At 65.7% G+C, this 57,127-nt stretch carries 47 protein-coding genes and 1 tRNA gene (2 of these 48 cut by a window edge); 11 read left to right on the forward strand and 37 right to left on the reverse strand.

All coding sequences use genetic code 11. The annotated features are described in order from the left end of the window. The 3 genes from C8K14_RS10755 to C8K14_RS10770 form a co-directional block, all read right to left on the reverse strand. On the reverse strand, nucleotides 1-869 hold the 5' portion of the coding sequence (locus tag C8K14_RS10755) for a LysR family transcriptional regulator (RefSeq protein WP_022677295.1). The gene continues 31 nt to the left of window position 1, outside the view; the window shows 869 of its 900 coding nt (coding positions 1-869); it begins with the start codon at nucleotides 867-869; its stop codon lies beyond the left edge, outside the window. 464 nt (nucleotides 870-1,333) lie between these two features. After that, nucleotides 1,334-2,593, reverse strand: coding sequence for a site-specific integrase (locus C8K14_RS10765; RefSeq protein WP_107716651.1), 1,260 nt, complete (start codon nucleotides 2,591-2,593; stop codon nucleotides 1,334-1,336). Between the two features lie 174 nt (nucleotides 2,594-2,767). Next, nucleotides 2,768-2,858, reverse strand: a tRNA-Ser gene (locus C8K14_RS10770). 75 nt (nucleotides 2,859-2,933) lie between these two features. Between C8K14_RS10770 and C8K14_RS10775 the strand changes: the two genes are divergently transcribed. Next, on the forward strand, nucleotides 2,934-3,875 hold the full coding sequence (locus tag C8K14_RS10775; RefSeq protein WP_107716652.1) for a peptidylprolyl isomerase: 942 nt from the start codon (nucleotides 2,934-2,936) through the stop codon (nucleotides 3,873-3,875). A 7-nt stretch (nucleotides 3,876-3,882) separates the two neighbouring features. On the opposite strand, the gene C8K14_RS10780 is transcribed toward C8K14_RS10775, so the two are convergent. The 5 genes from C8K14_RS10780 to hemF form a co-directional block, all read right to left on the reverse strand. After that, complete coding sequence (locus C8K14_RS10780; RefSeq protein ID WP_022677299.1) at nucleotides 3,883-5,973, reverse strand: bifunctional (p)ppGpp synthetase/guanosine-3',5'-bis(diphosphate) 3'-pyrophosphohydrolase; 2,091 nt, start codon at nucleotides 5,971-5,973, stop codon at nucleotides 3,883-3,885. Nucleotides 5,974-6,240: 267 nt separating this feature from the next. Next, nucleotides 6,241-7,194: an adenylate/guanylate cyclase domain-containing protein gene (locus tag C8K14_RS10785; protein WP_107716653.1), complete on the reverse strand. Its 954-nt coding sequence runs from the start codon at nucleotides 7,192-7,194 to the stop codon at nucleotides 6,241-6,243. Further along, the gene (locus C8K14_RS10790; RefSeq protein WP_107716654.1) at nucleotides 7,191-7,904 is read right to left on the reverse strand and encodes a Pycsar system effector family protein; all 714 of its coding nucleotides are present in this window, start codon (nucleotides 7,902-7,904) and stop codon (nucleotides 7,191-7,193) included. The genes C8K14_RS10785 and C8K14_RS10790 overlap by 4 nt, the downstream gene beginning before the upstream one ends. A gap of 187 nt (nucleotides 7,905-8,091) precedes the next feature. After that, nucleotides 8,092-8,721: a GNAT family N-acetyltransferase gene (locus tag C8K14_RS10795; protein ID WP_107716655.1), complete on the reverse strand. Its 630-nt coding sequence runs from the start codon at nucleotides 8,719-8,721 to the stop codon at nucleotides 8,092-8,094. Between the two features lie 4 nt (nucleotides 8,722-8,725). After that, a complete protein-coding gene (gene hemF / locus C8K14_RS10800; protein WP_107716705.1) occupies nucleotides 8,726-9,589 on the reverse strand; it encodes an oxygen-dependent coproporphyrinogen oxidase in 864 nt (287 codons plus the stop codon). Nucleotides 9,590-9,663: 74 nt separating this feature from the next. Between hemF and pdeM the strand changes: the two genes are divergently transcribed. The 3 genes from pdeM to C8K14_RS10815 all read left to right on the forward strand — a co-directional run bounded on the left by pdeM (nucleotide 9,664) and on the right by C8K14_RS10815 (nucleotide 12,971). After that, a complete protein-coding gene (gene pdeM, locus C8K14_RS10805; protein WP_107716656.1) occupies nucleotides 9,664-10,389 on the forward strand; it encodes a ligase-associated DNA damage response endonuclease PdeM in 726 nt (241 codons plus the stop codon). 143 nt (nucleotides 10,390-10,532) lie between these two features. Beyond that, complete coding sequence (infC, locus tag C8K14_RS10810; RefSeq protein WP_022677304.1) at nucleotides 10,533-11,057, forward strand: translation initiation factor IF-3; 525 nt, start codon at nucleotides 10,533-10,535, stop codon at nucleotides 11,055-11,057. Nucleotides 11,058-11,249: 192 nt separating this feature from the next. After that, the gene (locus tag C8K14_RS10815) at nucleotides 11,250-12,971 is read left to right on the forward strand and encodes a hypothetical protein (RefSeq protein ID WP_107716657.1); all 1,722 of its coding nucleotides are present in this window, start codon (nucleotides 11,250-11,252) and stop codon (nucleotides 12,969-12,971) included. Nucleotides 12,972-13,029: 58 nt separating this feature from the next. Here C8K14_RS10815 and C8K14_RS10820 read toward each other — a convergent pair whose 3' ends face one another. Both C8K14_RS10820 and C8K14_RS10825 read right to left on the reverse strand, forming a co-directional pair. Then, nucleotides 13,030-13,677 (reverse strand): YceI family protein, encoded by a 648-nt coding sequence (locus C8K14_RS10820; RefSeq protein ID WP_107716658.1) that lies wholly within the window; start codon nucleotides 13,675-13,677, stop codon nucleotides 13,030-13,032. Between the two features lie 83 nt (nucleotides 13,678-13,760). After that, nucleotides 13,761-17,195: an acyl-[ACP]--phospholipid O-acyltransferase gene (locus C8K14_RS10825; RefSeq protein WP_233251031.1), complete on the reverse strand. Its 3,435-nt coding sequence runs from the start codon at nucleotides 17,193-17,195 to the stop codon at nucleotides 13,761-13,763. Nucleotides 17,196-17,375: 180 nt separating this feature from the next. On the opposite strand from C8K14_RS10825, the gene C8K14_RS10830 reads away from it, so the two are divergent. From C8K14_RS10830 to C8K14_RS10840, 3 genes are all read left to right on the forward strand, one after another. After that, on the forward strand, nucleotides 17,376-17,963 hold the full coding sequence (locus C8K14_RS10830; RefSeq protein ID WP_107716659.1) for a TetR/AcrR family transcriptional regulator: 588 nt from the start codon (nucleotides 17,376-17,378) through the stop codon (nucleotides 17,961-17,963). A 62-nt stretch (nucleotides 17,964-18,025) separates the two neighbouring features. Continuing rightward, nucleotides 18,026-19,141, forward strand: a complete 1,116-nt coding sequence (locus tag C8K14_RS10835) for a TrkA family potassium uptake protein (protein WP_107716660.1) — start codon at nucleotides 18,026-18,028, stop codon at nucleotides 19,139-19,141. A 73-nt stretch (nucleotides 19,142-19,214) separates the two neighbouring features. After that, on the forward strand, nucleotides 19,215-21,065 hold the full coding sequence (locus C8K14_RS10840) for an FUSC family protein (RefSeq protein ID WP_199223717.1): 1,851 nt from the start codon (nucleotides 19,215-19,217) through the stop codon (nucleotides 21,063-21,065). Between the two features lie 10 nt (nucleotides 21,066-21,075). On the opposite strand, the gene C8K14_RS10845 is transcribed toward C8K14_RS10840, so the two are convergent. The 12 genes from C8K14_RS10845 to ccoN form a co-directional block, all read right to left on the reverse strand. Beyond that, nucleotides 21,076-23,862, reverse strand: a complete 2,787-nt coding sequence (locus tag C8K14_RS10845; RefSeq protein WP_107716662.1) for a phosphoenolpyruvate carboxylase — start codon at nucleotides 23,860-23,862, stop codon at nucleotides 21,076-21,078. A gap of 87 nt (nucleotides 23,863-23,949) precedes the next feature. Beyond that, the gene (eda, locus tag C8K14_RS10850; protein WP_022674609.1) at nucleotides 23,950-24,567 is read right to left on the reverse strand and encodes a bifunctional 4-hydroxy-2-oxoglutarate aldolase/2-dehydro-3-deoxy-phosphogluconate aldolase; all 618 of its coding nucleotides are present in this window, start codon (nucleotides 24,565-24,567) and stop codon (nucleotides 23,950-23,952) included. A 139-nt stretch (nucleotides 24,568-24,706) separates the two neighbouring features. Next, nucleotides 24,707-26,047: an oxygen-independent coproporphyrinogen III oxidase gene (gene hemN, locus C8K14_RS10855; protein ID WP_107716707.1), complete on the reverse strand. Its 1,341-nt coding sequence runs from the start codon at nucleotides 26,045-26,047 to the stop codon at nucleotides 24,707-24,709. 52 nt (nucleotides 26,048-26,099) lie between these two features. Beyond that, nucleotides 26,100-26,393 carry a hypothetical protein gene (locus C8K14_RS10860; protein ID WP_107716663.1) on the reverse strand — a complete coding sequence of 98 codons (294 nt, stop codon included), beginning with the start codon at nucleotides 26,391-26,393 and terminating at the stop codon, nucleotides 26,100-26,102. After that, complete coding sequence (gene ccoS / locus C8K14_RS10865; RefSeq protein ID WP_062785522.1) at nucleotides 26,390-26,551, reverse strand: cbb3-type cytochrome oxidase assembly protein CcoS; 162 nt, start codon at nucleotides 26,549-26,551, stop codon at nucleotides 26,390-26,392. The genes C8K14_RS10860 and ccoS overlap by 4 nt, the downstream gene beginning before the upstream one ends. Further along, entirely contained in the window at nucleotides 26,548-28,698 is a 2,151-nt protein-coding gene (locus C8K14_RS10870) for a heavy metal translocating P-type ATPase (RefSeq protein ID WP_107716664.1), read from the reverse strand. Before C8K14_RS10870 ends, ccoS begins: the two co-directional genes overlap by 4 nt. Beyond that, entirely contained in the window at nucleotides 28,695-29,192 is a 498-nt protein-coding gene (locus C8K14_RS10875; RefSeq protein ID WP_233251032.1) for a FixH family protein, read from the reverse strand. Before C8K14_RS10875 ends, C8K14_RS10870 begins: the two co-directional genes overlap by 4 nt. Nucleotides 29,193-29,207: 15 nt before the next feature. Then, complete coding sequence (gene ccoG, locus C8K14_RS10880) at nucleotides 29,208-30,716, reverse strand: cytochrome c oxidase accessory protein CcoG (RefSeq protein ID WP_107716665.1); 1,509 nt, start codon at nucleotides 30,714-30,716, stop codon at nucleotides 29,208-29,210. An 8-nt stretch (nucleotides 30,717-30,724) separates the two neighbouring features. Further along, nucleotides 30,725-31,660, reverse strand: coding sequence for a cytochrome-c oxidase, cbb3-type subunit III (gene ccoP / locus C8K14_RS10885; protein ID WP_022676397.1), 936 nt, complete (start codon nucleotides 31,658-31,660; stop codon nucleotides 30,725-30,727). Further along, a complete protein-coding gene (locus tag C8K14_RS10890; RefSeq protein WP_022676398.1) occupies nucleotides 31,653-31,814 on the reverse strand; it encodes a CcoQ/FixQ family Cbb3-type cytochrome c oxidase assembly chaperone in 162 nt (53 codons plus the stop codon). Before C8K14_RS10890 ends, ccoP begins: the two co-directional genes overlap by 8 nt. Next, nucleotides 31,811-32,557 (reverse strand): cytochrome-c oxidase, cbb3-type subunit II, encoded by a 747-nt coding sequence (gene ccoO / locus C8K14_RS10895; protein WP_022676399.1) that lies wholly within the window; start codon nucleotides 32,555-32,557, stop codon nucleotides 31,811-31,813. The genes C8K14_RS10890 and ccoO overlap by 4 nt, the downstream gene beginning before the upstream one ends. 28 nt (nucleotides 32,558-32,585) lie before the next feature. After that, complete coding sequence (gene ccoN, locus C8K14_RS10900; protein ID WP_107716666.1) at nucleotides 32,586-34,238, reverse strand: cytochrome-c oxidase, cbb3-type subunit I; 1,653 nt, start codon at nucleotides 34,236-34,238, stop codon at nucleotides 32,586-32,588. 259 nt (nucleotides 34,239-34,497) lie between these two features. On the opposite strand from ccoN, the gene C8K14_RS10905 reads away from it, so the two are divergent. Both C8K14_RS10905 and C8K14_RS10910 read left to right on the forward strand, forming a co-directional pair. Then, complete coding sequence (locus C8K14_RS10905; protein WP_054130475.1) at nucleotides 34,498-35,190, forward strand: OmpW family protein; 693 nt, start codon at nucleotides 34,498-34,500, stop codon at nucleotides 35,188-35,190. 267 nt (nucleotides 35,191-35,457) lie between these two features. After that, a complete protein-coding gene (locus C8K14_RS10910; RefSeq protein WP_082209120.1) occupies nucleotides 35,458-36,246 on the forward strand; it encodes a PPC domain-containing protein in 789 nt (262 codons plus the stop codon). A gap of 101 nt (nucleotides 36,247-36,347) precedes the next feature. Here C8K14_RS10910 and C8K14_RS10915 read toward each other — a convergent pair whose 3' ends face one another. The 6 genes from C8K14_RS10915 to C8K14_RS10940 all read right to left on the reverse strand — a co-directional run bounded on the left by C8K14_RS10915 (nucleotide 36,348) and on the right by C8K14_RS10940 (nucleotide 42,550). Then, entirely contained in the window at nucleotides 36,348-37,046 is a 699-nt protein-coding gene (locus tag C8K14_RS10915; RefSeq protein WP_022676403.1) for a Crp/Fnr family transcriptional regulator, read from the reverse strand. A gap of 285 nt (nucleotides 37,047-37,331) precedes the next feature. After that, nucleotides 37,332-37,823, reverse strand: a complete 492-nt coding sequence (locus C8K14_RS10920) for a flavin reductase family protein (protein ID WP_022676404.1) — start codon at nucleotides 37,821-37,823, stop codon at nucleotides 37,332-37,334. A gap of 38 nt (nucleotides 37,824-37,861) precedes the next feature. Further along, nucleotides 37,862-38,596 carry a 3'(2'),5'-bisphosphate nucleotidase CysQ gene (locus tag C8K14_RS10925; RefSeq protein ID WP_107716667.1) on the reverse strand — a complete coding sequence of 245 codons (735 nt, stop codon included), beginning with the start codon at nucleotides 38,594-38,596 and terminating at the stop codon, nucleotides 37,862-37,864. A gap of 23 nt (nucleotides 38,597-38,619) precedes the next feature. Continuing rightward, complete coding sequence (gene cysN / locus C8K14_RS10930; RefSeq protein ID WP_107716668.1) at nucleotides 38,620-40,539, reverse strand: sulfate adenylyltransferase subunit CysN; 1,920 nt, start codon at nucleotides 40,537-40,539, stop codon at nucleotides 38,620-38,622. After that, entirely contained in the window at nucleotides 40,539-41,456 is a 918-nt protein-coding gene (cysD, locus tag C8K14_RS10935) for a sulfate adenylyltransferase subunit CysD (RefSeq protein ID WP_022676407.1), read from the reverse strand. The genes cysN and cysD overlap by 1 nt, the downstream gene beginning before the upstream one ends. A gap of 167 nt (nucleotides 41,457-41,623) precedes the next feature. After that, on the reverse strand, nucleotides 41,624-42,550 hold the full coding sequence (locus tag C8K14_RS10940; protein ID WP_107716669.1) for a CmcJ/NvfI family oxidoreductase: 927 nt from the start codon (nucleotides 42,548-42,550) through the stop codon (nucleotides 41,624-41,626). 134 nt (nucleotides 42,551-42,684) lie between these two features. Here C8K14_RS10940 and C8K14_RS10945 point away from each other — a divergent pair, with 134 nt between their 5' ends. Then, nucleotides 42,685-44,202: an AarF/ABC1/UbiB kinase family protein gene (locus tag C8K14_RS10945; RefSeq protein ID WP_107716709.1), complete on the forward strand. Its 1,518-nt coding sequence runs from the start codon at nucleotides 42,685-42,687 to the stop codon at nucleotides 44,200-44,202. Here the strand turns inward: C8K14_RS10945 and C8K14_RS10950 are convergent, their stop codons facing one another. The 3 genes from C8K14_RS10950 to C8K14_RS10960 form a co-directional block, all read right to left on the reverse strand. Next, nucleotides 44,203-45,816 (reverse strand): mechanosensitive ion channel family protein, encoded by a 1,614-nt coding sequence (locus C8K14_RS10950; RefSeq protein WP_107716670.1) that lies wholly within the window; start codon nucleotides 45,814-45,816, stop codon nucleotides 44,203-44,205. 93 nt (nucleotides 45,817-45,909) lie between these two features. Then, complete coding sequence (gene lepA / locus C8K14_RS10955) at nucleotides 45,910-47,712, reverse strand: translation elongation factor 4 (RefSeq protein WP_107716671.1); 1,803 nt, start codon at nucleotides 47,710-47,712, stop codon at nucleotides 45,910-45,912. A 221-nt stretch (nucleotides 47,713-47,933) separates the two neighbouring features. Then, nucleotides 47,934-50,606: an EAL domain-containing protein gene (locus C8K14_RS10960; RefSeq protein ID WP_022676412.1), complete on the reverse strand. Its 2,673-nt coding sequence runs from the start codon at nucleotides 50,604-50,606 to the stop codon at nucleotides 47,934-47,936. A gap of 195 nt (nucleotides 50,607-50,801) precedes the next feature. Between C8K14_RS10960 and C8K14_RS10965 the strand changes: the two genes are divergently transcribed. Then, nucleotides 50,802-51,602: an alpha/beta fold hydrolase gene (locus C8K14_RS10965; protein ID WP_233251033.1), complete on the forward strand. Its 801-nt coding sequence runs from the start codon at nucleotides 50,802-50,804 to the stop codon at nucleotides 51,600-51,602. A gap of 17 nt (nucleotides 51,603-51,619) precedes the next feature. On the opposite strand, the gene C8K14_RS10970 is transcribed toward C8K14_RS10965, so the two are convergent. From C8K14_RS10970 to fabD, 6 genes are all read right to left on the reverse strand, one after another. Beyond that, a complete protein-coding gene (locus C8K14_RS10970; RefSeq protein WP_107716672.1) occupies nucleotides 51,620-53,053 on the reverse strand; it encodes a globin-coupled sensor protein in 1,434 nt (477 codons plus the stop codon). Between the two features lie 184 nt (nucleotides 53,054-53,237). Next, nucleotides 53,238-54,356: a DNA polymerase III subunit beta gene (dnaN, locus tag C8K14_RS10975; protein WP_054130484.1), complete on the reverse strand. Its 1,119-nt coding sequence runs from the start codon at nucleotides 54,354-54,356 to the stop codon at nucleotides 53,238-53,240. A gap of 241 nt (nucleotides 54,357-54,597) precedes the next feature. Further along, nucleotides 54,598-55,128: a hypothetical protein gene (locus C8K14_RS10980; protein WP_233251034.1), complete on the reverse strand. Its 531-nt coding sequence runs from the start codon at nucleotides 55,126-55,128 to the stop codon at nucleotides 54,598-54,600. Beyond that, a complete protein-coding gene (gene fabG, locus C8K14_RS10985) occupies nucleotides 55,128-55,892 on the reverse strand; it encodes a 3-oxoacyl-[acyl-carrier-protein] reductase (protein WP_107716673.1) in 765 nt (254 codons plus the stop codon). The genes C8K14_RS10980 and fabG overlap by 1 nt, the downstream gene beginning before the upstream one ends. A gap of 54 nt (nucleotides 55,893-55,946) precedes the next feature. Continuing rightward, nucleotides 55,947-56,339, reverse strand: a complete 393-nt coding sequence (locus C8K14_RS10990) for a GxxExxY protein (protein ID WP_107716674.1) — start codon at nucleotides 56,337-56,339, stop codon at nucleotides 55,947-55,949. 61 nt (nucleotides 56,340-56,400) lie between these two features. Further along, nucleotides 56,401-57,127 carry the 3' portion of an ACP S-malonyltransferase gene (gene fabD, locus C8K14_RS10995; RefSeq protein ID WP_107716675.1) on the reverse strand. The gene runs 212 nt beyond the window's last position, so the window shows 727 of its 939 coding nt (coding positions 213-939); the start codon falls outside the window, past its right edge; the stop codon is at nucleotides 56,401-56,403.

Here is a 57,127-nt window from a genome sequence, read left to right on the forward strand (position 1 = left end):
AAGCTACGGCGCAGACTGTCCCCGAACGCGCGTATCTTGCTCGCGGCACCATGATCGCGCGGATATGTCAGGAAAAGTTCCGCGCCTTCCGCAGGCCAGCCTATGTCCACTTCGATCAGGGCCCCGGTCTTGATTTCCTGGTGCAGGAAGAATGTCGGCAACATGGCAAGCCCAAGGCCGGCCAAGACGGCATCGCGCATCACGATCCCGTTGTTGACCCGCAGCGCCGCTCGCGGCCGCACGACAGTCCAGCCAGACCCCGCAGCGAAGCGCCAGTCACCTGACCTGTTGGCGTAAAGAATGGCCGTGTGACCTTCCAGCTCCGTCAGCGAAGTGGGCTTGCCATGCTCCGCAAGATAGGAAGGCGCAGCCACCAGAAGGCGTCGACTGGTCGCCAGCCGTCGCGCGATCAGGCGGCCATCGCCGATGGCGCCGTGTCGCAGGACGGCATCGAACCCGCCGGTCGCCGCATCGACAAAGCGATCGTCCAGGTCGAGAGACATCTCGATCCCCGGGTGCTCCTGCAGGAAGCGGGCAATCGCCGGCCCCAGGTGAAGAATGCCAAAGCCCACGGGCGCCGATATGCGCAGCGGCCCGGCCAGCTTGCCGCTCCTCGCGTCGATCTCTGCTGCGGCTTCCTCCATTTCGCGCAGGATGCGTTGCGCACGCGGCAAGAACGCTTCGCCCGCGCTGGTCAATGTCAGGCGCCGGGTGGAACGCTGGAGCAACGTTGCCCCCAGCGCCCTCTCCAACTCTGCCAGCCTCTCGCTGACCACCGATTTTGCCAGTCCAAGGCGTCGCGCTGCGGCACTGATCGAGGTTTGGTCAACCGTGGCGACGAAGGCTGTAATGCCGTCGAGCTTCATCATTGTTCGGATTTCCCGTCGTTCAAAACCAGAATTGGATAGCTGGTGCGAACGCTGCCCGATCGGCATCTTCCCGTCCAGACAGCGCGACGGCCTGCCTCTTCAGGGCCGGTCCCGCTGCTCCCATCCAGAGGAGACTGACATGAACGACTTTATCGGAAAGAATGTTCTCGTGCTTGGCGGCAGCCGTGGCATCGGTGCCGCCATCGTCCGCCGGTTCAGCGAGGGTGCGGCCTCAGTGGCTTTCACCTTATGCCGGATCACGCGATGCCGCCGCCAAGCTTGCCGAAGACACGGGCGCCACGGCCATCCAGGCAAACAGGGCGGACCGCCATGCCCTGGCTCCCGGGGGGCTTCAGCCCCCCAAATCCCCCTTCCCTCTCCCAGCAATTCACCACCGCAGACACGGCGCCGCCCACCAACCACCACTCTCGACCGCATCCGGCGATGGCAGATCCGACACAGCGTCAACGATAGGCATGCCGCCGCAATGGTGGGAGCGTCGCCGCATTGCGGACAGGCACGGGCGTCTGCTGGATCGTCGCGACAGGCTGCGCCGGCAGGGCCACGATACGGTCCAGCGGCAGGCAGTGGTCCGCCCAGAGTTGCATCAGCGCACGCCGCTTGCGGAAGAAGTCCGTGCGCAGGTAGGCTGCCTTGGTCTTGTTGCCGATGGAATGCGCAAGGCAAGCTTCAGCCACTTCATCGGCCGTGTCGGTTTCGTCGGCGACCCAATCGCGAAAACTCGAGCGAAAGCCATGGACCGTCACAGGCACGTCCATGCCGCGCACCAGTTCGAGCAACGCCATGTCCGTCAGAGCCCCACCCGAAATCGGGCCAGGAAAGATGTATGGATTGTCGTCGATCGACAATTGCCTGGCACGCCGCAGCACATCGGCCGCCTGGCGCGATAGCGGGACGATATGCTCGACCCCCATCTTCATGCGCTCGGCCGGTATGGTCCAGATCGTCAGGTCATCATCCACTTCCGACCACAGCGCATGCCGGACCTCGCCCGAACGGACCGCAGTGAGGATCAACAGTTCCAGTGCCAGCGTGCCGGCACTCATCGGCTTGGCGCGCAGGGTATCCAGAAAGGCCGGGACCTCGAAATGGGGGAGCGCGGCAAAATGCCCCTTGCGCTTGGGCTGGCGGGGCAAGCCGCGCGCGAGCGAGCGCATCGGCGCTTCGCTGTCGCGCAGCCCCTTGGCATAGCACCAGTCCAGCACCGCACCGATCCGCTGCCGCACGCGGCGCGCGGTTTCGGGAATATCCAGCCAGATTTCAGCCAGGACATCGCGGATCATCGGCCCATCGATCTTGTCGACCGTGCGCTTGCCCAGCTTGGGAAAGGCATAGAGTTCCAGGGCCTTGATCCACTGCTGCTGGTGCTTGCCGTTTTTCCAGCCCTTGCACATCTCGGCATGGGCCCGCCGGGCTGCCTCCTCGAACCGGGGGATCTTTTTCTTGGCCTTGCGCCGCTCCTCAGCGGGATCGCCGCCCTTTGCAACTTGTGCACGCAGAGCGGCCGCTTCGAGGCGCGCGTTCTTCAGTGAAATGTGGCGAGCGTCGCCGATAGTAATATCGTTGCGTGTGTGATGGATCTGAATCCGCAGCACCCATCTCCTGCCACCGGCCGGCGAGATGCGCAGATACAACCCTTCGCCATCAGCATAGCGACCAGGTTCGTGGAGCGCGTTGACCATGGAGTTGGTGAGCTTTCCCATGCCCGGAATCTATCACCGGAGGGCCCGGTTTCAAACCGGCCGTCCCTGCGCTAGCCCACACTTCGCGCTTCAACGGCTCGCCCAGCAAAAATAAGGACTTCAGAAAAAACGCCTATTTTTCCGTACTTTGGATCGTATTTTACGGTAGCCCAGCGTGCTGCCGGAGGGGGCATATGGCGGAGCGGGAGGGATTCGAACCCTCGATACGCTTTTGACGTATACTCACTTTCCAGGCGAGCGCCTTCGACCACTCGGCCACCGCTCCGCATGCACTGGAAGGCGCCCCCCTAGCCGCCCGTGTGGGGTTGCGCAAGGGCGGTTTGGTGATCACAACGGCAAAATGTTGATCCGCCCCGCTGCCTCGCTGATCCTGGCCATTTCGGCTGCAAGTTATGCACAGGCGCAGCCACCTGCGCCCCCGGTGCCGCCCAGCCCGACCGAGATCGTCGGCGCGGCGCCGGCGGCCGATTGGGTGGCGATCGCGCCTGCGGATCTGCTGGTGATGGACCTGGCGCCGGCGGCCGACGGCGCCGCGCGGCAGGTGGTGATCCAGTTGCTGCCCGCGCCCTGGTCGCAAGGTTGGGTGGGCAATATCCGCAAGCTCGCCACCGCGCACTGGTGGGATGGCACGGCGATCACCCGCGTGCAGGATGGCTATGTCGTGCAATGGGGCGATCCCGATGCGGAGGACAAGGCCAAGGCGCGGCCCCTGCCCCCGTCGCTGCTGAGCGTGTCGCAAGGCGCCTATACCCTTACCGCTGGCGCCGCGCCGGCGCTGGAGGGGCCGCGCATTGCCGATGGCATCTATGCCGCCCAGGCCCGGTTCTATCACGGCTGGCCGATCGCCATGGGCCAGGGTGAGGCGCCGGAGACCTGGCCGGTGCACTGCTATGGCACGGTGGGCGTGGGGCGCGACATGCCGCCCGACGCCGGCAGCGGGGCGGAGCTTTATGCCGTGATCGGCGATGCGCCGCGCCAGCTTGATCGCAACATCGCGGTGGTCGGCCGGGTGATTGCCGGGATGGAATGGCTATCCAGCCTGCCGCGCGGCAAGGGAGACATGGGGTTCTATCGCCAGGCCGCCGAGCGCACGCCGATCCAGCGCGTGCGGCTGGGTGATGCGGTGCCGGGCCTGCCGACGTGGCAGTATCTGTCCACCGCCAGCGCCAGCTTTGCCCGCTATGCCGATGCGCGCGCCAACCGGCGCGATCCGTTCTACGTGCGCCCGGCCGGCGGGGTGGACATCTGCAACGTGCCGGTGCCCATCCGCCAGAAGCCGTGACGCGCCACTAAATTCGGTCGGCCTGGGCCACCGCGTCGCTGGCGCGCAGCGCGCTGACGATGCGGGTGAGGTGCGCCAGATCGCGCACTTCCAGATCGACCAGATAGGTGTGGAACGGGTTTTCGCGCTGGGTCATTTCCAGGTTGACCACGTTGGCGTGGTTTTTGGCAAATATCCCCGCCATTTCGGCCAGTGTACCAGGGCGGTTATACAGCTCGGCGCGCAAGCGGCCTACCGCACCATCGGTGCGCTTGTCCCACGACAGGTCGATCCAGTCGGCGTCCACACCATCGGCCAGTTTCTCGCAATCGATCGCGTGCACTTCCACGCCCTTGCCCGGGCGGCGCAGGCCAACGATGCGATCGCCGGGCACCGGGTGGCAGCATTCGGCCAGCTTGAAGGCCATGCCCGGCGTCAACCCGCGCACGGCGATGGCACGCTGCTGGCGCGGCCAATCCTCTGGGTTGGGCAAGTTGGCGGTACTGCCGGGCACCAGCGCTTCCATCACCTGGCGATCGTCCAGCTTGGCCGAGCCGATCGCCACCATGAGGTCTTCCTCACTGTTGAATTTCAGGCGCTTGATCGCATCGGCCAGGGCTTTCTTGCCCACTTGGGTGGGCAGCCGTTCGGTGATTTCCTCATAGAGCTTGCGGCCGATCAGGGCCACTTCGGCGCGTTCCTTTTGCCGCACGGCGCGGCGGATGGCGGCGCGGGCCTTGCCCGTCACGGCAAAGCCCAGCCACGACAGTTGCGGCTCGGAATTGCGGCTCTTGATGATTTCCACCACGTCGCCATTGCCCAGCGGCGTGCGCAGCGGCACGTGGCGGCCGTTGATCTTGGCGCCCACCGCCTGCCCGCCCAGATTGGTGTGCACGGCAAAGGCAAAGTCGATCGGCGTGGCGCCCTTGGGCAGCTGGAACAGCGCGCCCTTGGGAGTGAAGGCAAAGATGCGATCCTGGTAGATCGCCATCTTGGTGTTTTCCAGCAGTTCGTCAGGATCGTGGCTGGCGTCAAGGATTTCGACAAGGTCGCGCAGCCAGCCGACCTGGCCATCAGGCTCCCCACCCTGCTTGTAGGCCCAGTGCGCGGCCAGGCCATATTCGTTGCGGTGGTGCATCTCGCGCGTCTTGAGCTGCACCTCCACCCGGCGCGCATTGTTGTAGATCAGCGAGGTATGCAGGCTTTTATAGCCGTTGATCTTGGGCGTGGAGATATAGTCCTTGAACCGCCCGGGGATCATTTGCCAGGTCTGGTGCAGCACGCCGAGCGCCTTGTAGCAATCGCCCACGTCGTCAACCAGCACGCGAAATGCCATGATGTCGGAAATCTGTTCGAACGACACGTGCCGCTCGGCCATCTTCTTCCAGATCGAATAGGGATGCTTTTCGCGGCCGGCCACTTCCACGCGCAGGCCTGCCTCGGCCAGGGCCTGCTTGATCGACAGGGCAATGTCCCCCACCTCGCCCCCACCCTCGCTGCGGATGGCAGCCAGGCGGCCGGTGATCGTGGCATAGGCCTCGGGCTCCAGCTGCTCGAACGCCAGCAGCTGCATTTCCCGCATATATTCATACATGCCCACGCGCTGGGCAAGCGGGGCATAGATTTCCATCGTCTCGCGCGCGATGCGGCGGCGCTTGTCCTCGCTCTTGATGAAATGCAAGGTGCGCATATTGTGCAGCCGGTCGGCCAGCTTGACCAGCAGCACGCGCAGATCCTCGCTCATGGCGAGGAGGAACTTGCGCAGGTTTTCGGCCGCGCGCTCGCTTTCCGTCATCGTCTCGATCTTGGAAAGCTTGGTCACCCCATCGACCAGCCGCGCCACATCGGGCCCGAACAGGCGCTCGATCTCGTCCACCGTGGCCAGCGTATCCTCCACCGTATCGTGGAGCAGCGCGGTAACGATGGTTTCCTGATCGAGCTTGAGCTCGGTCATCAGGCCCGCCACCTCCACCGGGTGGGAGAAATAGGGATCCCCGCTGGCACGCTTCTGCGTCCCGTGCTTCTGCACGGTATAGACATAGGCACGGTTGAGCATGGCCTCGTCCGCCTGGGGAGCATAGGCCAGCACACGTTCGACAAGTTCATATTGGCGGAGCATTACCCGCCCTAAATGGGGGAAAAATGCGGCCTAGGGCAAGGGGAAAGGCTGGGGAATTTTGGGGGTGGGTGTGATCGGGGGTGGGCCAGGACAGCCGGGCATTGCTCAATGGGGTCGTATATGTATCGCGTCGCGATCGTGGTCTTGGACTGACTTCGACTGGGACGAAGCCGTCGGTTCGGCTGGATGGAGCGAACGTCGGCAATTGCCGTGAGCCGACGCTCGGTCGCCGTGACCGTTTGATGATGACGGAAGATAGGGCCGCCATCACTCGTTGAACGCGGTGAAATGCACGTCGCCGCCGTAAACATCGCCAGTATAGCCCGGCACTTCGACGGCCACTTTCTTGAACCATCCGTTCTTGACCGAATTGTCATTGGGTCGCTCGGCCTTGAAGCCGTTGTAAACTGGCGCAGTCATTAAAATCGGCTTCGTAGCTTCGCGAGTCGTCAGATATTCAGACGTATGAATATGGCTAAGATAGTTCGGGTTCTTGTGCGTGATCGTACCGCCACTAACCTCCAAGTTCTTCACGAAGTTTGCGGGATACTCTTTGATCCACTGCCATTCGTCAAAAATGGTTCGTCCGTAGGCGACTTTCATCGTATCTATCGACAAACCCTCGCTGCCCTTGTTCGCAATGTCGGTCAATTTCGACGCAACGTTGGCCGGACGACCAAGCCATACAAGGTTCTTGTAGTTATGCTGTTCGACGCCGCGTCTCCGAAAGCCTGTCTTCGTCACGAGCATCTTGCCCGTGTCGATGCCAATGCCGCATTGAACTTCGTTGCGCGTAAAGTGCTTGTTGATGACATATTTCGCAGCGGAGTTCATAAGAATGGCGCAGTTCACCGCGTTAGCGAAGCAATCGTCGCAATCGAAGATGACCATAACGCGGTCGCCGATAATGCCACGTACATGCCCACCGTAGTGACGGGCGCACTTCGTCATCGCGCGGACAAAGGCCGAATATAGCTTCGCAACCGTTTGCGGCTTGTGCGTGATGCTAAGTTCGGTTGAACGTCGAATGTCGATGTAGAGAACGCACGTATCAATCAGCTTACAGGCTTGCGTTTTTGCGTCCAAGTTCGGGAAGGTGATAGCGCCGTCGCTGGAATGCGGCACGGTCTTCGTTGTCGTCGCGGTGACGGTAAAGTCTTTCGCTAGGATCGTGCCCACTTCATCGGACAGTTCGTCGCGGAGGTCGGACATTTTCGTCATCGGCTGATCCAGCACCCTATAGCATTCAGCACGGCCCCCACTGTGGGCACGGAAAATAGCGCAATCGCGATCAACGCCGCCACGGCCCCGACGTTGAACATGCGATGCTTCCGCTTCGTGACTTTGCTGTTGATGGCAATTTGCGCTTCAAGGTCGCTCAAATAGGCTTCGGTCGGCGCGTCGCCCGTTTGGCGATAGGCCGCACGAATATCGTTCTTGAACCCGTCAACGGTTATGTCGGCTATGTCGCCGAAGAACAGCAGGTTTTGAAAGTGGCCCTTCGGGTCGCCGGTGAACGTCGAAGTCTGAAGCTTAGGCAATAGCGACGTTATCGCCACGGTTGCCGCGATGATGAACAAAGGCAGCGCTGCAAGGGCGACGTAATGGTAGCCCGGCGGGGTCGGCTTGCCCGATGAAAGAAGGTTCACGATGCCGACGATCCATGCGGAGGCGAACGCCAACAGCGCGGCGCTCTTCGCTTCGGCGAAACGCAGCATGTCCAGCACTCGACCCAACAGCGCAGTCAGCAGTTTGTCGTAAGCTTCGTCGTGATTCGTCGTCCCCATAATGTTCGAAGCGTAAGCAATGAACGTCGCCGAAACAATGATTGGACGAACAGCGCGCTTCAGCCCAAGCGGCTTGCCCACAGGGGCGTCGCTATGATGGCCGATATGTTGGCCAGATGCCAACATGTCGGCAATGATCGTCATGTTTCTGCGATTTCATAGCAGATTCCCGCTCCGACAATCCGCGCGGAATATAGACGATTCTTACATGTTCGTAGCAGGTAGGTCATGGCGGTAGATTGGAATGACCGGTTCAGTCGGGAGGCGACGTTCACGCTCCCGAATGGAACGACTTGATTTGGTCGAAACATGCCGCACCCTCGCTCCCCCCTCATCCCAAAACTGGCACCTGCGCTGCCTCATCCCCCAACAACCCCACCCCGCGCGGGTCCGGAAACACTTCCACGAAGCGCGCATAAGGCACAAAGCCCTGCCCCATGTAGAACGGCAGCGCCTGGTGGCCGTCCAGCGTGCAGGTGTGCACCCACACGCGCGCCACGCCGTCGTGGCTCCAGGTCTTTTGCAGGGCGCGGCGCATCAGCCATTTGCCGAAGCCTTTGCCGGTGGCGCCGGGGATCAGGCCGAAGAAGGCGATTTCCGCTTCGCCGGCCTGGCGGAAATCCAGTTCCAGCATGCCCACTTCCACGCCGGCGCGGTCGGCCACGGCATAGACTTCTACCTGGGGATCGTGGACGATCGCGGTGAGCGCCGCGTCGTCCAGCGCCAGGCGCGACCACCACAGCCATTTGGCGCCGACGCGGCGATAGAGCAGGCGGTACTTGGCGGGGTCTGGCGCTTTCCAGCGCACCAGTTGCAGCGGCACGTCGGCCTCGGGCACCAGGCGTTTGAGGCTGGGCGGCGGGCTGCGCATTTCGAGCGCGGTGACCACCGCCGCCAGGTCGCCCGGCGCCAGGGCGTGAAACCCGCTGCTGAGCGGGGCGCCTGTCTCGGCAATAGCCATGGTGTCAGCTCCACACCGCGCGGGGCGGCAGGCTCATCAGGATGGCATCGATATTGCCGCCGGTCTTGAGGCCGAACAGCGTGCCGCGATCGTGCACCAGGTTGAATTCGGCATAGCGACCACGCCATTCCAGCATCTGCAGTTCGTCTGCCGCGGTGAAATCCTGGTTCATCCGCCGCCGCACCAGGCGCGGATAGACGTCGAGGAATGCTTCGCCCACCGCCTGGGTAAAGGCCAGGTTGGCGTCGAACCCAGCGTCGTCGGCGCATTCGAGGTGATCGTAGAAGATGCCGCCCACGCCGCGATGCACCTTGCGGTGGGGGATATAGAAATAGTCATCGGCCCAGGCCTTGAAGCGCGGGTAATAGGCCGGATCGTGCGCGTCGCAGGCCGCCTGGAAGCGGGCGTGGAAATCGGCGGTATCCTGTTCATAGGGCAGCGGCGGATTGAGATCGCCGCCACCGCCGAACCAGGCCTTGCGCGTGGTGAGGAAGCGAGTGTTCATGTGCACGGCGGGCACATGCGGATTGGCCATGTGCGCCACCAGGCTGATGCCGGTGGCGGTAAAGCCGGGATTATCGGGATCGGCGCCGTTGATGGTGCGGGCAAATTCCGGGCTGAACGCGCCCTGCACGGTGGAGACGTTGACGCCGACCTTTTCGAACACCTTGCCTTTCATCAGGCCCTGCACGCCGCCGCCGCCGTTTTCCACCGGCTCGCCCTCGTGCTCGCGGTTCCACGGGGTATAGGTAAAGCGGGCGTCGCTGCCGGCCTCGCGCTCGATGCTTTCGAATGCGGCACAGATCTGGTCGCGCAGGGTTTCGAACCAGGCGCGGGCGCGTGCGGTGTGGGGTGTCCAGTCGGTCATGCCATCTCCCATGGGCCAGCCAGCGCCCAAGCCAACCGCTTGCCAAATCGGCGGGGCTGCGGCAAGGGGAAGGCATGGTTCCCCTTTCGTTCGCCCCCTTCCAGTTTGCCGGCCAGGAATGGCTGCTCGGCCCGGCGCGGGCGCTGGCCTGGCCCGAGGAGCAGGCCCTGCTGGTGGCCGATCTTCACCTGGAAAAGGCCAGCTGGTTTGCCCGCACCGGGCAGATGCTGCCCCCTTATGACAGCCGCGAGACGCTCGATCGGCTGGCCACGCTGGTGCGGCATACCGGGGCGCGGCGGGTGTTCTGCCTGGGCGACAATTTCCACGATGCCCATGGGCCGGCGCGGCTGGACCCTGGCGCGGCAGAGCGGCTGGCGGCGCTGGTGCGCGCGGTGGACTGGGTGTGGATCACCGGCAACCATGATGAGAAAGACGGTCATGTTGGAAAAGATGGGGCCCCGGCCGATGACCTGATCGGCGGCACGATGCTGCGCGAGGTGATGGTGCGCGGCGTAATGCTGCGGCACGAGGCGCAAGGGCAGGAAGCCGGGCCAGAGCTTTCCGGTCACTTTCACCCGCGCCTGCGCGTGGCGGCGCGTGGCCGCACGGTCAGCCGGCCCTGCGCGGTGATGAGCGAGCGCAAGCTGATCCTGCCCGCGTTCGGCGCGTTGACCGGGGGCCTTGATGCCGCGCATCCCGCGCTGCTCAAGGCGATGCAACCGGCACGCAGCATTACCGCGCTGGTGCCCACGGCGGCGCGTGTGGCCCATTTCCCACTATGGCAGGCCGCTGCGGCTTGAAAGCAGGCGCCCGGCCGCCCAGATATGCCCGAAGGCTCTTTATCTGCGGCGCTGTTGTGATATGAGCGCGCCTTGAGTCCTTTCCATGACTCGCACCCGGATCCACATCAGGAGATAGCACTATAGCTCCCCCACCCCGGCGCATGTTGGCGCCCCCCGTCAAGAGCGGCCCTCGCTTCAACCAGATGATCAACGTGCCCAAGGTGCGCGTGATCGATGAAAACGGCGAGAATCTTGGCGTGATGTACACGCGTGAAGCGATCGACCAGGCAGCCGAAGTCGGCTTGGACCTGGTTGAAGTCTCGCCCAACGCCGATCCGCCGGTGTGCAAGTTCCTCGACGTGGGCAAGTTCCGCTACGAGGCGCAGAAAAAGGCCAACCTTGCCCGCAAGAGCCAGAAGACGCAGGAGATCAAGGAGATCAAGATGCGTCCGAATATCGATGATCACGACTATGACGTGAAGATGCGCAACGTGCATCGCTTCATCGAGGATGGCGACAAGGTGAAGGTGACGCTGCGTTTCCGTGGCCGCGAGCTTTCGCACCAGCAGCTGGGCATGAACCTGCTCAAGCGCGTGCAGGAAGATGTGGCCGAAATCGCCAAGATCGAAGCCTTCCCCCGCATGGAAGGCCGCCAGATGCTGATGGTGCTCGCCCCCAAGGGCTGAACCGTTCCAGCTTTGGCTTGATGAAAAAGGGCGCGCCCGCCGGGTGCGCCCTTTTTCGTGGGCGCAATACGGGTTTTGTTGCGGATCATGACAGGCAGGCGTGCGTTAGGCGGCGATGAACGGGGCCGCCACCGCCGGTTCAGGCAGCGCCGCCCATGGTCATGCCGGGACGCGCAACGAAAGTGACACGCCATGCTGACATTTCGCAAGACGATAAGCATCGCCGCAGCCAGCGCGTTGGCCCTGGGCGTTGCTGCCTGCAACCATTCCTCCTCCACGCCCGACGCTGATCCGTCGGCCCAGGCGAGCAATGGCCTGCCCGCCCTGCCCGCGGCAGTACCGCTGCAGGCCGGCGCGGCCACGGCCATGGCTCCGGCCCCGGCGGCACAGGCCCTGCCGATCCAGAATCGGGTGCGCGTGGCACGCGTTGCCAACCAGCGCGATGCCTATGCCTATCTCGATCGGGCCGAAGGGGTGACCCGCGCGATCGGCGATGCCCCGCCCGATTATTCCTATGACGATGGCGGGGTGAATCCCTGGGTGTGGCAAACCAGCCTGGGCGATCGCCGCTATGCCGAGCCGGTCGATGGCGGCTACCGCTATTATTACTATCAGGCGGATTCCGACACGCCCTATCTCGTGCGCGATCCGCAATACAGCTATGCCTATTCGGGGCCGCAGCTGGTTGCCGTCTATGACGATCGTGGCGATCTGCTGCCGCCAGACGACTATGAAACCCGCGTCGATTATGCCTCGCGCTATTATGATCGCGCTGCCTATCTGGCGCAGCTGTCGCAAGAGCGCGAGCATCGCGGCGTGATTGCCGCCAACTGGGCCGCGCGCCGCGCCGAAATCGCCGCGCAGCAGGCGCAGTGGTCGCAAGACATGGCGCAGCAGGCCGAATGGCAGGCCTATCACCAGGAACACGAGGCGCAGGAGCGCGCGCAGTGGCAAGAGGAAGCGCAGCGCCGCGCGATGGAAGCACAGCAGTTTGCCGCGTGGCAGCAGGTGGGCTTCATGTCTCCCCCGCCGCGCCCGGTGGTCTATAGTCCGCCCCCACCTCCTCCGCAGCAGCGCCCGTCTGGCTGGTTCTCCAACTGGTTCGGCAACGATCGCCAGCGGCAAGAGCAGCAGCGCCAGCAGGCGGCTTTTGCCCAGCAGCAACAGGCCATGGCCCAGCAGGCCGCGTTCCAGCGCGCACGCCAGCAGGCAACGATGCAGCAACAGCAGCAGCAGCAGTTCATGCAGCAGCGCCAGCAGCAGCAGTTCTTTGCACAGCAACGTGCGCAACAGCAGTCGCAGCAGGCCGCGATGCAGCGCGCCCAGATGCAGATGGCGCAACAGCGCGCGCAGCAAGCGGCCATGCAACATGCCTCGATGCAGCAGGCTGCGATGCAACATGCCCAGATGCAGCGCATGGCAATGCAGCAGGCCCAGCAACAGGCCCAAGCCCGCGCGGCCAACCAGCGCGCGCAGATGATGCAACAGCAGCAGGCCCGCCGCGCGCAGGAACAGCAGATGGCCGCGCAGCATCAGGCCGCGGCGCAGGCCCAGCGTGCCCAAGCCCAGGCGCAACGGGCGCAAGAGCAAGCCCAGCGCGCGCAGGCCATGCAGGCCGAACGCGCCCAGGCGCAGCAACGCGCCATGCAGCAGCAGGCACAGCAGCGCCAGATGCAGCAGCAGCGCGCGCAGGAAATGGCCCAGCAACGCCAGGCCCAAGCCCAGGCGCGCGAACGGGCGCAGGCCCAAGCGGCGCAGCATCGCGAGGAAGCCATGGCCCGGGCCCAGCAGATGCAGGCACAGCGTGCCCAGGCACAGGCCCAGCACCAGGCGCAAATGGCCGCGCAGCATCAGGCCGAACAGGAACGCGCCATGGCCGCGCACGCCCACCACGAGGGCGGCCACCCGGGTTGACCGCCTTGCTTGCCCTGCCGCAGCCGCCCACCGGCGCTGCGCGCAGGGCTAGCAGGGTCTAGCCGGCGCGGTTGAGCACGGCGGTGATCGTGATGCGCACGTCGTCACTCACGAACGGGGCAAATTTGGTCATCCCGAATTCGGAGCGGTGCACCACGCCCGAAGCATTGACCGCGAGGCCCGCACCGGGCGCGGCACCTGCCGGATCGGCAAAGGTCGCATCGAGCAGCAAGGGGCGGGTGACGCCGTGCATCGTCACTTCCCCCTCGATCCGCGCGGCGTTCGGGCCGGTCGGCACCAGCCTGCGGCCCAGAAAGCGGATCGTGGGATAGTGCGCCACGTCGAACAGGCCGGGACCCTTGAGCTCATCGTCAAACGTGCCGTCTTGCGTGGCGATGGCCGTGGCCGGCATCACCACGTCCAGCGCCATGGTCGCGAGATTGGCCGGGTCGAGCATGATCGTGCCACTGGCGCCGGGCACGGTGCCCTCCACGTGGTTGACGCCGAGATAGCGCACTTTGAACCGCGCCACCGTCTGCGCCGGGTCGACGACATAGCGCCCGGCTGGCAGGCTTTGCAGCATGGCCGGCAAGGCCGGGGCAGCCACGGCGGCGGCAGGTGCTTGGGCCAGTGCCAGGCTGCCGGGCAACACTGCGGCGGAACTGGCAAGGGCCAGGACAAGGGCAATGCGATTGCGGCACGTCATGGCACATGCTTCTCCCAGCGGGGGTGGATGGCCCGTGGCTGTGCCAAAGCCATCCTTACTGCCTGATGTATGCCCGCTGCAGCTCAGGCGCTCTCCTCTTCATCTGCCATCACGGTGGCGGGCGCCTGCGCCGCCCAGTCGCCCAGCGTTACGTAATCCACCTTGCCCGTTCCCAGCACCGGCAAAGCCTCCAGCACGCGGATTTCGCGCGGAATGGCCAGCTCTGCCGCGCCTTGTTGCCGCCCCCACTGCTGCAAGGCGCGCAAGGTGGCATCGGCCTGGGTGGTGAACAGCACCAGTTGCTCTCCCTTGCGGGCATCGGGGCGAGTGACCACGGCATGGGCGCCCTGCGGCCACAGCCCGCCCGCCAGCGCCTCTACCGCCGGCAAGGACACCATCTCGCCGCCGATCTTGGCAAACCGCTTGGCCCGGCCGCGAATGGTGACGAATCCTTCGGCATCGATAGTGACGATATCGCCGGTATCGTGCCAACCATCCGCCGGCGGTTGCAACGCGGCAGGCTGCGCGGGCAGGAAATAGCCAGCCATGACATTGGGCCCGCGCACATAGAGGCGCGCGCCCTCGGCAATGCCGGGCACCGGCTCCAGTCGCGTCTCGATCCCGGGCAGCAGGCGGCCGACGGTGCCGGCGCGGAAGTGCATCGGCGTGTTGACCGCGATCACCGGCGCACACTCGGTGGCGCCATAGCCTTCCAGGATGCGCAGGCCGAACTTGTCAGCCCAAGTGCGGCGGGTTTCGTCCTTCACCTTTTCCGCCCCGGCAAAGACATAGCGCAGCGCATAGAAATCATAGGTATGGGCCATGCGGGCATAGCCGGCCAGGAACGTATCGGTGCCGAACATGATCGTGGCATTGGCGTCATAGGCGAGCGCCGGCACGATGCGATAGTGCAGCGGGCTGGGATACATCACCACGCGAATGCCGTTAAGCAGCGGCAGCAGCGTGCCGCCGGTCAGCCCGAACGAGTGGAACACCGGCAGCGCGTTGAGCACCACATCGGCACTGTTGAAATCGATCCGCGCCGAAAGCTGGGCACAGTTGGCCAGCAGGTTGCGGTGCGACAGCACGACGCCCTTGGGCAGCCCTTCCGACCCGCTGGTGAACAGAATCACCGCCGCCGCGTCCGCATCGATCCGCCGCCGCGCATGGGCGCGGGCCAGCCGGCCAACCCGCAACAGCGCCCAGAGCTTTTCGCCCGCGCCGATGGTGGCCCCGATATCCTCGAGATAGCGCACGGTGATGCCATCGCTTTCCAGCGCGGCAATCACCTCTTCCAGCTTGGCCTGGGCCACGAACGCGCGCGCTGTCACCACCGTGCGCACCGCCGCCGTGGCACAGGCCGAGCGCATGGCCGCCGCGCCCACGGTGAAATTGAGCATTGCCGGCACGCGGCCGATCGCCTGCAGGGCAAAGAACGCCGCCATCGCGCCGTTGACGTTGGGCATCAGAAGGCCCACCGCCTCGCCCACGGCCGTGCCCTGGTCCAACCGCTTGCCGAGGAGGCCAGCGCCCACCAGCAGCTTGTCATAGCTGAGCGCCACGCGCTTGATGTCTTCGAGCACGCGGGTCTTGCCGCCATGCAGGCGGCGCGCCTCGGCCAGGGCGGCAAACAGCGTGGTCTGCGTGTCTGACGTGGCAAAGATCATGCCGCTCATCTCGTCGTAGAGGCGGCGGCCTGCCTCGGCCCGGCGGGCGCGCGCCGTCATCTCACCGTCGATGGCAAAGCGGCGCGGCGGCAGCACGGTGAGCGAAACCTTGGGGAACCAGCGCAGCTTTACTTTGCCCTTGAGATAGGAAAACGGCGAGAACTGCGGGCCATCTAGGCGCACCGGGATGATCGGCGCATTGGCCTTGTCGGCCACCATCCCCGGCCCGTCGAACACTTTCATCAAGGCGCCGGTCACCGTGATGCGGCCTTCGGGAAAGATCACCAGGCACGCGCCATCGCGCACCGTGCGCACCATCGCCTTGGCCGCCATGGGATTGGTGGGATCGACCGGAAAGGCCTTGAACAGCTTGAGGAACGGCTGGATCCACCAAGACTTGGCGATCGCGGTGTGGACGGCAAAGGTTGGCTTGCCCGGCAGGAACGCGCCGAGCAGCACGCCATCCAGGAACGACAGGTGGTTGACCACCACCACCGCCCCCTCGCCCGCGCGCGGCATGTGTTCAAGGCCCTGCACCTCTACGCGATAGAGCACCTTGAGCGTCAGGCGGATCACGTCCTTGAACAGCGTTTCGGGCAGCAGCCACACGCTGGCCAGCGCCACGGCGAGCGTGGCAAAGCCCAGCACGCCGATCAGATCGGGCACGTCCACGCCCAGCGCCAGCAGGCCAGCCACGACCAGCACCACCGCCACGGTGAGCGCGGCATTGACCACGTTGTTGGCCGCGATCAGGCGCGAGCACTGCTCCACCGGGCTTTTCACCTGGATGATGGCGTACAGCGGCACGATGAACATGCCGCCGGAAAAGGCGATCACGCCCAGGTCAATCAGAATGTGCCAGGCCCCGTCGGTCGCCAGGAACTGCCCGATCGAGGCACCGGCCACTTCCACCGAAAAGCCGCTGGCGGCAATCCACAGGTCGATCAGTCCGGCCGCCAGGCCCAGCGCGGAAAGCGGCACCCACCGCGCCGATACTTCGCCCTTGAGCAGCAGGTTGACGCAGACCGAACCGGCCGCGATCGCCAGCGAGAACACAATCAGGAACAGCGTGGCAACGTCTTGCCGCGCCGCCAGCGTGCCGCTGACCAGCGGGGCAAATTCCGAAACCAGCACGGCGCCGGCGGCAAAGAACCAGCTGGTGCCCAGGATCGCGCCCCACACCGGGCGAATGGCGCGGGCATCGTCCAGAATGGCCATGGTGCCGCGCCACAGGTTCCAGTCCAGCCGCTCGACCGAGCGGCCTGCGGGCGCCGCCGGCACGGCCAGGCTCGCCAGGAAGCCCACCAGCGCCAGCCCCGTCAACGCCAGCCCGGCAAGGTGCGAAGGCATCACCCCAGCCAGCAACTGCCCGCCGAGAATGGCCAGGAACGTGCCGCCCTCGATCAGGCCGGTGCCGCCCATGATCTCGTCCCCGCGCAAATGCTGGGGCAGGATCGAATACTTGACCGGGCCAAACAGCGTGGAATGCAGCCCCATCAGGAACAGCGCGGCCAGCAGCAGCGGCACCGAGAGCAGCCAGAAACCGGCCATGGCCACCGCCATGATCGCCAGTTCGGCCCCCTTTATCAAGCGCACCAGGCGCGCCTTGTCCATGCCATCGGCCAGTTGCCCGGCCAGCGCGGAAAACAGAAAATAGGGCAGGATGAACAGGCCGGTGGCCACTGCCGCCAGCATCTTGGCCTTGTCGGGCGCGGCGGCGTAGAGGCCGAAGTTGGCCAGGAACAGCAGCGCGAATTTCAACAGGTTGTCGTTGAACGCGCCCAGGAACTGCACCACGAAAATCGGCCCGAACCGGCGTGTGCCCAACAGGCCGATATCAGATTTCGCCATGCGCCTTTACCCCGTCTGCGCTGCCCCGGCCCGTGCTTGGCCGGCAACAGCTTAAGGATTGCCGAATGTTACCCGTTCACGCCGCGACTCACCGGCGGTGGCCCAGTACCTCCCACAGAATTATACATCGTTCAATTAAATAATTAGACGGTGTTCATTTTCTCGGTTAAAGCAGTCGGCATGGGCCGCCGATCAGATCATACCCGCGAAGAGCTGCACGCCATGATCGTGCGCGAGGGACATCGCCAGCTTTCCGAAGTGGGCTTTGCCCGCTTTTCCGCGCGCGAGGTGGCCAAGCGCATCGGCTATTCGATCGGTACGATCTACAACGTCATGGGCAGCCTGGATGCGTTGATGCTGGCCATCAATGGCCACACGCTCGATCTGTGGCGCGCCGCGCTGGAAGATCGGCTGGCGGGGCAAAGCGAAAACCGCCTGGCCCAGGCGATTGCCGCCTATTTCGATTTTGCCAGCCACCATCGCCACGCCTGGACCGCACTCTACGATTTCCGCCTGCCGGAAAACGAAGTGCCACCGCCCGATTACACCGCCCGCGTCACCGCCATCACCGATGTCGTGGTGCGTGAGGTGGCCGCCGCCCTACCCCCCGCCCGGCGGGCAGCGGCGCAGCCCTTGGCGCGCTCGCTCTTGGCAACGGTGCACGGTCACTGCTTCTTCGCGCTCAACGGCACGTTCCGCCTGCTGGGTGAAACCGATCCCCTGGCTGCCGCCCTCGCCCGCGTGGAAGACGCCATCAGCGCGCACTGAGTGGCGCCCGCGCGCTGGACAGCGCCATGATCGCCCGCCACACTCCCGGCCGGACGGGGGCAATGGCAGACATCAGGCAGGGCAGCGAATCGGCATTCTCACATGGCGCCAACAGCGTGCTGGGTTCACCTTTGCGGCTGCTGGCGGGCACGCTGCTTTATGTCGTGGCGCTGTTTGCGGTGTCGACGATGGGCTATGTCCGCGCTGGCTGGCCGCTGGGCGATGCGGCCTACATGGTGCTGCTGACGATCTTTTCGGTCGGCTATGGCGAAGTGCGGCCGATCGATGGCACGTTCCTGCGGCTGTGGACGACGATGACGATCGTGCTGGGCTGCACCGGGATGATCGTGCTGACCGGCGCGCTCGTCCAGGTCTTCACCCTGTTCCAGTTCCGCCGCCTTCTGGGGCTTGATCGCATGCACACCGAAATCGAACGTCTGAGCGGGCACACCATCATCTGCGGCTATGGCCGCATCGGCGTGCAACTGGCCAAGGCCCTGGCCGAAGCAGGCCACCCGTTCCTGGTGCTGGAACGCTCGCCTGCCAAGGCCGAAGAAGCGCGCAGCCATGGCTTCCTGACCCTGGTGGGAGAGGCGACGCTGGAAGAAACGCTCAAGGAGGCCGGCATCACCCGCGCCAAGGTCCTGGCCACGGTTCTGCCTGATGACGCCGCCAACGTGTTCATCACGCTCTCGGCCCGCAATCTAAACCCCGCCGTGCAGATCATCGCCCGGGGCGAGGCGCCGTCCACCGAAAGCAAGCTGTTCCACGCCGGCGCAGACAAGGTCGTGCTGCCCACCCACATCGGGGCCGAGCGCATCACCGAGTTGATCCTCTACCCCGCCACCGGCGCGGCGATGGGGGAAAACAGCCCGATGAGCGATGTAAAGCGCAAGCTGCACGATTTCGGGCTGGACCTGGAAGTGGTGACCTGCCCGGCCAAGGGCGCGCTGACCGGCGCCAGCGTGGGCGAAGCCGAGCGGCGCGGCAACGGCGCCTATTTCATCGTCCAGATCGATCGCGCCGGTGGCCAGCAGATCCAGCACCCCGGCGAAGACGTGCGGATCGAGGCCGGCGACCGCATCCTGCTGGTCGTGCGCGGCAGCCGCCTTTCGGCCGGCGCGGTATTCCACGCTCCGGCCCGGCCGGTGAAGCACGGCCGCGCCCTGGTGCGATGAACGCGGCGCAACTGCGAATGCAAGAATGGCAATTGCTGCGCTCCCTGACGCTGGGCAGGAGCGCGGCTCTGCCATGCCCGATCCCGCCCTCGCCCCTCTTCCCACGCTGCCCGTCATGAGGCGCCACCCCGACAGCATGCTGCGCTGGGCGGCGCGGCGGCTCGAACTGCGCTCGTTCGGGCTTGTCCCCGAGCATTTCGACCTGGCCGAGGGGCTGCGCGCCGCGCTGGCGGTAGGCGCGCCGCTGACGCTGGCCCTGGCCAGCGGGCTGGCCGTGCTGGGCTGGTCGGTCTTCGCGGCATTCTGGACCTGCTTGTGCGATGCCCCCGCACCCGATGCGGTGCGGCGACGCATGCTGGGCACGTTCCTGGGCGCGGGCACGGCCATGGCCTTTGCCGGCAGTGCGCTCGCCGCGCTCTGGCCCATGGCGGGGCTGCTATTGGGGCCGATCCTGGTGTTTGCCGTGCTGCTGGCCTGCGGGCGCATTGCCTATGGCGGGTTGCTCGGCACGCTGCTCGGCGTGGTGGCAGTGGTCGCCGTGGGCTTTCCGCAGGGGCTGCACCTCGCCGGCGCGCAGGCCTTGGCCTTTCTCGCCGGGGCGACATGGGCCTATCTGCTGATCACGCTGCTCTGGCCGATCGATGCGCTGCGCCCGCTGGTGCGCGCCAGTGATGCCGTGATCGTGCGCCTGCTCGACATGGCCGAAAGCCTCGTCAGCCTGGGTGAAGGCCCGCACCGCGATGGCGCCTGGCACAGCGAACATGCCGAGCATCGCCGCACCGTGCGCCTGGCGGTAGAGCGGCTGCGCAGCCTGCTCGATCGCTATGCCGTACAGACTACCGGCCTTACCCCGCATCACCAGGCGCTGGCCACTGCCGAAACCCTGTTTGGCGCGCTGATCGCACTGGACCAGGGCTTTATCGAGCAGGTCGGCTCCGCGCGCGAGCGGCTGGCCGTCGCGCGGGCCTGCCGCACCGCGCTGCTCGCCTGGATGCACGATCGCGCCATGCCGCCTGGCATCGCCGAACCTGCCGCCCTGCCCTGGGCACTGCGCCGCATGCACGCCTTGGCCGGCGGGCTGCGCGATGACCTGTGCGCTGGCTGTACCCTGGCCATGGCCCAGGCCTTTGCCACCCCCGTCCCACCCGCCGCACCGCTGCCGGCAGCGGGCGGTGTGCTGCGCGCCCGCCCCCTGTCGCGCGCGGCGGTGCAACAGGCCCTGCGGCAGACCGCCGGGCTGGTGGCGGTCTATGCCGCCGCGCTCACCTTTGGGCTGGGCTATCCCTATTGGGCGGCGATGGCAGTCGTCGTCGTCCTGCAAGGCGGGGTGCGCGTCACCTGGGCGCGCTGTCTCGAACGCATTTTGGGCAGCGTGCTGGGCGGGCTCTTCGCTTCGGCCCTGCTGCTGCTCGGCGGGGCGGAAACCGTGCCACTGGCCTGCCTCGCCACGCTGCTGGCCGGCGTGGCGATTGCCCTGCGCGCGGTGAATTATACCGTGTTCGTCGTGTTCCTGACGATGCTGTTCGTGATCGTCACGGCCATGCTCCATCCCGGCGAAGGCATTGCCGCAGCCCGGATGATCGACAATGTCATCGGCAGCCTGGCGGCCCTGCTCGCGGTCTTCCTGCTGTGGCCCGATTTCGGCGCGTCCTTGCCCGGGCGCATCGCCGAAGGCATTGCCGCCAACCGCGCCTATTTCGACGCGGTCAGCGCCGCCCGCCCCTTTGCCGAGATCGAAACGGTGCGTCGCGCCGCTGGCCTCGCCAGCATCGAGGCGGAAACCGCGCTGCACGATCTAGGTGGCCTGATCAACCGCACCCGCGGCGCGATGGCCCATGCCCAGGGGCTGGGCACCTTGCGCATGCTGGCAGGCGCGGCGGCGATGGCCTGGCACCGCCGCCTAGGCGAAAACCGCGGCATTTGAGCCGGGCGGCTTAGCCGTGGGCGCCGAAGTAGTTGGCCACGGCCACGGCCACGCGCAGGTTGAGCGCGTGCGCCCGCTCGATCGGGTCTATGAAGCGGGCACGGATCGCGCCATAATCTTCGCCCTCGTGATCGGGAAAGTCGCTCGGCTCGTCCACGCTGAAATCGGCCACGTGCGGCATCGCCACCGGATAGGCCCGGCGCAGCTGCGCCAGCGCATCGTCCACGCGCAGCGACAGCACCATTTCCAGCACGTCGTCGCGGCTCACGTCGTTGGAACGGGAGAACGGCGGCACCTGCACCGCGCGCAGGAACATGTGCATCAGCAGCGACAGGCGCACGGCCTGCAGCAGGCCGATATTGCGCCGTTCGGCATCGACCACCGGATCGCGCCCCGACGGCATGCCCGGCACCAACGCGAGCAGGCGGTGCAGATTCATCCAGTCCACCCGCAGGCGCGAGGTCAGGCGGCGGAACACGCCCGAACGATCGTCCTTGGTCAGGTATTCGGCCAGGGCCATGCACGCTGCTTCCAGCGCGGTTTCAGTGCCGCGATAGGGCCGGCTGGCCCAATAGGCGGAATTGAACAGCTCGCCATAGGCGGCGACCGTCTTGATCGAGGCCAGGCCATTGGCCGCGCGCAGCAGGCGCACCAGCTGGTTGCCCCGGTCAGACTGGCCCAGGAGTTCGGCAATCGCCTCCATCTCGTCACCAGCCGCCGTGCCCGCGCCGGCGATCACGTTCACCGGATAGCCGATCTGCTGCAGGATGGCGTTGTGCGGGATCGCGCGGATCTGGCGCAGGCTCATCGAGCGGTCAGCCGAAATGTCGGACTGGCGGCGCGAGACGCGGCTGCCCGTGGGCGTCAGCATGCCCAGGCCGAACGCGGTCACCGCGCGGGCATAAGTCGCGCTTTTCAGGTGATCGCGCTGCACGCGGCGGATCGCGCGATAGAAATCGAGGCTGAGATCGGTGCGATCATAGAACGGATCGCGCGATGCCGGCGCCGTGAACGCCACTTCGGCTTCGGCGATGCGGGCCAGCGTGGCCAGCGCCAGTTCGTCGTTGCGGAAGAACAGATAGCCATCGCCGCCTTGGAAACTGGCTTCGGCTTCCAGCGCGATGCCCGCCTTGGCAAAGCGGCGGCGCGCCCAGCGGCTGAGCGGCCAGGTCAGGCGATCGGCAAAGCCGGCGGGATGCGCGCCGCGCCCCATGGATTCGCCGTGGGTGTCAAACACCAGGGCGGCCACATCGGCCAGCCCGTTGTTGGTCATCGCTTCAGCCAGGCGGCCTTGCAGGCGCTCGATCGCAAGCGCGGCCGGCAGCTGGCCGATAAAGCGCCCAGCGTCGGAAAAGCCGGTCTGGATCGACACGCGGCCGCGGCGGCGCACGTAATCGCGATAGGCTTCTTCGGCCAGCAGCGCTTCGAGGAAGCGGCCGCCATGTTCCAGCGCGGTTTCGGTTTCGAACAAGGGCGAAACGTCGACCTTGTCATCGATGCCGAACAGCTTGGCGAAATAGAGCGCAGCCAGCACGGTCTGCGGCTGTTCGCATTCGGCGATCAGCATGCGGATCGGCGCATCGGCATCGATATGATGCAGGATCTGCGCCATCGCCAGGAACTGGCGGATCGCGGTGCTGGTCTCGATCGCCAGCGCGGCAAAGTTGACGCGCAGCGGCTTGACCTCGGCCAGCAGCTCGCGCAGCCGCGAGATCGCGCTCTTGCTGGCGATGTCGAGCGTGCCTTCCGGGTCGATCCGGCGGCGCAAGGCGTTGTGAAGCTGCGAGGAATTGACGCGGAAGTGGATCCACCCCATGCCCAGGCCATCGGCGCGCATGGCGCCGGCCAGGGTGGCCAGGCCCACCGCCAGATCGCCATCTTCGGCCCCGGCCGCATCGGCTTCGAGCGTCTCGATCAGCGGCGTCAGGCTCAGCAGCTTGGCCGGATCGTCGGCCGTCATGCGGTTGGCGGCAGCGGCCAGCGCTTCGGGCGTATCGAGCGGGCGGGAAAACAGCTCCGCCATGTCAGAGGCATGGATCTGCGCCGCATCAAGCGTGGCGATCAGCGCATGATCGGGCGCCAGGCCAGCCAGGCTGGCACGATAGGTGCCCAGGCGCCGCGCCTTTTCGCGCAGGCGGAACGCGATCGAGGTGTGCCAGCCGATGTCGGTGCGGCCATCCATGTCATAGCCGACCCAGGTGGCAAAGCGGAACGGCAGCGGGCGGAAATCGAGCCAGCGGCCCGGCCAGCGCTGGCGGGCGTGCGAGAGCAGCGTGGCGTTGATGCGGTCGCGCGCGCGGCCGGCCCGCTCGATCGCGTTGCACACCTCAAGGTGTTCGAATTCCAGCGTGATCTTGGGGCCGTGGGCCGGCAGCGCGCAGACCGTGGAGGCCAGCGGATCGTCGGCCAGCGCGGCGGTGGCCACGGCATCGGCCTGCGCCGGGTTGAGCAGGAACGTGGGATGGGCGGTGAACACGCCGTGCAGCAGCGGCTTTTCCCAGCGCGCGCGGAACTGGCTGAAGCCATCTTCCTCGTCCAGAAGGGCCGCGATGCGTGACAGGTTTTCCTGCGGATCGGTCGGCGCGACCAGACGGCGCAGCCGGCCGGCGCGGCTTTGCAGGGCCTCGCATTCCAGCTCGGCCACCAGGCCTTCCATGTCGTCGAGCGACAGGGCGCCGGTTTCCAGATCGCGCGACAGATCGTGGCTCAGCTGGAAAACCGGATTGAACAGCGGCGTTTCAGACGTCCGTTCATGCAGCTTGCGCAAACGGTCCCTAAGCTTTGCGACGGTCTTCATCTGCCGTTTCCCCCCTGCTGGCCTTGCTGCGCCATCCGGCTTTCCTGTCGAGCGAACTTTCCTGCCCGCCACCCGCGCCTGGGCCCCTCAGCCCTTCGCGAGGGCCGAGGCCTCGTGCGCCAGGCGCTCGATCTCGGCCTCGTCCGGCGCGCCCTTGGGCACGACCCAGCTGCCACCCACGCACAGCACGCGATCAAACGCCAGCCATTCGGGGGCAGTTGCCGCGCTGATCCCGCCGGTGGGGCAGAAGCGCGCCTGATAGAACGGTGCGGCCAGCGCCTTGAGCGCAGGCAACCCGCCCGAGGTGGACGCCGGGAAGAACTTGAAATGCGTCAGCCCCAGGTCAAGGCCACGCATGATATCGGCGGCGCAGGCCGTGCCGGGCAGGAACGGAATACCCGCATCCACCGCCGCCTGGCCCAAGCGATCGGTGAGGCCGGGCGACACGATAAACTCGGCGCCGGCGTCGATCGCGGCCTTGAGTTCATCGGGATTGGTCACCGTGCCGGCGCCGACGATGGCGCCTTCAACGCTTTTCATCGCCGTAATCGCCTCGAGCGCGGCAGGCGTGCGCAGCGTGACTTCAAGAACGCGCAAGCCGCCGGCGACCAGGGCGCGGGCGACCGGCAGGGCATGGGCCACATCATCGATCACCAGCACCGGAATGACAGGCGCCGTGCGCATGATGGCTTCGATCGGCTTCATGAACTCTCCCCGCATTTGGCAGGAGAAAAGCCTAGCCCCTCAACGCGCAGTTGTGCACCCGCTAACAGACCGGGCGCATAGCTATTTCCTCAAAGTGTGGCAAAAACCGCGCCAGCGGCTTGGCTGCCCCGTGTTTCAGTCACACCGCAGAACTGAACTGGTGCCCGCCGCCGCGATAGGCATCGAACAGCACGGCGATGGAGCGGTGATAGGGCGCGCTGTGTGGTGCCAGGACCAGGCGCTGCCCCTCGATACGTGCCAGGCCGCGGGCCGCGAACGGCGCCAGGCCGTCGCGCGCTTCGTCCAGCAGGTCGGCCGGCAGGTCTACCGCCTCTTGGCACAGCAGCGTCTCGATCACCGCCGCGCGGCGCTGGTCCTGCACCGTCTGGACCACGCCGCGCGTGCCAGCAAGGCGCCCGCTTTCCAGTTGCTGGCGATAGCGCCCGGCATTCTTTTCGTTTTGCACCAGCAGGCCGGGAAAGACCCCGACCGACGAGGCGCCAAGGCCGATCAGCGCGCCGGCGCTATCGTCGGTAAAGCCCTGGAAGTTGCGGCGCAGCGTGCCATTGCGGCGTGCCTTGGCCAGGTCATCATCCGGCAGGGCAAAGTGATCGAACCCGATCGCGTCATAGCCCGCCGCGCGCAGCCGCGCCGATCCTTGCGCGGCCATGGCAAAGCGGGTGCGCTGGCCCGGCAGCGCGGCCACGTCGATCCGCCGCTGGCGCGGCACCACGTGCGGCACATGGGCATAGCCGAACAGCGCAACGCGATCGGGCGCCATGGCAATGGCGGTGTCGAGCGTCTGGTCGAGCACGGCCTCGTCCTGATGGGGCAGACCATACATCAGGTCGAAATTGATCGAATCCACCCCGGCCCCGCGCAGGCCATCCATCGCGCGGGCAATGTCGTCCTGCGGCTGCACGCGGCCGATCGCCGCCTGCACGCGCGGATCGAAAGTCTGCACGCCCAGGCTCGCTTTGATCACGCCGATCCCGGCGATCGCGGTGAACCACTGCGGCATGAGGCTGCGCGGATCGAGTTCAAGCGAGATGACCGGGCGCGCCAGGCGGAAATTGAGCGTGAGCGTATCGATCAGCCGCACGAAATCGGTGGGTGAAATCGCGTTGGGGCTGCCCCCGCCAAAGGCGATCCGCGTGATCCGCGCCTGCGGCCCGATCAGCTGGGCCACCATCTCGATCTCGCGGTGAAGCGCGCCGAGATAGGCGGCAAGGCGCTGGCTGCGGTTGGCAGCACCGGTGTTGCAGCCGCAATACCAGCAGATTTCCTGGCAATAGGGGATATGCAGATAGAGCGAGACCGGCCCACGCAGCAGGCCCAGCGCCCGCGCTTGCGCATCGGCCAGATCGGCGTCGGCAAATTCGGCCGCCGTGGGATAGCTGGTGTAGCGCGGCACCGGCCGCGCCAAGAGTTCGGGATACCAGGTCCAATCATCGAATCGCTCACCCGATTGCGGCGGCATCGCCCCGGCAATCGCGGCAACGGCGGTGTTCATCTGGGCAGCTGGGCCTGCTTCAAGCGACATCGTCATCGTCCTCCTCGCCACAGCAGCTATCGCCCGTGGCGCGCTTGCGCATTGCGCTATGGCAAATCGCGCAACACGGCGCGGTGCCATCGCCCTGCGGCTTGCGCTGCTGGCCCTGGCCGGGAATGCGGATCACCAGGACATGGCCCGCCTCGCCGCAGATCGGCACGGCAAAGGCACTGCCACCGCCCACCTGCGCCAGCGCGGGCGCCGGCAGCACCAGCCGCAGCACCGCCAGCGCGCAGGCCGGCGTGACCAGCCACAGGCGGCCGCGCCGGGTCATGGCTGCCGGTCCGCTTCATCGGCCTCGTCGATCAGGATGCGCGCCGCCGCGCCATCCAGATCGACGAACTGCCCACGCCGCAGGGCCCAGAAAAACGCGCAAAGTCCGATCAGGCCCATGCCCAGCGCGATCGGAATGAGAACCGCGATAGAGGTCATGCCACGTCTCCCCCCACCCAAGACAACCGCAGGGAATTGGCCACGACGATCAGCGAAGAGGTGGACATCGCCACCGCCGCGATCAGTGGCGTAACCAGCCCCGCCATGGCCAGCGGCACGGCAAGGAGGTTGTAGGCAATCGCCAGGGCAAAGTTCTGGCGCACCACCCGCATCGTGGCGCGGGCCATGGCAACGCAGCGCGGCAGTGCCATGAGCGAGGTGCCGGTAAAGACCACGTCTGCGGCCTGGCGCCCCACGTCGCTGGCCGTGCCCGGCGCGATCGAGGCATGGGCCGCCGCCAGCGCCGGGCCATCGTTGAGCCCATCGCCCACCATCAGCACCCGGCGCCCGCCAGCCGTCAGCCGCGCGATCGCGTCATGCTTGTCTTGCGGAGAGGCACTGGCCTGCGCGGTCAATCCGGTTTCCCGCGCCACCTGCGCCACCGCCTGGGCATTGTCGCCCGACAGGATCGAGGCTTCCAGCCCCTGACGCCGCAGGGCCGCCAGCGCGGTAAGGGCATCGGGCCGCAGGCTGTCGGCAAAGCCGATCAGGCGCACGGGATCAGCCCCCAGGGCCAGCGCCGCCGCCATGCCGCCGGCGGGCGAGGATGGCCGGCCCAGCGACACGGCAATGCCCCGCCACAGTGCGGTCACCCCGCGTCCGGGCACTTCCTCCACCTCGCTGAGGGGCGCCGCCTTTACCCCGCGCGCGGCCAAAGCCTCAGCCAGGCCCAGCGACAGCGGATGGCGGCTGTGGCTGGCCAGCGCCAGCGCGACGCCGGCTTCCTGTGGCGTCAGTGCATCGAGTGCGCTGGCGTCGGGCACCGGGCGCCCCAGGGTGAGCGTGCCGGTCTTGTCGATCAGCATGCGATCCACTTCGGCCAGCCGCTCCAGCGCAGAGCCGTCCTTGATCAGCACGCCCCGCTTCATCAGCGCGCCCGCGGCGACCACCTGCGCCACCGGCACCGCCAGCCCCAGCGCGCAGGGGCAGGTGATGATCAGCACGGCAATGGCAATCACCAGCGCCTTGTACAGCCCGGCCCCGGCCAGCATCCAGCCGACAAAGGTCAGCGCCGCAAGGCTGTGCACCGCCGGGGCATAGAGGCGCGAAGCCCGATCGGCGATCCGCACATAGCGCGAGCGTGATTGACCGGCCGTCTCCATCAGGCGGGCGATCTCGGCCAGGGCGGTATCCTCGCCGATCGCGCGCACTTCCACGTCGAGCGGCGCCTCTTCATTCAGCGTGCCGGCCAGCACCAGATCACCCACCTTGGCGGCAACGGCAGCGCTTTCGCCGGTCAGCAGCGAGCGGTCGAGCCGGCTCGCCCCGCGCTGGATCACACCATCGGCAGCCAGCCGCTCTCCGGCGGCCACGCGCATGATCATGCCCGGCGCCAGGTCTGTTGCCGCCAGCCAAGCGGGCGTGCCATCGGCGGCCACCACCATGGCCCCAGGCGCGGCCTGGCGCAGCAGGGCATCCACCCCGGCCCGCGCGCGATCGCGCATCATCGCATCCAGCGCGCGCCCGGCCAGCAGGAACAGCAGCAGCATCAGCGTGCCATCGAACCATGCCTCAGCCCCGTGAGTCACGGTTTCATAGAACGACAGCGCGGTGGCCAGCGTCACGCCGATGGAGATCGGCACATCCATGTTGGTGCGCCCGTGCTTCAAGGCGCCCCATGCCGAGGCAAAGAACGGCCGCCCGGCATAGGCAATCGCCGGCACCCCGATCAGCGCCGAAAGCCAGTGGAACAGATCGCGCGTGGCGCCATCGGCCCCCGACCACACGCTGACCGACAGCAGCATCACGTTCATGCAGGCAAACGCCGCCACGGCCAGCGGTGCCAGCAACGGCCGCACGGCAGAAGGCGCCTGTTCCAGCACGGTGGCGCGCGGCTGCGCGGCAAAGCCGGTGGCCGCCAGCGCCGCCACCAGATCGGGCACGGCCACCCCCGCCACGTGATCGACGCCCACGCTGCGCGCAGTAAGATTGGCACGCGCGGCAACCACGCCGGGCACGGCAGCCAGCGCCCGCTCCACCTTGCCCATGCAGCCGCCGCAATGCATGCCCGGCACCGACAACGCGGTGTGCAGCGATGCCGGTGCCGCCGTATCGGTCGGCGCCAGGGTCTGGGCGGCTCGGGTCATCCCACGTCGCCCATCATGCGCCATGTGGCGCCATGCTGCACGACCTTGAGCTTGATGCGCCAGCGCCCGCCAGGCAGCGCGGCGCGATAATGGCCCGGCGCCGTTTCATTCAGGCTGAGCGCCAGGTCATCACGCAGGCCCAGCGGATGTTCGGCCAGCGCGGTCACCGCCGCCCCGGCAATCGCATGGCCCTGCGCATCGTTCAGCACCACCGCGAGCGCGCCAGTCTCGTCGCGCGCGATGCTGCCGGCAAAGCCCAGTGCCTTTTCGCTGCGTGCCTCGCCCAGCCAGCGGTTGAAGTTCTGGCTGGCGACATAGGAATTTTCCACCACCACCCCGCCGAACGTTGACAGGGCAAGCCGCGCCATGACCACGTTGACGATGATCACCACGCCAAAGAACGTGATCAGGATCGCTGCCATATGGCGGCCAGTAAACGGGCGGGCCACGCGCGTGGCGGGCATGGCATCCTGCGGAAGACGATGCTGGGTCATCGGCTGTGCTCCTTGCTAGTCGGTGTCGCCGGGGGCGGAAAATTCGGTCTTCACGGCATCTTGCGCCGGCTGTTCGCCGGGCCGAGCCTGGGCAGAGAGGCGGAAGGTGAAATGCCGCTCTTGCGCGGCACCGCTGGGCACCACGGCATAGATGCGCAGGCGCTGCGTGGTATCGGCCGGCACGGTGAAGCCCAGCGCGGGCCGCGCCGCGGCTGCGTCCATCTCGTCGCTATAGATCGCGCCTTGCGGCAAGCCATCGAGCGACAGCACGACCCGGCGCGGCCGGTCTTCCATGTTGCGCAGCTTGACGGTGAAGCCATTGCGCACCGAACCGTTGGAAAGCTGGACGAATTCAGGGTTGCGATCGCGCGCGACGGACAGGTCGAGCCGGGTGCGCTGGCCCAGCATGAACAGCAGCGCCAGACCGATCCCACCCCACAGACCCAGATAGACCAGCGTGCGCGGGCGGAAGATCGCGCGGATCAACGGCTTGGCGGCCCCGCCTTGCCGTTCGTGTTCGGCATCATCGAGCGTGCAATAGTCAATGAGGCCCCGCGCGCGGCCGACCTGGCCCATGACCCGGTCGCAGGCATCGATGCACAGGCCGCAGGTGATGCAGCCGATCTGCGCGCCTTCGCGAATGTCGATCCCGGTGGGGCACACCGCCACGCACTGCTTGCAGTCGATGCAGTCGCCCACTGCGCCAGGCAGGCGCTTGGCCTGCTTGAGCGACCCGCGCGGCTCACCACGCCAATCCTTGTAGGTAACGATCAGCGACTTTTCGTCGAGCATGGCCGACTGGATGCGCGGCCAGGGGCACATGTAGACGCACACCTGCTCGCGCATGAATCCGCCCAACCAGAACGTGGTGAACGTGAGCACGGCGACGCAGCCATAGGCGACGCCCGGCGCCGTGCCGGTCCAGAATTCGCGCTGGAGCGTGGGGGCGTCGGCGAAATAGAAAATCCACGCCCCGCCGGTGGCAAAGCTGATGCCCAGGAATATGGCCCACTTGGCCACACGCTTGGTCACCTTGCGCGCCGTCCACGGGGCGCGGTCCAGCGCCAGCTGCGCGTTGCGGTCACCATCGATCAGGCGGTCGACATGCTGGAACAGATCGGTCCACACCGTCTGCGGGCAGGCATAGCCGCACCACGCCCGGCCCACGGCCGATGTGACCAGGAACAGGCCGATGCCCGCCATGATCAGCAGCCCGGCCACGAAATAGAACTCGTGCGGCCAGATTTCGATGCCGAACATGTAGAACCGGCGATGTGCCAGGTCGATCAGCACCGCCTGGTGGGGCGCCCAGGGCCCGCGATCCCAGCGCAGCCACGGCGTGCCCCAATAGACTGCCAGGCAAAACGCCATGACGGCCCATTTGAAGCGCCGGAACCGCCCATCGATCTTGCTCGGGCAAACCGGTTCGCGCCGGGCATAGAGCGATGGTTCGTGGGGTGCCCCACCCCCGCCTTGCGGCGCGGGGGTGGAGGCTACCAGCTTGAGCTTGGGATCAGCGGGCATTGTCTGGGTTACCTTGCTTGGGCAACGGCAGCCGTTGCCGGCGCCTCAGGCGCTGCAGGTGGCGCAGGTGGAAGGGCTTCCCCGCCCCCGCGCGAGTGGACATAGGCGGCCAGCATCTTGATGGTGACCGGGTCCAGCCGCTGCCCCCATGCCGGCATCACGCCCTGGCGGGCATAGGTGACGGTCTGCGTCAGCGTGGCGCGATCGCCACCATAGAGCCAGATCTTGTCATTGAGGCGCGGCGCGCCCACCGTGCGGTTGCCCTCGCCATTGGCGCCGTGGCACACGCTGCAGTTGTCGGCAAAGATCTGGGCACCGCGCGTGGACGAAGCATTGGGCTTGTCCTGCCCGCTGATCACGCGCACGTGGCTGACCACGTCCTGCACCTGGGCGGCGGTCAGGATGCCATCCTTGCCAAATGCGGGCATCTGGCTCACGCGGGTCTGCTCGTCACCGGGATAGCGGATGCCGTGTTCCAGCGTCTGGTGGATCGTGGCGATATCGCCGCCCCACAGCCAGTCGTCATCGTTGAGGTTGGGATAGCCCTTGGAGCCGGCCGCGCCCGCGCCATGGCACTGCACGCAGTTCTGCTTGAACGCGGCAGCCCCGCCCTCGATCGCGGCGCGCAGCAGTTGCGGATTGTCCGCCAGCTTTTCCACCGGCGTCGCCGCAATCGCCGCGCGGGTCTGGGCCCGGGCGGCGTCGGCCGCCTTCAGGTCCTTGTCCAGCGCGCCACGGCTGGTCCAGCCCAGCGTGCCCGCGGTTGCCGCATGGCGGCCGGGGATAGCCGGATAGACCACCACATAGCCGATCGCGAAAACGATCGTGGCGTAAAACGTCCACAGCCACCAGCGCGGCAAGGGCGTGTTGAGTTCTTCGATGCCGTCCCATTCGTGTCCGACGGTTTCAACGCCGGTGGGCTCGTCGATGCGCTTGTCAGCCATCGTGATCCTCCGTGAAGATCGAGTTGGCCGCTTCCCTGCCGGAGGACTTGCCCCCGCGGCGGAACGGCCAGATGCACAGGGCCAGGAAAATCGCGCCCATCACCACCAGCGCCCAGCTGTCGGCAAAATGGCGCAGCGCGTCATACGTGCTCATCGCCCCTTCTCCTTTGCCAGGTCTTCCTGGGCAGCAGGCGCATTCACATCCACCAACGTGCCCAGCATCTGGAGATAGGCGACCAGCGCATCCATCTCCGTCAGCTTGGTGGGATCGCCATCGAAGTCGCGCACCTGGGCCTTGGGCCAGCGCTTCTTGAACTCGGTGGCGTTTTCCGGGTCGGCCTGGGCCTTAAGATCGTCGTTGGCCTTGGCGATCTGGTCCTTCGTATAGGGAACGCCGGTGGTGTAGAGCGTTTGCAGCTCTGCCGTCATGTCGCCCTGGTTGAGCGGGCGCCCGGCCAGGAACTGATAGGTCGGCATGATCGATTCCGGCACGACCGAGCGCGGGTCTTTCAGATGCTGGACATGCCATTCATCCGAATACTTGCCGCCCACGCGGGCCAGGTCCGGCCCGGTGCGCTTCGATCCCCACTGGAACGGGTGATCGTACATCGATTCCGCCGCCAGGCTGTAATGGCCATAGCGTTCGGTCTCGTCGCGGAACGGGCGGATCATCTGGCTATGGCAGACATAGCAGCCCTCGCGCACGTAGATGTCGCGGCCGGCCTGCTCCAGCGGGGTGTAGGGGCGCATCCCCTCCACCTTCTCGATGGTGTTGTCGATCCAGAACAGCGGGGCGATTTCCACGATCCCGCCGATCGTCACCGCGGCAAAGGCAAGGACTGCCAGCAGGGTGACATTGCGCTCCAGCGTCTTGTGACGCTCAACAATGCTGGACATTGTTCGAGTTTCCTTATCTCGCGGGCGGTCAGGCCGGCTGGGCCACGATGGGGCGATCCTTGGCGGGATCGAATGCGGCATCATGCATGGGTGCTTCGGTGCGATACTGGCCCAGGATCGTCTTGGTGATGTTGATCACCATGATCACCCCGCCGCTCAGGTAGAGCAGGCCACCAAAGGCACGCAGGGCATACATCGGGTGCAGCGCGGCCACGGTTTCGGCAAAGCTGTTCACCAGATAGCCGTCAGGCCCATATTCGCGCCACATCAGCCCTTGGGTGATCCCTGCCACCCACATCGAGGCGGCATAGAACACGATGCCCAGCGTGGCGCACCAGAAGTGCCAGTTGACCATGCGCAGCGAATAAAGCCGCTCGCGGTTCCACAGGCGCGGCACCAGGTAATAGAGCGCGCCGAACGTCACCATGCCGTTCCAGCCGAGTGCGCCGGAATGCACGTGGCCGATGGTCCAGTCGGTATAGTGCGAGAGCGAGTTGACGCTCTTCACGCTCATCATCGGGCCTTCGAACGTGCTCATGCCATAGAACGCCAGGCTCATCACCAGCATGCGCATGATCGGATCGGTGCGGATCTTGTCCCACGCGCCGTTGAGCGTCATCAGCCCGTTGATCATGCCGCCCCAGCTCGGCATCCACAGCATGACCGAGAAGACCATGCCCAGCGTCTGCGCCCAATCGGGCAGCGCGGTATAGTGCAGGTGGTGCGGGCCAGCCCAGATATAGAGGAAGATCAGCGCCCAGAAGTGGATGATCGACAGCCGATAGGAATAGACCGGGCGTTCGGCCTGCTTGGGCACGAAGTAATACATCATGCCCAGGAAGCCGGCGGTCAGGAAAAAGCCCACCGCGTTGTGGCCATACCACCACTGCACCAGCGCCCCCTGCACCCCGGCAAAGACCGGGTAGGACCGCGATCCGAACAGGCTGACGGGAATGTTGAGGTTGTTGACGATGTGCAGCATCGCCACGGTCAGGATGAACGAGAGGTAGAACCAATTGGCCACATAGATGTGCGGCTCATGGCGCTTGATGATCGTGCCGACGAAGACCGCCAGATAGGCCACCCAGACGATGGTCAGCCACAGGTCGGTGTACCATTCCGGTTCGGCATATTCCTTGCCCTGGGTAATGCCCAGCAGATAACCGGTCGCCGCGATGACGATGAACAGCTGATAACCCCAGAACACGAAACGGGCGAGGCCGGGGAAGGCCAGCCTCGCCCGGCAGGTGCGCTGCACGACGTAGAACGACGTGGCGATCAGCGCATTGCCTCCGAAAGCGAAAATGACCGCCGAGGTGTGCAGCGGGCGCAGGCGGCCGAAGTTGATCCATTCCAGCCCGAAGTTGAGCTGGGGCCAGGTCAGCTCCAGCGCGATCCACAGGCCGGCGGTAAATCCGGCAACCCCCCAGAAAACCGTGGCGATGACGCCCCAGCGAATTACATCGTCGTCATAGCGGCCCTGATCGGGCATGCGCAGGATACCGCGCACTGCATTGTCGACGCTCTTGCCGCTGATGGTAACCCACAGCGCGATGGCGGCGGCGATCCCAAAGATCGCCATATGAATCGCAAAGCCCTGGTCAACTGCCAGAGCACAGGCAACCACCGCCAGGACAAGCGCGCCAAACCATAGGCCGGCGCGCAACAGAACCTGTTCCATGGACCCTTCCCTTCCATGCCAAACTACAGATTGTGCCCCTGCGCCGATTGCCGGTCTTTCACATTGATACGAGTCAAATAACCTGTGCGGTGAACGAATTGTTGGGAACTTGCGCTTTTTTGCGTTGCGTCAATGTAGCGAATCGCGCTGCCCGCCATTGACGGTGCCACGCCAGAGGGAACGGAGCCTGCGAGGGGCAGGCCGCCTGCAGTGGCGCAGCCTGCAGCGGTGCATGCTGCATCTGACTAGGAAACGCGTGATGAAAAAGGTTCTTGGCAAAGCTCTTGGTGCCGCCGCCCTGGCGCTGGCGTTCGCTTCTCCCGCGCTGGCGGCCGACGAGGCACCGGCCGGCAAGTGGCAGGTCAAGGTGCTGGCCACCTCGGTTCTGGCCGATGGCAAGATCACCGCGGTGCGCAAGGATCTGATCGGCCTGCCCGCCGGCGCGCAGACCGACGCGAGCAACAACAGCTTCACCCCCACGCTGGCGATCGAATACTTCGCCCTGCCCAATGTCTCGGTCGAAACGATCTGCTGCTTTACCGCGCACCACGTCACCGGGGCGGGCTCGCTCGCCGGGGCCGCGCTGGTCGATCACGCGCTGATCCTGCCGGCCACTGTCACGGCTAAGTATCACCTCACCCTGCCCGGCGGCATTAAGCCCTATGTCGGCGCCGGTGGGGCCTGGTTCTTCTATATCGACGAACGCGCCGGGGCGACCGCCCAGACCCTGGGCGCCACGCGCGTAAAGCTCGATAACGATGCTGGTGTTGTGGTCCAGGGCGGCATCGATATTCCGATCACCAAGACCGGTCTTGGTCTCACGCTCGATGCCAAGAAGTATTGGATCAGCACGACCGCGCACTTCTACACCGCCAACGGCACCGAAGCGCTCACCACCCGCCACCGCATGGACCCGTGGGTGCTCAGCGCCGGCGTCGCCTACCGCTTCTAAGCCTTTGCACCGATAGCCCTGCATATCCGTCGTATGCAGGGCCAGCGGGCGGGTCGGTCCAGGGTCTGGGATCCCCTGGCATCGGCCCGCCCGTTTTCATGTGCGCCAACCACGTCCATGGGTGCGCCGCAGCCTTGACAGACGATCGTCTCCGTCACAAAAAATTTCAAACAAATAGAATATGCTAAATCAGGCGGGTGGTCTGGCTGCCGGCCCCTGTGGCCCAATGCGACGGCGCGCCTCCATCGCAAGCAGGAGACGATATACATGGCTGCCAAGGCTAAACGGAAAATCCTCATCGCCCTCGGGCTCATGCTGGCCGGTGAGAGCGGTGGCGTGGAACAGGCTTTGGCGCAGCGCGCACAGGCGATTACCTATGCCGGCAAGCTCGATCGCCGCAATCCCCGCGATGGCGAAATCTATGCCAGCTATCCGATCCAGTTGACTGCGGGCAAGCGCTACGAAATCGGCGTGGATTCCGAGGCGTTCGATCCGGCCATGACGCTGACCGATCCCGATGCCGAGGTGATCGCCGACGATGATGACGGCGGCGAAGGCAACAACGCGCTGCTCGATTTTTCCCCGACGCGCAGCGGCACCTATCGCGTCCGCGTCAAGGCCGTGGACGGCGCCAAGCCCGGCGCGGACTACAAGCTGACCTTGCGCGAGGTGCGCCCCCTGCCCGCCCCGATCAAGGCAAAGCCGCAAAGCACCACAGCGCTGCGCCTGGAAACCTATGGCGGCACGCTGGAAGCGTCTGATGGCGAAATCCGCGGCAAGTACGAGGACGAGTTCATCTTCCACGTCAACAGCGGCCAGACCATGCTGTTCTTCCTGAAGAGCGACGCGATCGACCCGGTGCTGCAGATCTTCGATGCGCAAGGCAAGACGACCGACCAGCCGATCACCCAGGATGATGACAGCGGCGGCGGCAAGAACGCGTTCATTGCATTCACGCCGGATACGGAAGGCGATTATATCGTCCGCGTGACCAGCGCGAACAATGGCGAGACCGGCGCCTATGCGCTGCGCGCTGCGGCCATGCCGGAAAGCTGATCGGCCACGCAAATCACTGGCATGTGGTGGCCGGATCGGCGCAAGGCGCTGTCCGGTTCACCACATCGCCTGCTGATCGTGTGATCGGCGCGGCGGCTGGATCAGCCGGCGAGCGCCACCAGCGAGGCGCGATTGAGAATTTCCACGTCGCGGCGCGCCGGCAGGTCGATCACGCCCTCGTTCTTGAGCTTGGTGAACTGGCGGCTGACGGTCTCGATCGTCAGGCCCAGCACGTCGGCCACCTGCTGGCGCGAGAACGGCAGGGTAAAGCGCTTGGCCGGGCCGCGCGTGATCGGGGTACAGCCGGTTTCGGCCAAGCGATCCGACATTTCCAGCAGGAACGTCGCGATCTTTTCCGGCGCGGTCTTGCGGCCCAGCAGCATCATCCACGACCGCGTGCGATCAAGCTCGGCCAGGGTGCGTTCCAGCAGCTTGTGCTCCAGCTCGGGATGGCTGCGGGCAAAGCGATCGAAATCATTGCGCGAGAACACGCAGACCCGCGCATCGGTCAGCGCCACGACACTGGCCTTGCTCGTCTGACCAAACGGGCGCCCGATGAAGTCGGACGGATAGGCCACGCCCACGATCTGCTCGCGACCATCCTCGGTGCTCGTCGTCAGCTTGAGCACGCCATCGATCACATTGGCGACCAGCAGCGAATCGTCGTCTTCCCAGATCAACGGCTCCCCAGCAGACACGCTGCGGCGGCGCCCAATGGCATTGAGCGCGACAATCTCCTGATTGTCGAGTCCGGCACAGATGGCCCGGTTGCGGACGACGCAGGTTTCGCAAGAAGACATGGCCGTGCAATTACCATCTTGCGCGCGCCAAGACAATGACAAGACACGGCCTTATTAGACCAAAGTGTGATAAGGCCACCCCAACGAAAAGGGGGGCGGCAAGCAAGGCATGCCGCCCGAGTTGGGGAGAAATCACGCGAAACGAACAGGCTGTCCGGGTTGGAAAGACCTGTTCCCTTCGGCGATTTCCGGTCTAGGCCGATCGCGTGGGGTCCGCTTTGATCCGCGTCAACCACGCCACAATTAGCGCTGAAATGGCGCAAATTGGTGGCCGTGCGCGGGCAATCACACGCCCTGGGCGATCTCTACCGCATCGTGATACTGGCCACGGAAAAACAGCAGCGGCGTTCCCCCGGCCCGCGCATCCAGCGCCTCAACCGCGCCGACCACCAGCCAGTGATCGCCGATATCGTCCACCCGCTCGATGCGGCAGTCGATCCAGGCGAGCGCATTGTCGAGCAGCGGCTGCCCGGACGGCGTATGGCCATGGGCCAGTTCGGCAAACTTGTCGTCGGCGCGGGCGGCAAAGCGGCGGCACAGGTCCAGCTGGTCGGCGCCCAGCACATTGACGCAAAACCGCCCGGTCGCGGCAATCCGCGGCCAGGAACTCGATCGCTTGTCAGGGAAGAAGCCCACCAGCGGCGGATCAAGCGAAATCGAGGTGAACGAACCGACCACCAGGCCCGTGCGCACGCCCGCCTCGTCGACCGAGGTGATCACGCAAACGCCGGTGGGGTAGGCGCCCAGAACGGTGCGGAAATGCTTGGGATCGATCATGGGGTCCTCGCCTGGGTCAAAGTTATCGCTGCGCTGCGTCAATCGCCGATCCGGGCAACTTCCTCAAGCACCCTGTCGGCCCATTCAGGCCGACAGATCAAAACATCGGGCAGCCAGGTATCGGCGTTGTTGTAGACCAGCGGCGCGCCGTCGATGCGCGAGACATGCAGGCCAGCGCCGGCCGCCACGGCCACGGGCGCGCAGTTGTCCCATTCATACTGACCGCCCGAATGCAGATAGATTTCCGCCTGGCCGCGCACCACGGCCATGGCTTTGGCCCCGGCGCTGCCCATCGGCAGCAGTTCGCCGCCAATCGCACGGGCCACTTCCACCGCTTCATGCGCGGGGCGCGACCGGCTGACCAGCAGCCGCGGCACGGCGGCCATGGCGGGCATCACGCCCACCCCGCCGCTGTCGAGCACGAGGTCCTCTCCCGGCAACGCCACCGCGCCCAGCACGGCCTTGCCATCGATCGCCAGGCCCACGTGCACCGCCCAGTCGGCGCGGCCTTCGCCATATTCGCGCGTGCCGTCCAGCGGATCGATGATCCACACGCGGCTTTTGCCCAGGCGCGCCGGCGTGTCGGCCGTTTCCTCGCTCAGCACGCCATCGTCGGGACGGTGCTGCGCGATCTGCGCCATGAGAAAGGCATTGGCCCGCGCATCGCCTTCACAGCCCAGCGCCTTGCCCTCGTGCGTGCCGGCGGCGCGCAAATCCATGAGGATGCGCCCCGCCTCAGCGGCCAGATGCCGCGCCAGCGCCAGATCGTCCATTCGCCTTCCCCCCTGCGATCCGGTCAGATCACCGGCATCCACGCGCCGATCACCCGCTCCACGATCCGCTCGGCGGCGTCTTCGGGGCTTTCGCGCGTGGTGTCCACCCGGATTTCGGGATTTTCGGGCCGCTCATAGGGGCTGTCGATCCCGGTGAAGTTCTTGAGCTGTCCGCTGCGCGCCTTTTTATACAGGCCCTTCACGTCGCGCTTTTCCGCCTCTTCCAGCGGGGTGTCGATGAACACCTCGATGAACTCGCCCGCCGGCAGCAGGCTGCGCACCAGCTCACGCTCGGCGCGGAACGGGCTGATGAAGGCGGTCAGCACGATCAGGCCGGCATCGGTCATGAGCTTGGCCACTTCGCCCACGCGGCGGATGTTCTCGATGCGGTCTGCGTCGGTAAAGCCCAGGTCCTTGTTCAGGCCATGGCGCACATTGTCGCCATCCAGCAGGAACGTGTGCTTGCCCAGGGCATGCAGCTTCTTTTCCACCAGGTTGGCGATGGTCGATTTGCCCGAGCCGGACAGCCCAGTGAACCACAGCACCGCCGGCTCCTGCATCTTGAGCGCGGCATGCGCCTTGCGCGTCACGTCCAGCGCCTGCCAGTGCACGTTCTGGGCGCGGCGCAGGCTGAAATTGAGCATGCCGGCGCCAACCGTGGCGTTGGTGATCTTGTCGATCAGGATGAACCCGCCCAGCGTGCGGCTTTGCGCATAGGGTTCGAACACCAGCGCCTTGTCAGTCACCACCTCGGCCACGCCAATCGCGTTGAGTTCCAGCGTCTTGGCCGCCAGGCGCTCCATCGTGTTGACGTTGACGACATATTCGGGCGCCCGCACCGTGGCCGAAACGGTCTGCGTCCCCAGCTTGAGCCAATAGGCACGGCCGGGCGTCAAGGCTTCATCAGCCATCCACACCAGCGTCGCTTCGAACTGGTCGGCCGCCTCGGGCGGATTGTCGGCCAGGGCGATCACGTCCCCGCGCGAGCAGTCGATTTCATCGGCCAGCGTCAGGGTCACGGCTTGGCCGGCCTGGGCCTGGTCCAGATCGCCTTCCAGCGTGACGATCCGCGCCACGGTGCTGGTCTTGCCCGAAGGCAACACGCGCACGCTATCGCCCGGCTTGACGCTGCCGCTGGAAATCAGGCCGGAAAAGCCCCGGAAATCCAGGTTCGGGCGGTTGACCCATTGCACCGGCATGCGGAACGGGCGGGCCAGATCGTCGGCCCCGCGCACCGGAACGGTTTCCAGGTGGGCAATCAGCGAAGGCCCGGTGTACCACGGCGTATTGGCCGAAGGCGCCGTCACGTTGTCGCCGGCAAAGCCCGAGATCGGCAGCGCGGTGAACGTCTCGATGCCGATGCTGCTGGCAAAGGCGCGATACTCGGCCACGATCTCGTCAAACCGGGCCTGGCTGTAATCGACCAGGTCCATCTTGTTGACCGCCAGCACGATGTTGCGGATGCCCAGGAGGTGGCAGAGGTAGGAATGGCGCCGGGTCTGCACCAGCACGCCCTTGCGCGCATCGATCAGGATCACCGCCAGGTCTGCGGTAGAGGCGCCGGTCACCATGTTGCGGGTATATTGTTCGTGCCCGGGGCAATCGGCGACGATGAACTTGCGCTTTTCGGTGTTGAAGAAGCGATAGGCCACGTCGATCGTGATGCCCTGCTCCCGCTCTGCCGCAAGCCCATCGACCAGCAGCGCGAAATCGATCGCCTGGCCTTGAGTGCCCACCTTCTTGCTGTCGTTTTCCAGCGCCGCCAGCTGATCTTCAAAGATCATCTTGGAATCATAGAGCAGCCGCCCGATCAGCGTGGACTTGCCATCGTCCACCGACCCGCAGGTGATGAAGCGCAGCATGGTCTTGTGCTGATGGGTATCGAGATAGGCGTCGATATCCTGCGCGATCAGGGCATCGGTGACGTAAACCGGATCGGTCATCAGAAATACCCCTGCTGCTTCTTCACTTCCATGCCGGCGCCGCCAGCATCCTTGTCGATCACGCGGCCCTGGCGCTCGCTGGTGGTGGTCAGCAGGGTTTCCTGGATCACTTCGGGCAACGTCGCCGCGCTGCTTTCCACCGCGCCGGTCAGCGGGAAACAGCCCAGGGTGCGGAAGCGGATGGAGCGCTCGACGATCTCGGGCCGATAGCCCAGCACCTTTTCCAGGCGCGGGATATCATCGGCCATGAACAGCTGCCCGTCCCACTCATAGGTCGGGCGCACCGCGGCAAAATAGAGCGGCACGATCGGCACGTCGTTCAAGTGAATGTATTGCCAGATGTCCAGCTCGGTCCAGTTGCTGATCGGAAAGACGCGGATGCTCTCGCCCTTGTTTTTGCGGGCGTTATAGAGATTCCACAGCTCGGGCCGCTGGTTCTTGGGGTCCCAGCCATGGCTGGCGGTGCGGAACGAAAAGATGCGCTCCTTGGCGCGGCTCTTTTCCTCATCGCGCCGGGCGCCGCCAAACGCCGCGTCAAAGCCATAGAGGTCCAGCGCCTGCTTGAGGCCCTCGGTCTTCCACATATCGGTGTGGAGCGCGCCGTGATCGAACGGATTGATGCCGCGCGCCTGCGCTTCCGGGTTCTGATAGACCAGCAGGTCCATCCCGCTTTCGCGCGCCATGCGATCGCGCAGAGCATACATGTCCTGGAATTTCCAGGTGGTGTCCACATGCAGCAGCGGAAACGGCGGCGGCGCGGGATAGAACGCCTTGCGCGCCAGGTGCAGCATCACCGCGCTATCCTTGCCCACCGAATAGAGCATGACCGGCGCCTGCGCCTCGGCCACGACTTCGCGCATGATGTGGATCGCCTCGGCTTCAAGGCGCTGGAGATGGGTGAGCGATGGGCTGGTCATGGCGCCGCCTTTGGCACAGGCCGCGCCTGGAATGACAGGGCGAATTGGTTAAGCGCCCCCAAGCCAAACTTTGGTCACAAACGCATTGCGCAGAATCGAATGCCTCCCCTCCCGCAAGCGGGAGGGGCCTGGGGAGGGCACGTTGGCACACACACCCTATCCAAACGTCAGTCGAAATAGGCGATGCAACGCACCTCGATACTGCTGCGAACGCGCGGATCGGGCAGGCTGGTATCGTGGAAGGCGGTGTGCGGGCAGCGCCAGGTCACGCTTTCATCGCTGTCGTTGAACTTGAACAGCAGCACGTCATCGGCCGCCATGTTGGCAAAATACCACCAGCGATGCGCGGGCGAATAGCGGAAGATGGTGGCCGCGATCATGTCTTCCTCGCCCGCCACCGGCGCAGTCAGCGCGTCGCCTTGGGGAAATTCGTCCACCACGAACAGGGTGTTGGATGCGGTTTCCGCCTCACCCACGCTGCGCCCGTCGCACACCGCCAGCGGCCAATCCTGCGGCCCTGGGGAAAACGTGCGCCACAGCGAAAAGCAGATCGCGCGGGAATAGCCGCCCTGATCGGCAAAGCGCTGGTCGTGCATGCGCCGGGCCGCGCGCCGCGCCGTGGGCCGATTGTAGTCCACGTGCGCTTCGCCCGCAGGCGGCTGGATGCCGCCATTGTGCTGATAATTGGCAACCTTTTCCCGCGCGCGGGCAGAAAGATCGGCCGAGGTGCGGATCATCCAGCCTTGCGCGGCCACGCGATTGGCCCCGCACAGCTGCGCCACCAGTGCTTCCACTTCAGCAAGGTACAGCGCGTCAACCATCGCGGCATCGTGAAAGTCGTTCACCGCCGAACGGTGCTGGCCCAGCATGAAACCATGGGTATCGAGCGCGAAGTGATCGCGCAGCGGCATGCCATCGCGCACCACCACGGCGTGATCGGTGTAAGTGCCAGTGTTGATCTCGGCCCCCTGGCTGACATAGCGGCGGGTGACGAAATCCCCCTCCCCCAGATAGCGGATCATCGCCGGCGCCTGGCGCGCCGTTTCCTCGATCGGGTCGAACACATCGGGGCGGGCATGCAACGCGGCATCCATGGCAGATCCTCTCGCACCGCAGGGCGATCTGGCGCACCCTACTTGTTCGTCAACCTAACAATTGTTAGCGAGTGAGTCCAGCCATGCCGCACCCCAAGGTTGCGCGCGGCAATCGCCACCCTACCTTGGCTGGCATGACCCTGCCCTTCCCTGGCCGCGCGGCCGACAGCGCCCGCCTTGCCGATATCACCCGCATTCTTGCCCGCCACGGGCTCGGCTGGCTGGCGGCACGCTTCATGCCTGGCAGCGGCGCGGCAGAGACGCCCGACGGCGATCCCGCCACCACGCCGCGCCGGGTGCGCCTGGCGCTGGAAGAACTGGGCCCGGCCTGGATCAAGCTGGGGCAAATCCTGGCGACGCGCGCCGATCTTCTGCCCGCGCCATGGATCGCAGAACTGGAGCAGTTGCAAAGTCAGGCCCCCACGCTGCCCTTCCCCGCGCTGCGCCCCGATCTTGAGCAGACGCTGGGTGCACCACTGGAAACGTGCTTTGCCACGTTTGATGAAATCCCGCTGGCCGCCGCCTCGATGGCGCAGGTGCACCGGGCGACGCTGCCCGATGGCACCCCGGTCGCCGTCAAGATCCGCCGGCCCGGCATCACTGGCCCTATGCTGGCGGACCTGCGCCTGATCGCGGGTGCCGCTGCCCTGGCCGAGCGCACCAATGCCCAGGCGCGGCAGTTGCGCGCCGGAGCGATGGCGGCGGAACTCGCCGATGCCTTGCGCCAGGAACTCGATTTCACCGTGGAAGGCCGCAATGCCGACAGGCTGCGCGCCGATTTTGCGCGCAATCCGCGCGTGGTCGTGCCCACGATCCATTGGCCGCTCAGCAGCGAAAGCGTGCTGGTGATGGATTTCGTGGCCGGCGTTGCTCCCACCAGCGGACAGGCCTTGCGCGACGCCGGTATCGATCCGGCGAGCATTGCCGCGCTCGGTGCCGATGTCGTGCTGGACATGGTCCTGATCAATGGCCGCTTCCATGGCGATCCGCACCCCGGCAACCTGCGCTGCCTGCCCGGCAATGCCATTGCCCTGCTCGATCTGGGCCTGGTCGGCCAGGTTTCGCCCCGCCGGCGCGAGGAGTTCATCCGCTTTACCCAGGCGCTCGTCGCGCGCGACGATGCCGCGATGGCCGACGTTCTCACCACCTGGGATGAAAGCGGCAGCGCGCCGGCATCAGCCGTGGCCGCCGCGGCGCGCCGCCTGGTCGAAACCCACGGCGGCGAGAGCCTGCGCCTGGCGCCAATGGTTGCCGATTTCCTGCCCTTGCTGCGCGAAACCGGCATCGTCATGCCATCAGACCTGTTGCTGATCTTCAAGGCGCTGGTCACGATCGATGGCGTGCTCAGCCGCATCGAACCCGGGTTCGAACTGTCTGCCGCGCTGCGCCGGTCCACCGTGCGGCTGGTTGCCGCGCGGCTGTCGCCCGATCACTGGCAACCGATCCTGCGCGCGCTGGGGCTGGAACTGGCCCATCTCGGCAATGACGCACCGCGCCTGTTGCGCGCCGGGGTGCAGCGCTTGACCGAGCCGCCGGCGCCGATCGAACCGGCCCCGCAATGGGCCGCCCTGGTCCGTCCGCTTACGCGCGCGATCTGGGGTGCGGGGGTGCTGGTCGCCGTGGCTGTGGTGGCATCCCGCCTGATCGGGTGATCACGCCGCGCTCGGCGGCACTTCGGCAGCAGGCAACGGCATGCCGCCCTGGACCATGACCGAGCGTGTCGGCTGCGCCAGCACGATGCCGGCCGCCTCGAACTGTTCCATGATCGTCAGCAGCACGTCCTGCCGCACCGCCATCGCCGCGTTGTAATCCGGCCCCGCCAGGTAAGACCACACGTCGATGGTCAGCGCCGTGTCGGCAAAGTTGGTGAACGTGGCGCGCACGCCATCGTTGAGCACGCCATCGTGATCGAGCAGCGTCTGGCGCACGATGTCCACCGCCTCGCGGACCTTGGCGACCGGCAGGCCATAGGCGATGCCGATCGTGGGATTGAACAGGAAGCGGTCGCGCGTGGCAAAGTTCTCGATCTGCCGCGCGGCGAAATCACCGTTGGGAATGGTCACCAGGGTGCGATCGTTGGTGCGGATGCGGGTGGAACGGATGCCCACGTCCTCCACCGTGCCCGAAACATCGCCCACCTTGCAGAAATCCCCCACCTGCACCGGCTGATCGGCAATGACCGTGACACTGCCCACCAGGTTCTCGACCGTCTTTTGCGCGCCCAGCGCCAAAGCGATGCCGCCAATGCCCAGTGCCGCGATACCGGTAGTAACATTGATACCAAACGTATCAAGAACACCTACCACGGTGAAGGCCAGCAGCAACAGCTTGGCCCCGCGCCGCAGCAGGTTGACCACCGAAATCACCTGGCGTCGCTGGTGATGGCGCAGGCGCCGCGTCGCCAGTTCGGCAATCGCATCGATCAGGCGCAGCGCAAACCACACCAGCGCCACCAGGCCCACCGTGCCGCCATAGCGCAGCAGCGTCTGCCGGGCGACGATCGCCACGGGCAGGCGGTTGGCCCACATGAAGAAGATCATGATCGACAGAAACAGGCTGAGCGGTGGCAAGGCCGCTGCCAGGAAGCGATAGACCGCGCTATCCTGGAACTGCGGGATCAACCGCCGCACCACCAGCAGGATCAGCGCGGCCAGCAAACGAAACGCGGCAAAACTGGCCGCCGCCAGGCCCAGCAGCAGCGCCCAATCGCCGATCGGCGCACCGCCGACCATCCAGCTATCCGGGTTGGTGCTCGCCACCGGTGCGTCGCGCGGCACGTCGGCTTTGGCCAAAATCTGCAGGGTTTCAGGGGCAACACGCCAGACCACCACCTGGCCCTGCTGGCTGCTGGCCAGCAAGACCGGCACCTTTTGATCGCCCACGCGCATCGTGCCGACCTGCTCGCGGTTGAACGGCAGATCGTCGTTCAGATCGCCCACGGCATCGTTCGACAGGGCGCCAAACGCGCGCAGCGCACCACCCTTGTCGAGCAGCACCTGCAACCGCCGCGCCAGTTCTTCGGCGCCATTGGCCAGGCGCGGATTGTCCAGCCGCACCGACATGAAATGCGCCGCGCGCTCGTAATCGCGCCCGGCCAGGGCCTGGATCAGCCCGGCGACGGCCGATCGCGGGGTTTCGCGGCCATAAGGATCGCTGGGCGCGGCCGGACTCGATGCCGCCGCCGGCGTCAACTGCGCGTGGGCCAATGGAGCCACGCCCAGCAACAGCGCGATCAGGGCAAATCGGAACAGGCGAACGATGAGCAAAGGGCCTCCGGTATTGCTGCAGGAGCGAACGCTCCCACCCAACGTAACCGGATAGCGCGCGGTTCGGTTCCCCGGCCCGCGGCAGATACGCCCCTATTCCTCGCCCATGCGCAGCGCGGCGATGAAGGCTTCCTGCGGAATCTGCACGTTGCCGTATTCGCGCATGCGCTTCTTGCCTTCCTTCTGCTTTTCCAGAAGCTTCTTCTTGCGGCTGATGTCACCGCCATAGCACTTGGCAGTCACGTCCTTGCGCATCGCGGCAATGGTTTCGCGCGCAATCACCTTGGCGCCGATCGCGGCCTGGATCGGAATCTTGAACAGATGGCGCGGGATCAGGTCCTTCAACCGCTCGCACAGCCCGCGCCCGCGCGCATCGGCCTGGCTGTGGTGCACGATCATGCTCAAGGCGTCGACCGGCTCGTTGTTGACCAGGATGTTCATCTTGACGAGGTCGCCCTCGCGCAGGCCGATCTGCTCGTAGTCGAAGCTGGCATAGCCACGGCTGATCGACTTGAGGCGATCGTAGAAATCGAACACCACTTCGTTGAGCGGCAGTTCATAGTTCACCTGCGCGCGCCCGCCGACATAGGTCAGCCCGGTCTGGATACCACGGCGATCCTGGCACAGCTTGAGGATCGAACCGAGGTATTCGTCGGGCGTATAGATCGTCGCCTTGATCCACGGCTCTTCCATGGTGTCGATCTTCACAACATCGGGCATGTCGGCCGGGTTGTGCAGTTCCATGTGCGAGCCATCGGTCATGGTCAGACGATAGACCACCGACGGCGCCGTGGTGATAAGGTCGAGATCGTATTCGCGGCTCAGGCGCTCCTGGATGATTTCCAGGTGCAACAGGCCCAGGAACCCGCAGCGGAAACCAAAGCCCAGCGCCGCGCTGGTTTCCATTTCAAAGCTGAACGAGGCATCGTTCAGCCGCAGCTTGCCGATCGAATCGCGCAGCTTTTCAAAATCGGCGGCATCGACCGGGAACAGCCCGCAGAACACCACCGGCTGCACTTCCTTGAAGCCCGGCAGCGCTTCGCTGGCGCCGCCCTTGACCGTGGTGATCGTGTCACCGACGCGGGCCTGCGCCACTTCCTTGATCTGCGCGGTGATAAAACCGATCTCGCCCGGCCCCAGTTCGGCCAGTTGCTCGATCTTGGGCCGCATGCAACCCACGCGATCGATCAGGTGTTCGGTGCCACCGGCCATGAACTTGACCTGCAAGCCCTTCTTGATCACCCCGTCGATCACGCGCACCAAGATGACCACGCCCAGATAGGGGTCATACCAGGAATCGACCAGCATGGCCTTCAACGGCGCATTGCGATCGCCGCCCGGGGGGGGAATGCGCGCCACCACCGCGTCGAGCACTTCCTCGATGCCGATGCCGGCCTTGGCGCTCGCCAGCACGGCCTGGCTGGCGTCGATGCCGATCACTTCCTCGATCTCGTGCTTCACCTTTTCCGGCTCGGCGGCGGGCAGATCGATCTTGTTGATCACCGGCACGATCTCGTGGTCGTGCTCGATCGACTGATAGACGTTGGCCAGGGTCTGCGCTTCCACGCCCTGCGCCGCGTCCACCACCAAGAGCGCGCCTTCGCAGGCCGCCAGGCTGCGGCTGACTTCATAGGCGAAGTCGACGTGGCCGGGCGTGTCCATCAGGTTGAGCTGATAGGTCTGCCCATCCTTGCCCTTGTAATCCAGGCGCACGGTCTGTGCCTTGATGGTGATCCCGCGCTCGCGCTCGATGTCCATGTTGTCGAGCACCTGCGCGGTCATCTCGCGCTCGGCCAGGCCGCCCGTATATTGGATCAGGCGGTCGGCCAGGGTGGACTTGCCATGGTCGATGTGGGCAATGATGGAAAAATTGCGGATCAGCGCGAGGTCGGTCATGCGCCGCCGTTAGCAGGCCCGTTGCGCGCTGTCATCAGGCGCGATGGGCAGTTTCGGCGGGGGTTTTCAGGTTGGCCAACACGCCCTCCCCCAGCCCCTCCCGCAAGCGGGAGGGGAGCAAGGACGGAAGTCTCTCCCGCCTGCGAGAGGGTGCAACCCGCTAAAGCCCCTCCCGCCTGCGGGAGGGGTTTGGGGAGGGCATGTCAGGGCCCAAAGCCCCTTCACCCCACCTTGCGCTGCAGCGGCCGCTCCAGCACCGGCGCCAACGCGGGCGTGCGCACCTGGACAACGGCAATGCGGCCATCGTCATCGGCCTTGAGCGGGGCAGCAAATTCCACGCCCATGCGATCGTCGTTGCTCCAGCGGCAGGTGCCCGTGACCACGTGGCCATCGGCGAGCTGGATGCGAAACACCGTGCCTTCCGGCACATTCCACAGCCCCTCGATCAGGGCGCCGGTCATCGAGATGTTGCGCACCATGCCGTTGTATTTGTGCCCGGCGTTTTCCAGCACGACCTTGCGCAGCATCGACTGGCGGCTGGCACGGGCCGAGCGCGGCCCCTGGGCCACGGCCACCAGCCCAGTCGAAAGCCGCGCCGCAGCGTTGACCGCCGAGAGCGGCCGTTCATAGATATAGCCCTGCACATGGCTGCACCCAAGCATGCGCACCAGGTCCAGTTCGTCCAGCGTTTCCACGCCCTCTGCCGTGGTTTCCATGCCCAGCGCCTCGGCCAGGCTGACGATCGAGGCGATGATCGCGCCGTTGCGGCTGCCCGGCTGGGTTGCCCCGCGCACGAACGACTGGTCGATCTTGATCTTGTCGAACGGCGCCGAACGCAGATAGCCGAGCGAGGAATAGCCGGTGCCGAAATCGTCGAGCGCCAGGCGCACGCCGATCGATTTCAGCTGCTTGAACATCTGGTCGGTGCCCTCGTCGTTGTTGAGGAAGACGCTTTCGGTGATTTCCAGCTCCAGCCGCTCGGGCTCCACTCCGGCGTGGGCCAGGGCGGAAGTAACGATCGTGGGCAACGCCGGATTGGCAAACTGCAGGGGCGAGACGTTGACCGCCACGCGCACATCCTGCGGCCACTGCGCCAGGTCCTGGCACGCGGTGCGCAGCGCCCATTCGCCGATCGCGGCGATCAGCCCGGTATCCTCCGCAATGGGAATGAACTTGGCCGGCGAAATGAAGCCGTGCTGGGGATGGTGCCAGCGCAGCAGGGCTTCAAACCCGGTGATCCGCTCGGTCGCGGTCTGTACCACCGGCTGGTAATACAGCTCCAGCCCGCCATGGGCCACCGCATCGCGCAATTCCTCTTCCAGCTGGCGCCGCTCCTCGGCATCGCTGTGCAGGTCTGCGGCATAGAAGTGATAGCGCCCGCGCCCGCCGTCCTTGGCGGCATAGAGCGCCAGATCGGCGTTGCGAATCAGCGCCTCGCTGGTCACGCCATCATCGGGGGCAATGGCAATGCCCACCGATGCGCCGATCATCACGCGGTTGCCGTCGATGGCATAGGGCGCGGAAAGCTGTTCGATTACCTGGTTGGCAAGGTAGGCCAGATGGTCGCGCTCGATCTTGCCGGGCATGATCACCTGGAACTCGTCGCCGCCCAGGCGCCCGACGCGGCCGACATTGCCGATCACGCCTTCCAGCCGCTGCGCTACCTGCTTGAGCAGCGCATCGCCGGCCGGATGGCCCAGCGTATCGTTCACCTGCTTGAACCGGTCGAGATCGAGCAGAAACACCGCGCAGGCACGGTGCTGCACCTGCGGCGCTACCAGGATCTTTTCCAGCGTCTGCGACATGCGCAGGCGATTCGACAGGCCGGTGAGCGAATCGAATTGCGCCAGGCGCGAGGCATGCTCGGCCGAGCGGCGCTTTTCGGTCAGATCGGTGCCCGAGCCGCGAAAGCCCTGGAAATTGTTGAACGTGTCATAGGTCGGGCGGCCATTGATCTGCCACCAGCGCTCTTCCATGTCGGTTGCCGCGCGCACGGCCAGTTCGGAAAAGCTCGATCGCGCCGAAAGATGAAAGGCCAGCGTGCGCTCACCCTCGCCGGCCTGGTCGGCCAGGTTGAACAGTTCGGGAAATGGCCGGCCGATCAGTTCTTCCACGCCGCGCCCCAGGATCTGGGCGACCGGGCGCGAAAGATAGGTGATCTGGCCACGCCGATCGGTTTCCCAGAACCAGCCTTGGCCGGTTTCCTCGTAATCGGCCAGAATCTCCTGCGCGCGGGTCTGGATGCGCGTTTCGATTTCCATCTGCTCGCGCGCGCGCGCTTCGATTTCGCGCTGGCGGAAATAGGCTGCCACCGCCACGGCCAGACCAATACCCAGCGTGACCAGCCCGCCCAGGCGGTTTGCCGCACAGGCCACCCCGGCCCAGATCGCCACTTGCGCCACCAGCACGCTGGCCAGTTGCCCGCTTTCGAACACGGTGGCGAGCAGCGACACGGTTACCAGCAGGGCCAGCCCCTGCAACCACGGCACGGCGCCGATCTCGGCCCAGTGGCCCACCGCCGCGCCAAACAGAAACATCGGCATGCCTACGGCCAGCGCCATCAGCAGCATGCGCGGCGCGGTACCGACGATTCCGGCGTTTTCCACCCGCACCGCCAGCGCGCCGAGCAACGCCAGCATGACCGCGGTGATTCCCACCGACACCACGATGCCATCGGGAATCACCCCGTTAAGCAGCGCCAGCCCGGCAAGGCCCACCGCCATCGGCGCTGCGATCTGCGGCCATTCGCGCGCGATCAAACGGTTGGCCATCCGCGGGTTTGGCGCGTGGCTGGCCGGCACGCGTTCGCGCCGTCGCTGCGTGCGTGCAAAGTCACGGCGCTCCTCGCCCCGCGCTTCGATTTCGATCTGCTCTGCCCCGGATACGTCTGCCATGGTTACCCGCATGCCCGAACGGCTTTGAAAAACCGTTAAGCAGGCCTGACGAAGCGACACGAAATCTGCCCACTTTTACCTCCGTAATGAACCTGCTAGGCGGCGTGCCGGACGTGGGTGGGACTTTATCAGGGCGAACGTTGGCGGGATTGCCGGCGCACAGGCGCCATGCACCCGGCAGGAGATGACGGGATCGTGGCGAGTTTTACCGCTGATTTTTCGATGGTTGGCGTTGCCGGCCGGCGCCTGCGCCTTGGCCAGTGGCATGTCGGCGCCCAAGGTGCGCGTCCGCTGGTGCTGCTGGGCGGCATCGGCATGAACATGGAGCTGCTCGAACCGGTGGTTCGCGCCCTGCCCTGCCGCCGGATCATCAGTTTCGATATGCCGGGCATCGGCAAGTCACCCGATCCGATCATTCCCTATACCATGCCGTGTATTGCGCTCACGCTGGCCGCGCTGCTCGATCGCCTGCATCTCGATGCGGTAGACGTGCTGGGCATCAGCTGGGGCGGCGCCGTGGCGCAGCAGTTCGCGTTCCAGCATCGCGCCCGCATCGGCCGGCTGGCGCTGGCCGCCACGGCCGCCGGGGCCGCGATGGTGCCAGGCAATCCCGCGATCATGAGCCACATGGCCGATCCGCGCGAATACACCGTCGCGCGCACCCTCCAGCGCAACCTTGCCTCGCTGTACAATGGCGGTGGCCACCAGGCGGTGTCGCTCAATGCGGCCATGCCGCCCTCGCCGGTCGGCTGGGCTTGCCAGTTGGCCGCTTTTTCCACCTGGAGCAGCGCACCGTTCCTGCCGCTGCTGGCCCTGCCCACGCTGGTCATGCATGACGAGGAAGACCAGCTGATCCCGCCGGCCAATGCCCAGTTCCTGCACGGCGCCATCCCCGGCAGCCGGCTGGAAATGTTCAAGGGCGGCGGGCACTTGTTCATGCTCGCCGATCCCGAAGCCTTTGCCGCCACGCTGCGCGGATTTCTCGACGCGGCGTGACGGGCCTCTGCGCCGCGTCAGGCCGCGCGCCGCGTCGCCTTGGCCTGGTGAGGCACCAGGCCTTCCACGCGGAAATGGCCCACCAGATCGGCCATGCGATCGGCCTCTCCAGCCAGGCTGCGTGATGCCGCCGTCGCCTCTTCCACCATCGCCGCGTTCTGCTGGGTCATCAGGTCCAGTTCGTTGACCGTGGCCTGAATCTGCCGGATATTCGCGGCCTGTGCCCTGGCGCCCTCGGCAATGTTGCTGGCCACCTCGGCAATCGCGCCCACCCGGCTGACGATCCGCTCGAACGTCTCGCCAGTCTGGTCCACCAGCGTCACGCCGCGTTCCACCTGGACAGAGCTTTCGCCGATCAGCTTCTTGATATCGAGCGCCGCCTCGGCCGATCGCTGCGCCAGCGCGCGCACTTCGTTGGCCACCACGGCAAAGCCGCGCCCGGCATCACCCGCCCGCGCCGCTTCCACCCCGGCGTTGAGCGCCAGCAGGTTGGTCTGAAAGGCGATGCCATCGATCACCGCGATGATCTTGCCGATCTCGGCGGCAGAGCGGTGAATGTCGTTCATCGCCTGCACCGCTTCTTCCAGCACGCCGCCGCCCTGACGCGCGTCACCATGGGCGTCCTGCACCGCCGAATGCAGCTGGGTCGCTTCTTCGGCCGTCTTGCCCACCGTGCCCGCCAGCGTGGTGATCGAGGCCGAGGCTTCTTCGAGCGAGGCTGCCTGCTGCTCCGTCCGCCGGGCAAGATCGTCCGAAGCCTCGCGAATTTCCTTGGCGCCAGTATCGACCGCGCGCGAAGTCTGCGAGACCGCGCCCAGCGCGCCGCTCACCTTCTTGCGCATGGTTTCCAGGTCCGCTTCCAGCGCGGCATAGGCTTCGGGCAGGCCGGTCAACGCCACGGTGAAATCGCCCTCGGTCATCTTGCGCACAGTGTGGCCCACCTGGGTAACCACCGCCTGGCGCTTGGCATCTTCCGCCTGGAAATAGGCAGACAGCGCCACTTCCATGTCGAGCAGCGCCATCTTCACCAGCGTGGCCACGGCCTTGGCGCGGCGGCTCCCCAGCTTGCCCAGGCCGCGCCCCAGAAACCGCACGATCACCTCGTCCAGCACCGAGGCATAGGCACCGATATACCAGCCCGGCTCCAGCCCGATTCGCGCGTGAACATCCCCGATGCGCTGGGCGCGTTCGGCATAGGCCATGCCGGGTGTGCCGCTGAACATGCTGCCCCAATGCTCGATCTGCTTGTCCCGGGCATGGGACATGGCGGCGCGCGAGGGGAAGAAGCGCGCCGTTTCCGGCGTCAAGGCAATGCGATCATACAGCCGTTCCAGCGCCGGCGGAGCCAGGCCGTCCATGGCGCCGGCAATCTGGCCAAACCGGGCCACGTCATCACTGCTGATGTTGAAGAACGTCAGCTTGCGGTCAACGTCCTGCTGGGTAAGCGCCATGGGATCTACCTGTCTAACTCCGATGCGACAGGCATAGGCGCAGGGCGATCAAGACCGCTGAAAAGGCATATAGGGATTTGCCCGAGGTGCCGGCAGCCGCCCGCGTTGCCGAAACGCGAAAGGGGCGCGATCAGCCTGGCCGATCGCGCCCCTTTGGTATGTTGCCGGGCTGGCCTGCCCCGCGTCAGACGCGCATCGGCATCAGCACGTAGAGCGCGGGCGACTTGTCATCCTTGCGGATCAGCGTCGGCGCGCCGGCATCGGCCAGGTGCAGTTCGACCGTGTCGCCGTCGATCTGGCTGAGGATGTCCTTGAGATAGTTGGCGTTGAAGCCGATCTCGAAGCCTTGCGCGGTGTAATCTGCTGGCAATTCTTCGGCGGCGGTGCCGTTGTCCGGGCTGGTGACCGACAGCGTCACGCGGTCGGTTTCCAGCGCCATCTTCACCGCGCGGGTCTTTTCGGTGGCGATCGTCGCCACGCGGTCCACGCCTTCATAGAAGCTGCGCGGATCAAGCTTGAGCAGCTTGTCGTTGGCGGTCGGGATCACGCGGCTGTAATCGGGGAACGTGCCGTCGATCAGCTTGCTGGTCAGCACCACGCCGTGTTCGCCGCCCAGGGTAAAGCGCACCTTGCTGGCTGACAGATCGAGCAGCACGTTGGTATCGAGCACTTCTTCCAGCAGCTTGCGCAACTCGCCCACGCATTTGCGCGGCACGATCACGTCGGGCATGCCCTCGGCGCCTTCGGGCCGCGTCAGCGTGTAGCGGGCCAGGCGGTGGCCATCGGTGGCGGCGGCCTTGAGCACTTCATCGGCCACATGGAAGAAAATCCCGTTGAGGTAGTAACGGGTTTCCTCGGTGGAGATGGCAAAGCGGGTGCGGTCGATAAGTTCGGCCAGCACGCGCGCGGGAATTTCAAAGCTGGTCGGCAGGTCGCCTTCCACGATCACCGGGAAATCGTCGCGCGGCAGCGTGGGCAGCTGGAACCGGCTGCGCCCGGCCTTGACCACCATGCGGTTGTCGGTGGTTTCCAGGCTCACTTGCGAGCCATCGGGCAGCTTGCGCGCGATGTCGAACAGCAGGTGCGCCGAAACCGTGATCGCGCCCGGCCCCTCCACCGAAACCGCCGGCATCGATTCCACGATCTGCAGATCAAGGTCCGTGGCCATCAGGCGCACCGAATTGTCGGCCGAAGCCTCGATCAGCACGTTCGACAGGATGGGAATGGTGTTGCGGCGTTCGACAACCGACTGGACGTGGGACAGGCAGCGCAGAAGAGTCGCGCGTTCAATGGTCGCCTTCATTCTCGTCTCGATCCCCAGTCTCGTAACCCGGCTGCTTCAGAACCGATCTGAAACAGGCCGGACTGGACGGACAGGCGCCGTCCGGGTTGGCTGCACACCAGAAGGCCATGGAATCACAGCCAGCAGCGTTGCGTTTCGGACCACCTTTCTTAGCGTGGAGTGCCCCTTGGGCAAGGCTCCCCTTGCATGGCCCAAGTGAAACTGTGCATAAATGACCCGAAAACTCGAAAAAAATGCCGTTTCAGTCCAGATCGCGCTGCCCATCGAACATCAGGGCGGTGGCAACGATCCAGCCGGTGATCAATTGCCAGCCCTGGGATGTCACGCTGGCCGGGGGCTTGCCGGCCTTGTCCAGCGCCTCGCTCACGATGCGCAGATCGCCTGGCGTCACCTTGTCGGCCGGGTTGTTGGTATTGCCAGGCCCGATATCCAGCGCCCGGTCGATCAGCGCCGAGGCGATGCCCAGCGCCGCCAGGCGGCCATCGAGCGCGTCGCGGCCCATGCGCCCCCAGGTATAGCTGAAATAGGCATCGCGCTGCTTGTCGTTCAGCAACTGGTCGGCCGCGCAGGCATCGGTGATCGCGCGCAGATCGGCCTGCGTGGCATTGGCCGCGGGGGTGCCGGGCGTCAGGATGGCATCGGCCACCTTCTGGTCCAGCCCCTCGGGCGCAGCCTTGATCGCGCAGGCCAGCGTTTCGGGCGGGCGCGCCAAGGCTGCGGCCGGCACCGCCAGCCCAGCCGCCACCAAGGCCATCACCCACCCGCCGCGCATCAGGCGAACATCGCCATGCCGCCGTTCACGTGCAGCGTCTGCCCGGTGACGTAGCCGGCTTCCTTGCTGGCGAGATAGGCCACCGCCGCGCCGATATCCTGGCCTTCGCCCATGCGGCCCATCGGAATGCGGCCATTGAGCGCATCCTTCTGCGCATCGGGCAAAACATCGGTCATCGCGGTGCGGATGAACCCAGGCGCCACGCAGTTGACCGTGACGTTGCGGCTGGCCAGTTCCTGCGCCAGGCTCTTGGACATGCCAACAAGGCCAGCCTTGGCCGCGGCATAGTTCACCTGGCCGGGATTGCCCGTGGCACCCACCACGCTGGTGACCGAGATGATCCGGCCAAAGCGGGCCTTCATCATCGGCTTGGTGGCGCTGCGCATCAGGCGGAACGCCGCTTCCAGGTTCACGCGGATCACCGCGTCCCATTCCTCGTCCTTCATCCGCATCGTCAGATTGTCGCGCGTAATGCCGGCGTTGTTGACCAGGATGTCGATCTTGCCGAGCGTATCGAGCGCGGCAGGCACCAGCTTTTCCACCTGCTCGGCGTTAGAAAGGTCGCAGGTCACTTCCACATGGTCGTGGCCATAGGTTTCGTTCAGCTCTTCGCGAAACGCGCGCAGCTTGGCCGGGTTGGTCCCCGAAAGCGCCAGCCGCGCCCCCTGGCGGGCCAGCGCATGACTGATCGCCGAACCGATGCCACCAGCAGCGCCGGTAACCAGGGCAGTCATGCCGGTCAGGTCAAAAAGACGGTTTTCCATAATCTTGGCTCCGATTTCAATAGTTCGCGCAGAGGCGCGGAGGCGCAGAGAAGGTCAGGACTGAGGGCTATAGCTATTGACCAGCCGCCGGATACCTTCCTTCATCGTTTCGCCCGAAAAATTCAGCAACAAGCCAACCGGCAGTTTCATCAAGCGCAGATACGTCAGCACCTGCTTGGCATGTGCCGGACTGAGTTTCTCCACGGACTTGATCTCCACGATCAACCTGTCTTCGATAATCAGATCGGCCCGAAAAGCTGCCGGAAAGCGCATTCCATCGAATTCGATATCGACCGGCTTTTGCCGGTCGACCTTGTATCCACGTCGTTCCAACGCAGCTGCAAGCACGACTTCATAAACGCTTTCCAACAGTCCGGGACCGAGTTCCTTGTGAATGCGCATCGCTGCATCGACCACGGCGCCGCTGATGGAGTCGATTGCCGTCATGCACTTCCCCTCCGCGCCTCTGCGCCTCTGCGCGATTCATTTTGCCTGATCTGCTTGGCTCTCAGAGATCCTTGGCCAGGGCTTCGATGTCGGCCATGGTGATCACGCTGGTGACGAAGAGATCGGCCCCGGCCGAGCGGGTGATCATCGGTGCCAGCACCTTGCCACCCAGTTCGACGAACGCCTCGACGCCGGCGTCCTTCATCGCGATCGCGCTTTCGCGCCAGCGCACGCGGCCGGTGACTTGCTCTACCAGCAGTTGCTGCACCTGCGCGGGATCGGTGACGATGGCGGCGGTCACGTTGGCGAACAGTGGCACGCGAAAGGCCTGGGGCGGCGTGGCGGCCAGTGCCTGGGCCATGGCATCGGCGGCCGGCTGCATCAGCGGGCAGTGGAACGGGGCCGACACCGGCAGCAGCACGCCGCGCTTGATGCCGTGGTCCTTGACCAGCGCCACCGCGCGCTCGATCGCGGCCTTGTGCCCAGACAGCACGACCTGCGTGGGATCGTTGTCGTTGGCGACGGTGCAGACTTCACCCTGCGCGGCCGCTTCGGCCAGGGCAGTGGCCTTGTCGATATCGGCGCCGAGCAGCGCGCACATCGCGCCTTCGCCCACCGGCACGGCGGCCTGCATCGATTGCCCGCGCAGCTTGAGCAGGCGGGCGGTATCAGCCAGCGAAAATGCCCCGGCAGCGCACAGCGCGGTGTATTCGCCCAGGCTGTGCCCGGCCACGAAATCGGCCTTGTCGGCCAGCTGGATGCCACCTTCCTTTTCCAGCACCCGCAGC

Origin of the sequence: Novosphingobium sp. GV079, from assembly GCF_003058045.1 — a bacterium.
In the GTDB taxonomy this organism is placed as follows: Bacteria; Pseudomonadota; Alphaproteobacteria; order Sphingomonadales; family Sphingomonadaceae; genus Novosphingobium; species Novosphingobium capsulatum.

What these genes read in the sequence shown, in the direction of transcription:
- C8K14_RS10765 (WP_107716651.1), bottom strand. Translation starts at nt 2,593, where the DNA reads ATGGGAAAGCTCACCAACTCCATGGTCAACGCGCTCCACGAACCTGGT.
- C8K14_RS10775 (WP_107716652.1), top strand. Translation starts at nt 2,934, where the DNA reads ATGTTGATCCGCCCCGCTGCCTCGCTGATCCTGGCCATTTCGGCTGCA.
- C8K14_RS10780 (WP_022677299.1), bottom strand. Translation starts at nt 5,973, where the DNA reads ATGCTCCGCCAATATGAACTTGTCGAACGTGTGCTGGCCTATGCTCCC.
- C8K14_RS10785 (WP_107716653.1), bottom strand. Translation starts at nt 7,194, where the DNA reads ATGACGAAAATGTCCGACCTCCGCGACGAACTGTCCGATGAAGTGGGC.
- C8K14_RS10790 (WP_107716654.1), bottom strand. Translation starts at nt 7,904, where the DNA reads ATGACGATCATTGCCGACATGTTGGCATCTGGCCAACATATCGGCCAT.
- C8K14_RS10795 (WP_107716655.1), bottom strand. Translation starts at nt 8,721, where the DNA reads ATGGCTATTGCCGAGACAGGCGCCCCGCTCAGCAGCGGGTTTCACGCC.
- hemF (WP_107716705.1), bottom strand. Translation starts at nt 9,589, where the DNA reads ATGACCGACTGGACACCCCACACCGCACGCGCCCGCGCCTGGTTCGAA.
- pdeM (WP_107716656.1), top strand. Translation starts at nt 9,664, where the DNA reads ATGGTTCCCCTTTCGTTCGCCCCCTTCCAGTTTGCCGGCCAGGAATGG.
- infC (WP_022677304.1), top strand. Translation starts at nt 10,533, where the DNA reads ATGTTGGCGCCCCCCGTCAAGAGCGGCCCTCGCTTCAACCAGATGATC.
- C8K14_RS10815 (WP_107716657.1), top strand. Translation starts at nt 11,250, where the DNA reads ATGCTGACATTTCGCAAGACGATAAGCATCGCCGCAGCCAGCGCGTTG.
- C8K14_RS10820 (WP_107716658.1), bottom strand. Translation starts at nt 13,677, where the DNA reads ATGACGTGCCGCAATCGCATTGCCCTTGTCCTGGCCCTTGCCAGTTCC.
- C8K14_RS10825 (WP_233251031.1), bottom strand. Translation starts at nt 17,195, where the DNA reads ATGGCGAAATCTGATATCGGCCTGTTGGGCACACGCCGGTTCGGGCCG.
- C8K14_RS10830 (WP_107716659.1), top strand. Translation starts at nt 17,376, where the DNA reads ATGGGCCGCCGATCAGATCATACCCGCGAAGAGCTGCACGCCATGATC.
- C8K14_RS10835 (WP_107716660.1), top strand. Translation starts at nt 18,026, where the DNA reads ATGGCAGACATCAGGCAGGGCAGCGAATCGGCATTCTCACATGGCGCC.
- C8K14_RS10840 (WP_199223717.1), top strand. Translation starts at nt 19,215, where the DNA reads ATGCCCGATCCCGCCCTCGCCCCTCTTCCCACGCTGCCCGTCATGAGG.
- C8K14_RS10845 (WP_107716662.1), bottom strand. Translation starts at nt 23,862, where the DNA reads ATGAAGACCGTCGCAAAGCTTAGGGACCGTTTGCGCAAGCTGCATGAA.
- eda (WP_022674609.1), bottom strand. Translation starts at nt 24,567, where the DNA reads ATGAAGCCGATCGAAGCCATCATGCGCACGGCGCCTGTCATTCCGGTG.
- hemN (WP_107716707.1), bottom strand. Translation starts at nt 26,047, where the DNA reads ATGCCGCCGCAATCGGGTGAGCGATTCGATGATTGGACCTGGTATCCC.
- C8K14_RS10860 (WP_107716663.1), bottom strand. Translation starts at nt 26,393, where the DNA reads ATGACCCGGCGCGGCCGCCTGTGGCTGGTCACGCCGGCCTGCGCGCTG.
- ccoS (WP_062785522.1), bottom strand. Translation starts at nt 26,551, where the DNA reads ATGACCTCTATCGCGGTTCTCATTCCGATCGCGCTGGGCATGGGCCTG.
- C8K14_RS10870 (WP_107716664.1), bottom strand. Translation starts at nt 28,698, where the DNA reads ATGACCCGAGCCGCCCAGACCCTGGCGCCGACCGATACGGCGGCACCG.
- C8K14_RS10875 (WP_233251032.1), bottom strand. Translation starts at nt 29,192, where the DNA reads ATGACCCAGCATCGTCTTCCGCAGGATGCCATGCCCGCCACGCGCGTG.
- ccoG (WP_107716665.1), bottom strand. Translation starts at nt 30,716, where the DNA reads ATGCCCGCTGATCCCAAGCTCAAGCTGGTAGCCTCCACCCCCGCGCCG.
- ccoP (WP_022676397.1), bottom strand. Translation starts at nt 31,660, where the DNA reads ATGGCTGACAAGCGCATCGACGAGCCCACCGGCGTTGAAACCGTCGGA.
- C8K14_RS10890 (WP_022676398.1), bottom strand. Translation starts at nt 31,814, where the DNA reads ATGAGCACGTATGACGCGCTGCGCCATTTTGCCGACAGCTGGGCGCTG.
- ccoO (WP_022676399.1), bottom strand. Translation starts at nt 32,557, where the DNA reads ATGTCCAGCATTGTTGAGCGTCACAAGACGCTGGAGCGCAATGTCACC.
- ccoN (WP_107716666.1), bottom strand. Translation starts at nt 34,238, where the DNA reads ATGGAACAGGTTCTGTTGCGCGCCGGCCTATGGTTTGGCGCGCTTGTC.
- C8K14_RS10905 (WP_054130475.1), top strand. Translation starts at nt 34,498, where the DNA reads ATGAAAAAGGTTCTTGGCAAAGCTCTTGGTGCCGCCGCCCTGGCGCTG.
- C8K14_RS10910 (WP_082209120.1), top strand. Translation starts at nt 35,458, where the DNA reads ATGGCTGCCAAGGCTAAACGGAAAATCCTCATCGCCCTCGGGCTCATG.
- C8K14_RS10915 (WP_022676403.1), bottom strand. Translation starts at nt 37,046, where the DNA reads ATGTCTTCTTGCGAAACCTGCGTCGTCCGCAACCGGGCCATCTGTGCC.
- C8K14_RS10920 (WP_022676404.1), bottom strand. Translation starts at nt 37,823, where the DNA reads ATGATCGATCCCAAGCATTTCCGCACCGTTCTGGGCGCCTACCCCACC.
- C8K14_RS10925 (WP_107716667.1), bottom strand. Translation starts at nt 38,596, where the DNA reads ATGGACGATCTGGCGCTGGCGCGGCATCTGGCCGCTGAGGCGGGGCGC.
- cysN (WP_107716668.1), bottom strand. Translation starts at nt 40,539, where the DNA reads ATGACCGATCCGGTTTACGTCACCGATGCCCTGATCGCGCAGGATATC.
- cysD (WP_022676407.1), bottom strand. Translation starts at nt 41,456, where the DNA reads ATGACCAGCCCATCGCTCACCCATCTCCAGCGCCTTGAAGCCGAGGCG.
- C8K14_RS10940 (WP_107716669.1), bottom strand. Translation starts at nt 42,550, where the DNA reads ATGGATGCCGCGTTGCATGCCCGCCCCGATGTGTTCGACCCGATCGAG.
- C8K14_RS10945 (WP_107716709.1), top strand. Translation starts at nt 42,685, where the DNA reads ATGACCCTGCCCTTCCCTGGCCGCGCGGCCGACAGCGCCCGCCTTGCC.
- lepA (WP_107716671.1), bottom strand. Translation starts at nt 47,712, where the DNA reads ATGACCGACCTCGCGCTGATCCGCAATTTTTCCATCATTGCCCACATC.
- C8K14_RS10960 (WP_022676412.1), bottom strand. Translation starts at nt 50,606, where the DNA reads ATGGCAGACGTATCCGGGGCAGAGCAGATCGAAATCGAAGCGCGGGGC.
- C8K14_RS10970 (WP_107716672.1), bottom strand. Translation starts at nt 53,053, where the DNA reads ATGGCGCTTACCCAGCAGGACGTTGACCGCAAGCTGACGTTCTTCAAC.
- dnaN (WP_054130484.1), bottom strand. Translation starts at nt 54,356, where the DNA reads ATGAAGGCGACCATTGAACGCGCGACTCTTCTGCGCTGCCTGTCCCAC.
- C8K14_RS10980 (WP_233251034.1), bottom strand. Translation starts at nt 55,128, where the DNA reads ATGCGCGGCGGGTGGGTGATGGCCTTGGTGGCGGCTGGGCTGGCGGTG.
- fabG (WP_107716673.1), bottom strand. Translation starts at nt 55,892, where the DNA reads ATGGAAAACCGTCTTTTTGACCTGACCGGCATGACTGCCCTGGTTACC.
- C8K14_RS10990 (WP_107716674.1), bottom strand. Translation starts at nt 56,339, where the DNA reads ATGACGGCAATCGACTCCATCAGCGGCGCCGTGGTCGATGCAGCGATG.